The sequence below is a fragment of the uncultured Kordia sp. genome, from assembly GCF_947489565.1.
Lineage (GTDB): Bacteria > Bacteroidota > Bacteroidia > Flavobacteriales > Flavobacteriaceae > Kordia.
In genome coordinates, this window is the sequence record NZ_CANLEA010000006.1 from 230,686 (window position 1) to 288,356 (window position 57,671).

Consider the following 57,671-nt stretch of genomic DNA (forward strand, 5'->3'; position numbering starts at 1 on the left):
AGATTGCCACGTCGCTATGCTTCTCGCAATGACGTATCTAACATGTCTAAAATTCTAGTAGCGAAGCGATCTAGTATCTAACAGCGAAAGCGGTCTAAGAGATTCCCGCCTACGCGGGAACAAGTCTAAGAGCAGCGCAAGTCTAACAATCTAACTACAGAACTCTACTAATCGTCAATCCGTCTCTAATAGGCAATACCACAGTTTCAACACGCGGATCATCTTTTAAAAGTTTATTGTATTCTAAAAGTGCTTTTGTAGAAATATCATTCTTTTGTAACTCTTGAATTACCTTGCCGCTCCACAATACATTATCGGATAAAATGATACCATTCGGATTCATCTTTTCAATAATAGCATGAAAATATGCGGGATAATTCGGTTTATCAGCATCAATAAAAACCAAATCGAAAGTAGTGTCCATTTCTGGAATAATCTCTAAAGCATTTCCTGTATACTGGTGAATTTGACTTCCATAATTAGAAGCATCAAAATATTTGCGTTGAAAATCGTGCAACTCTTCGTTGATATCAATTGTATGTAATTCGCCTTTCGTTTGCATGCCTTCTGCCAAACACAATGCCGAATATCCTGTATATGTCCCAATCTCTAAAATTGTTTTCGGTCGAATCAACTTAGCCAACATACTCAACACTCTTCCTTGATAATGTCCGCTCAACATACGCGGTTGCAATATCTTTTGATACGTTTCACGTGTCAGTGCTTTCAATAATTCAGGTTCGTTCTCAGAATGGGCAACAACATACTCATCTAAAGCTTCTGGAATAAAATGCATATCTCTTTAATTTGTACAAAAATAAACAAACCCATAAAAAGTAATTTACAAAATGATTGATATCTTTTTATTACCAAAATGGAATACGTATTTTTGAGGAAAATAGCATTCAATATGTTTCAAAATACATTGGCGTTCGCGCAAGAACAAGACGCAAAAGATCCTCTAAAAAACTACCGAACAAAATTTCACATTCCCAAAGATGCTGATGGGAATGAGTGGTTATATTTTTGTGGAAATTCACTGGGATTACAACCAAAAATTACCCAAGAATATATTCAACAAGAGTTAAGTGATTGGGCAAATTTAGGTGTAGAAGGTCATTTTGATGCTAAAAATCCTTGGATGCCGTATCATGAATTCCTCACGGAAAACATGGCAAAAATTGTAGGTGCAAAACCTATAGAAGTGGTAATCATGAACACATTGACAACGAATTTACACTTGTTGATGGTTTCTTTTTATCAACCGACAAAAACGAAATTTAAAATTGTCATTGAAAGTGATGCGTTTCCGTCAGATCGTTATGCGGTAGAATCGCAACTTAAATTTCATGGATTCGATCCAAAAGAAGGATTGCTAGAATGGAAGCCACGTGAAGGCGAAGAATTGCTTCGTATGGAAGATTTAGAAACCATCTTGGAGGAACAAGGCGACGAAATTGCATTGTTGATGATTGGTGGCGTTAACTATTACACAGGACAATATCTTGATATCAAAAAAATAGCGGAACTCGGTCATGCAAAAGGCGCAATGGTTGGAATTGATTTGGCGCATGGTGCTGGAAATATTCAACCGAATTTACACGATTCGAATGTAGATTTTGCAGCTTGGTGTACGTACAAATATTTAAACTCAGGTCCAGGAAGTTTGGCTGGATTGTTTGTGCACGAAAAACACGCGCACAACAAAGAATTGAATCGATTTGCAGGTTGGTGGGGACACGATAAGGAAACTCGTTTCAACATGCGTTACGATTTTAATCCGATTCCAGGAGCTGAAAGTTGGCAATTGAGTAATCCGCCAATATTATCGATGGCAGCCATCAAAGCGTCGCTCGATATGTTTAATGAAGTCGGAATGGACGCTTTACGCGAAAAATCAGAAACCTTGACGGCGTATTTTGAATACTTAATTAATGAAGTAGATACAGATCGCATCAAAATTATTACACCTTCAAATCCTAATGAAAGAGGTTGTCAATTATCGATTCAAGTCAAAAATGCAGATAAATCACTGCATCAAAAACTCATAGACAAACACATCATTTCCGATTGGCGTGAACCTGACGTAATTCGTTGTGCGCCAGTTCCATTATACAATACTTTTGAAGATGTTTACAAAATGGTAGACGAACTTAAAAAATGCTTATAACATGAATGCGAAAGAAAATATACTCATTGTTGGCGCAGGTTTGTGCGGATCTTTATTAGCGCTGCGTTTAGGACAACGTGGTTATAAAGTAACCGTGATGGAAAGTCGTCCCGATTTGCGAAAAGTTGATATTTCTGCTGGAAGATCGATCAACTTAGCATTTTCAGACAGAGGAATTAAAGCCATGAATATGGTAGGAATTGCCGATAAAGTGATGCCTTTATGTATCCCGATGCACGGACGTTTGGTTCATGATATTCACAGCAATACGTTTATGTCTAACTATTCCGGTCGTGAAGATGAATATATCAATTCGATTTCACGAGGCGATTTAAACGCATTATTATTAACGGAAGCAGAAGCACATGAAGCCGTTGAGATTATCTTCAATAAAAAATGTACAGCCATTGATATTGAAGACAATATTGCGACGTTCTATTGTTATGAAACCAAAAAAGAATTTACTCAAAAAGCAGATGTAATTATTGGAACAGATGGCGCAGGTTCAATTTTGCGTAAAAGTTACTACTTAGAACGTAAATTTTTATTCAGTTACTCGCAGAATTATCTCAATCATGGATATAAAGAATTGAGCATTCCACCAACAGCCACAGGCGGATTCCGTACTGAGAAAAATGCATTGCATATTTGGCCACGCGGTGAGTATATGATTATTGCTTTGCCAAACTTGGACGGAAGTTTTACAGTCACATTATTTTTGTCGTATGATGAAGGCGAATACAATTTTAACAATCTAACCACAGAAGCACGTGTGCAAGAATTCTTTGAAGAACAGTTTCCAGACTTAGTACCGTTGATTCCTGAGTTGACAAAAGAATACTTTGAAAACCCAACTTCGCCATTAGGAACAGTAAAATGTTCACCTTGGTCGTATAAAAATAATACCTTGTTAATGGGCGATGCAGCACATGCAATAGTACCGTTTTATGGACAAGGAATGAATGCTTCTTTTGAAGATGTTGTAGTGTTTAACGAAGTGTTAGACAAGCATGAAGGCGATTGGCAAGCAGTGTTTAAAGCCTATGAAAAAACGCGTAAAAAAGATACAGATGCAATTGCCGATTTAGCGATTGACAATTATTACGAAATGCGCGATCATGTGGCAAATCCGATTTTTAAAGAAAAGCGTAAGTTAGAAATGGATTTGGAAAAAACGTTTCCGGCGCAGTATTTCTCTAAATATTCAATGGTAACGTTCAATGAAGACATGCCATACAGCAAAGCGATGGAAATTGGTCGTGCGCAAGACAAAGCATTATTAAATATGATTGCGGATGACGAAATTGACACGACAGCTGATTTACAAGAAATTCTTAAAAAAGTACAGGAAGAAACCAACGAAATTTTAGACGAAGATAATGTCGCAAAGACAATGAAGCATTAATTTGCTTGTGGACTAATTTTTCTATCAAATTTGCTTGTTTGGATTTGAAAATATTCTTGATCCATTCCAATTCCTAGCTGTGCCGAAAGGTTGAATATTTCGCCTGTTCCTAATTTCAAACTATCGATAATGATGGAGTTAAAGCTAACGAATGCAATTTTTAGTTGATATGTTCCAGCAGGAATTGTGAAATTGTATGCACCTTCCAAATCTGTTGTTTCTCCAAAAACCTGTTGCGTTTTTATATCTGTCAAAACTACATTTGCAAAGGGTAGTAGATTTTCGGGTTCAAATTTGTCTAATCCGATTAAATCGTCTCCATATATCTTTCCAGAGACACTAACGACAGTGGTATCTGCTATGATGAATTTTTCGCTAATCTTAACAGTACTTGGAATTTTTTGACGATCTCCCATAGCTATTTCCAAGCCACAAACACTATTTTTAGTGGAACAAGCAAAGACTAGAAAAAGTATTGTTATGTAAAGAAATACGGTTTTACGTTTCATGATTCTATTTTATCTAACTAAAGATAACCAGATTAGCATGAAGATACACTAAGATAATATTAAGTAAGTATTAAGATTTAGTGTGAATCAAGTTCATCAATAACAGCTTTGATCCCTTTTTGGAAGCCATTATAAAAATCATTTTTCTTAAACTCAGGTACAATAATCGTATTGATAATATCGAGTGATTCTTCGTCTGTGAGTTTGTGCATAACACCAACACCATTATGAATCCAAACGCGGCGATCTTTCATGTACAAGGCAATTAAAACACCATTGTTTTTTTCTTTTTGCCCAACGTCCCAATGGTTCGCTAAATCTAAAGAATACTCTACTAAGCCTGTATAATCTTGAATAGAAGTCAAGGTAACAATGACAATCTCGTTATTTGTTTCCGTTTTATATTGCTGAATTACGTCTAAAAGTGCAGTTTCTTGTTCGTCAGATAATATATTGTCAAAATCGTTGATAAATCCAACAGGAATAGGAAAATCGGCTTTGGCGGCATGATGACCAATAAATGATTTGGTATGCATTTTATGCGTGGCTTCACAACTAATGCAAAGCGTTATAAGCATACAAAGCAGTAGACTTTTGAATTTCATAGTAGGCTATTAAGATCGATTGGGTTCTTGCAAGATAATAAAATCTAGCATATATTTTTAAAAATTAACAGCTTAAAGTGACGTTTTTTAGGCTTTTATCAAAAAAAAGGAGTCTTACTCTTCTTTCGTTAACTCTTTAATGATTGCTTCAATACCTCTGTAAATTCCTTTATAATAGTCGTTTCTTTTAAATTCAGGAATAATTTTCGATTCTATAATGTATGCAGTTTCGGCGTCTGTTAGTTTTACTTCTATACCACTTCCATTCTGAATCCAAATTTTACGTGCTTTTAAGTGAACTGTTATTAAAACACCATTGTCCTTATATTTTAACCCAACGCCCCAATAATTTGCTAAGTCCAGAGAATATTTTTCAATATCATCATAATCCTTCAAATCATTAATGGTAACAACAGCAATTTGGTTTGAGGTTTTGGCTTCATGCTCTTTTACAAGTCTCAATAAGTTTGTTTCTTCTACTTCAGAAAAAATACTGTCAAAATCATTTATAAAACCAACAGGTTTGGGAAAAGTAGTATTTGTGTAGTGTTCATTAGGAAAAGGAAATGATTCACTTTTGGTCTGTTTGCAGGAAATGAAAAGCGCTACAAAACAAAGAATAAAAATATGTTTATAATGGATACGATACATTCCTAGTATAGAGTTTGATTGTTTAATTTAACGATTCGATATATAATTTAGTAGCAATTCAGCATGCAATGTTACAACATTGCTTCCAAAGCAGCTTTCAATAAGTTGGTGTAAATTCTTTTGGTATTTTTTCCTCTGTAGCCAGAAACACGTCCAATAACATTTCCTTTATCATCCAAAAGTATGACTGTGGGAAACGCTTTTGCATTGTATTTCTTGCGCAACATCATATAATCATCAATATAATCTTTTCGGACAAGTGCTTCTTTTGAAGGGAAATCGAGTTCTACAAGGACATAATTTTGAGCAATTTTGACAAAGGCATTTTTTGAAAAATAATTCTTCTCTAACTCAATACAAGCGCCGCACCAATCGGAACCTGTAAAAAATAACAGCATGGGTTTTTCGAGTTCTATGCTAACTTTTTTAGCTTTCTGATAATCTAAATACCATCTTAAATTATGGCTGTCTGTTTTAACATGTTTGCCTACTTTTTGTGCTTGAAGATTGGCCGTAATAAATAGACAGCATAGGATGGTGGTAATAGCTTTCATGGTGTTGGTTTTAATGTTGAATGAAAGATATTGAATTTTAAAGAAAAGTGCTAAAACTTGATAAGATAATCTTCGTTCTAAAACGACAAAATCATTTTCTTGAAGTTAAATCTTTAGGTAGCGTCAGTTTCAATTGTATTTAATTTTACAATAATACTTGCGAAGCATGTCGAATCTAGCACCTTTTATATACTAGTAATAACTAATAGTCCGTTTGATTTCATATGAAAAATATTCATCACCATCTTCTCGTGAAGCGCGTTGTGTCCAATTTCCTTTTTTATCATACTGGTACCAATATTTGGTAATTCTTTTTGAACCTTCTGTTTTAGAGTGATTTTTTGGATAAAATGAGATGTATTCTTTTGGATCGTTGTATTTGTTATACGTTTCTGTGGTTCTACGTACAAACTTATCATTGCTATCATATTCTTCATACGTTAAGCGATTGTTATTTGCATCATAGGTTTCAACCATTCTTTTTTCTTGATTTCCATTGTAATCATATGAAACCCTTTCCAGTATATTTCCTCTTGAATCTTTAGTCTGTTCAAATTGTTTTACATACGTATCATCACGTTTGTCTTTTTCTATTTTGGTCAAACCATTGTTGCTATATTCATAGATGCGAACGTCCAATTCTACACCTGCTTTATTAAATTCACCTTTGTACGTACACTGTCCCTTTGAATTGTATTTGTATATTGTTTTTTGATACGGATTACTACCAAAACCTTCTGAAGTCAAATTTTTATAAATCTCTTCCGAAAGCAAGCCTTGCGAATTGTATTTGTAAGAAGTTGATTTTTCTAGTGTTTTATTTTCATATTCTTCTTTAATCATCAATTTACCTGTCAAGTTGTAACGATATACTTTAATTTCAACATCTTCACCATCATCTTCTTTAATACGGAGGATTCTATTATTCTCATATTCATAGGTATTTGTAGTTTCTAAAGAACCATCGTCATAGACTTTTAAAGACACAAGATTTCCGTTTTTATCATATTTTTCTTTGTATGTTTTTTGACAATCTTCAAAAGTAAATGGTGGTTTTTCTTGATCTACATAACAATCAGATTCTTCTTTTATACTTTTAATTTTTGTCTTTTGTATGCGCTTTGAATCAATTTCTATATAACCGATTACATCAAAATCTAAATCTTGGGCTTGTACTTTTGTAACGAATATAAGAGCCAATAAGCTTAGTTTAAGGAGAAATTTCATTTATAAAATGGTGTTTGAGAAATACTATTTTAAAGTTTGCTATAAATGTTTGGTAGGTTTATAAGCATTAAAAATAATATTTTTCTTGAATTATTTCTAATTTACATATGGTTTTGGATGTAGAGTTCATTCAATTTTTCTTTTTTGAATCGAAGAGTTAAATTACAACATTTCCCTACTTCCATCATACAACAAACGATACATAACATCATTTTCTATGCGCAAACCTTCCGATTGTGAGTTAGGCCAACTTTTGCTATAATCTTTTGGATGTTTTACATCAATTCCGATTACTTTTCCATCAAAGAGTGAAGTTACTCGTGATTGTACTGTGTGTCCAACCACAACCGATTTTGCATCAAAAGTTTTTAGTTGCGAATCTATTTGTGTTTGCGACAAATCATCTCTAAAATATCCGCGATACCATGAAATTCCTTTGCGTGTAGAAATGATGGTTTCAGTAGCCGTTTTTTGTGGTTTTGGAAAATAAGCTTTGTAATAATGATCTTTTGAAATTTGATTGATTTCTTCCAAAGACAAACCTAATTCCGCAACTTCTGGATGAATGCCACCATGCACAAAAATATGTCCGTTTATTTTTTCGATCGCATTTTTACTCGCCAACCATTTTCCTAAAAATGATGTTTGACTGTACAAATCGTTTTGTTGCTTGTCTAAAATTGCAGAAACTGCCAAGTACTTTTGAGAAGCGGCACCAAACTTAGCTTGCATGTTTTTTAATTCGTGATTTCCGATAATGAAATGAACCAAACCACCATGTTTTTTTGCTTCTTGCTCTAGTTTGTATGTAAACCATAAAACTTGTGTGGTAGAAAATCCACGATCTACAAAGTCGCCAACTAAAACCAAATGCCCTTTTCCAAAAATCCAATTCAAATTGGTGTCTATAACTTTTTGTTGGATTAGAAAATCGCGGAACGTTTTAAAGCCACTTTCAATATCTGAAATCGCAACAATTGGTTGATTGTCATTGTACACAGTCTGCGGTGTTTCAATGGTTGTGTTGATCGTAAAATCAAACGAAGTATTTTCTAAAGGAAAGTAACAAGTGCCAGGAATTTCACTTTGGATAGCATACTGTTTCTTTGTGGTGTAAAAGCCTTCTTTTTTGTTTCCTCTGAGGTAATTCACGCTAAGTGTAGAATCATTTTCATAAAAGACATACGGACCTTCTTTATCAAGATTCATTCGCGAAGGATGATCGCCATAATGAAGTGACGCACCGTGATACAATCCGAAGCCAATGGCAGTAATGACTAAAAATAAAAGGGTTAAAAAAATATGTTTTACATAGCGTACAATTCGTTTTTTCATGATGATGTGTGTTTAAATGTTTCCGCAAACCTATGGGCGAAACGCGAGCGAGAAAAGTTTTTGGGTTGAACAACTTCCCAAAAGTGATACACTGATTTTTTTTGTGGATGAAAGCCGTTTGTCACACATTTTTATCAAAAGGACATCAATTAAAAGTCGTTTGTCAACTTCTTTTGTGAATGATCGGTTTTCAGCTACATTTGTGCTATGTCATTCAAAAAACACTATAAAAAAATACTCTTATATGTCGGAATTATAATTTTGTTATGTCCGCTACTAATTGCCGTTTATGAAGTAATGACTTCTGATAAAAATGCGGTGGTTTTTCTAGAAAATTATCATCCAGCGGTAAGTGTCGGAATTTTTACGATATATATTATTCTATTTGTTGTCATTGTCGGTTTGGGTCTGTATTGGTTTTTTAAACAACTTCGCGAGACATTAATCTTGAAAAAGGAACAACAAAAAATGGAAGTGTCACATTTGCAAAGTCAGGTAAATCCGCACTTTTTCTTTAATATGTTGAATAATTTATACGGTTTGGTCGATAAAGACACTAAAAAAGCCCAAACGCTTATTTTGAAACTGTCAGATTTGATGCGTTACAGTATTTATGACGGACAAAAAAAGAGTGTCACAATTGCAGAAGAAGTGGCGTATTTACAAAACTATATTGAATTGCATAAAATGCGTTATCACAAGGAAATCAATGTAGAATTCCATACCAATATTCAAGATGAAAATAGTAAAATTATGCCGTTGCTTTTTATCATTTTGCTAGAAAACGCTTTTAAACATGGAGTAGAAAATTTATACGACGCAGCTTTTGTAAAGATTGATTTAACTGCGAATGCGAATGAAATTGTCTTTACGATTGAAAACAATTTTGACGCAGTATCGCTTTCTGAAACAAAAGGAATTGGATTGAAAAATCTGCAGCGACGTCTCGAATTGGTATATCCTAAAAAACATTCATTATCTTTTGAAAGCAAAGATGAATTATACAAATCACAACTAAGCATTCAACTTTCATGATTACGTATTTAATTATTGACGACGAACCTATTGCGCACGATATTATAAAAGGATATTGTGACGTATTGCCAAATATGGAATTGAAAAAGCACTGTTACAATGCGCTAGAAGCTATACAATATTTGAATGAACATAGTGTTGATTTGATTTTTTTAGATTTGAACATGCCGAAACTCAAAGGATTCGACTTTTTAAAAACCTTGTCAAATCCGCCAAAAGTAATTGTAACCACGGCCTATCAAGAATATGCATTGGAAGGTTACGAATTAAATATCTCAGATTATTTACTAAAGCCTTTTTCCTTTGAACGTTTTTTAAAAGCAATCAACAAAACGGTAAATGTTGCTTCAAAATCGGTTGCTACAGTGGTTGAGAAAACCCCTGATACTTCTCAAAGTATTTTTTTAAAATCGCAAAACAAATATGTGCAAGTGTTTATGAACACAATTCATTATGTGGAAGCTTCTGGAAATTATACCAAAATTGTTACCGATTCAGAAACGATTAGCATTCGCGAGAAAATTTCGGATGTTATAGTGTTATTGCCCAATGAAGGTTTTTTACAAGTTCATAAATCGTTTGCAGTTGCTACGAAACACATTAACAGTATTGAAGGCAATCGGATCATTATTGGCGATCATATCATTCCTATTGGAAAAATGTACAAGGCAAATGTAAATGCGTTGTTGCGATAAATTTAATCTTGGTATTTTTCATAAACAGTAGCTCCTGTAGAATCATCTGCAGCATACGAAATCCATTGAAAACTACAGTTGGAGCATTCTAGGAGTGAAGGATTGTAATAACCATCATACAAAACCTTTATTTCTTTTAAATGTTTTGTAATAGGTTTTCTTCCAAATTTGTGTCTAAGTTCACAATCACAATGCGCATTTGACTTTTTTAAAGCTTCTTCAAACGCTAAGTTTCTTATCATATCATACAATCTACTTGTAATAAATCTACTATTGATAACAGTGTAGAGACTACTTTGTATAGGAAGTTCTCGAAACTGTTTAGAATACATTTGAATCATGGCAGTCGTTTTTTGGAAATTGATGCCGTTCAATTCATGTTCTTCTCTAATTATACGATCAAATTCATCGAACAACGATTTCCAATCGCTCGCTTGTTCTCGAACATTCAGCGTATTAAAAGTTTTCCAGTTAAACTGTAGAATGGAATCGAAGTAATTTTCTAACTTTTCATGGAAGGTCATTTTCTTTCTATTTAGGGAATGAAAACTTTTGAAATTCTAGCCATTGCAACGGCTCAGTAAGTTTTTTTGAGCTAAACTCTAAATGTAACACACGTCGTTTCTTTCCATTCGTAGTTCTGTCGGAAGCATGCAATGTTAAAGGTTTCATGAGCATAACACCGCCTTTTTCCACTTCGCAAATATGTTCGGTTTCGATGTCCCAATCGATGGTTTCCGGTCTGTAAATTTCTTTCAGATGTGAATTTGGAATAATTTTTAAAGCACCATTTTCTTTTTCGGTTTTGTCTAAATGAACACGTATAGTGACAATGTTTTCTAAAATATCAATGGGCGGTTGTACTCCATATTGCCCTTTTTTAAAGGTCCAATTTATATAGCTTGAAACTTCTTGTTTACGATCTACAGAAATGCTCAAATCTTGATGATAGGCAACAAACCAATTAGATGCGCTAGGTTTATCAAAATAAATAGCTTTTGTCAAAAAAAAGGGTTCTTCAAAAATAGAAGTCAATAATTCGTGAAGCTTCACAGTGAAAATCAATGGTTGTAGTTCAGGAATTTTAGCAATCACTTGCCGAATTGCAAACAGATTCTTTGAACTTTCAGCAAGCTCTTGTGTTTCAGATGCTTCTTCAATACAGCGTGCAATTTTTTCAATTTCTGCATCTGAATACATGCGATCTAAAACGGCAAAACCATGTTTTTGAAAGTCAGCTATGTTTCGCTTTTCTTTATTCATTGATCAGTTCCAGTTGTTTCTCAATTTGTGCATTCACAAACTCTAATTGACTATCGTATTTACTCGTATTTTCACTAAGAGCTTTCTTTAGCAATTCAAAAGATTCTATGCGCAATTCACAATAACGAAGTAACTTTTTATTCTGTTCCATCAACACAGAAGGAAGGTTTTTTATGGTGTTTGCTTGTTGTATGATCTCAATATTTTCTTTCCATATAGGAATTACTTTTTTATTCAATTCGAGAATCAATCCAAAATCACTTTCGGAATCTATATGATTAAAAAATTTCAAAGATTCATGTTCGTTTTTAGAGAACTGTCGTATTTTATCAGCATATAAATTTTCAGCCTCAACATCCGTTGAAAAATAGACATATCCAAAAATACCAACCAACATAATTAATAAAGACACAACGCCAATTCCCACAGCGCGCCAGACAGAATAAAAGCTATATTTATTTTCTTCATGCTGTTTAAAAATGCTGCCAAAAGTATGTTCTACCCAAAAAGTAATTAGAGCTGTATAAATTGCAGGAATCACCACATTTGGAATTTTATTGATAAAACTTTCAGGAATAGAAAAAATAAGAACAAAAAGAGCAATCGTTGCAACAATTGAAATGATCAGGATGTTGTTTCCTTTCGACTCTTCTTGTAATTCGTTATAATTTTCTCTGATAAGATATCCTGCGGCGATAGGTCCGCCAATAAATGTAGCAATTCCAATAGCTCTTTTGGTGTAAAGCGTACTGTTTTCGGTATTAATTTCTTTCTGCATGCAAAGTTTTAAGGAAATTTAAAAGACTAAAGATATAAAATCATACGAAGAGCTACTTTTTTCTTTGATAAAGATAATACGCCACTGCAGTTGTACATGCATGGACAGCAAAATAATTAGCTGATAAATCCGGATGGGAATCATCATAAATTAGTGTATACACATATGCTGCTAACGAAAGTAGAACAGGAAAAAAATAGGCAAGTAGCTGTAGTTTTTTCCATTTGATTACGAGAAACTGCGTTAGATTTAAAATCGCAATACACAAGGCGTAAAAAAAACTTCCAATGATTACTAGAATTACAGCTTTGGGAAAAGCAGGATTATCACCAAGACGCAATTTTACATGAATAATAATTGAAATGAACATTACTACTGCATATAGTAAAACACTAAAACCGTAAATTTTTAGGACACGTTTAAATGAGTTGTTAGCTGACATTTAAGATGATTATTTAATTATATTTTTAATTCTTGTATTGATGATTTCTGATAAATTCCAATTGTAAAGTTTAGGGTCGGTTGTGCTATAAAATGCAACAATAACAGCATCAATATCTTTGTAATATTTAGCAAAACTTTGATATCCAGGAACCCAACCAGCATGCTCATATTTATACAAAGAAGCATATATTTCCTTTTCTCCTTGCTCAAATACTGATCCGTCATTTAAGGCTCTTAGGAATGTGCCAACATCTTCTGCGGTAGCAAGCATACCATGTTCCTCTTCTTTTAAATCGAAAGAATATCCTACGTGATATCCACTCATCACATCGGCTATAGGTACATCACTTAGCGAGCCGAAAGTATTGTGAAGTTCTAGTGGTGTAAGAATTTTTTCTTGAATGAATTGAAAGTTAGGATATCCTAGCGCATCATCCATTATTTTATTGATTAAAAGGTAATTCGTATTACAATATTCATAATCTTCACCAGGTTTGAAATTGGCTGGTTTGTCCAAAATCAAAGCTAGACTTTCTTCATAAGTTTTCGTTGGATTTCCCCAAAAATTTGGAGCATTTGTGAAATTGGGAATACCGCTTTTATGCTGTATCATTAATCGCAAGGTTATTTTGTCAGCGTTTTCAATTCTGCCAACAAGTTCTGGCAAATAATCTGCTATTGTTTTATCTAAGGAAAGCTTTCCATCACTGACTAATTTGGTCACAGCTACGGCGTCATACAATTTGCTAATACTAGCAATTTTAAATAAAGCGTCTGGTTTGGCTGGTATCTTAGCTTCTCGATTGTGCCAACCAGCAGCAAAAAACTCAGCAGGTTTATTTGCTTGATCTACATACACAATCATTCCATCAAATCCGTGACCAATGGCTTCATCTAATTGTTTCTGAACGGTATCTGGAAGCGGAAGAATCCATGCTTTTACCAATAACCACGGTACAAAAAACAATGAGGTTATGGTTCCAACAAGTAAAAGTATTCTAAGTATTAAAGTCTTTTTTTTGTTCATCATATTAGGTATTACACTTGCAAAACTCCAATTATCTCTTAAGAATTGAAATTTTTAATCTCCGAGTTGTTGAATATTCTAGATGGAATGTACTAATAGTTCGAAAATGTATAAAAACGCATTTAGTTTTCCTATAATGTTTATTTCAAAATAGGAAGCAATTCATTAAAATCTGAAATACAATATTTTGCATAGTTGGATTTTTCTTGCCCAAATTTAGATACTTGTATTGTATGTAATCCGAGTTCAAAACCTGCTTTCAATTCGGAATCCGGATTGTCGCCAATAATATATACCAAAGCTGGATCTATTTTTCTTTTTAGAAGGATGTTTTGAAAAATACCTTTCTTAAAAATTCGTGTTGCGCTAAGAATGTCGTCAATATAAACTTCGCTGAACATATTTTTAATTCCTAAAGCATCAATTTTAGCATTTTGAAGCTTTGAAAACCCTGTAGTTACTAGTATTTTCTCTTGTGGTAAATGTTCAATTACAGTAAAATCATCAAAGGTGTTGATGTTCAATTCATATTCATGTGTATGTACTAAATGGGCAAATTCCGCATTCAGAGTTGCACCAAAATTGTATTTCTGAGCTACAACGTCAAAAGGATATTTCCATAATTCAGAAACAATTTTCGCTGTCAATGCTGTTCCAAATCGATGGATGAGTAAAGGTTCAAACGTATCAAAAATAGGCTGGACAGCTTTCTTTTCAATAGATTTTGTCTCAAACAAAGTATCGTCTAAATCAAAAATTAATAGTTGCTCCATGATTTATTAGGAATAAAATTAGTGTGAATTCAAATTAAAAATAATCTAAAAATCTAACAAGTTTAACAATCCAAGATGTCTCACAAAAAATGTATCTTTGAAACGCACACAACCAACCAACATGATATACATTGCCATCTTACGTGGAATCAACGTTTCAGGAAGTAAAAAACTGCCCATGGCAGAACTTCGCACCTTGCTTTCCAATTTGAACTTTTCGGATGTAACGACTTATATTCAAAGTGGAAATGTGGTTTTTACATCGAAAGATAAGGATCAAGAAAAATTAGGAAGTCAAATCTCGGAAGCAATCAAAAAGCAATATGATTACGAGGTGCCAGTTTTGGTAAAAACCATCAAACAATGGAAAAAAGCGATGGCAAATAATCCATTTACGGAAGAAGATATTTCCAAACAGGCAATTACGTTCTTGGCAACAATTCCAATAGAAACTACCATTGAAATTGACAGTAAAAATGATCAATTCAAAATCATAGATTCAGAAGTATATCTCTATTTTCCGAATGGTTTTGGGCGAAGCAAACTCACAAACAATCTCTTTGAGCGTAAACTCAAAACACAAGCTACGACAAGAAACTGGAGAACCATTAACAAGTTATTGGAAATGGCAGCAGCACTGGAATGAGAAATTGTAAATTATGAATGTTGAATTTTAAATAACAAATCAGCAAAAAACAAATAGCGAAGCGATCAAATTAACAAAAAAGACAGATCAACAAAAAAACAAACAACAAACAACAAAAAATGCAAGAAAAAAAAGTAACTCCTAGAGGCGCATATCCACACACAAAACGTGTTGGTGACTTTATATTTGTGTCAGGAACTAGCTCACGAAGACCAGACAATTCTATTGCAGGCGTTGATATCATTGATGAAATGGGAACGAAGCATTTAAATATTGGTACACAAACACGAGAAGTATTAAAAAATATTGATAAAAATTTACAAAGTGTTGGCGCAAGTCTAGCAGACGTTGTAGATGTCACTTCGTTTTTAGTAAATATGAACGATTTTGCAGGATACAACAAAGCATACGGAGAATTCTTTGATAAAGAAACAGGACCAACGCGTACAACGGTTGCAGTACATCAATTGCCACATCCAGACTTGGTAGTAGAAATCAAAGTTGTCGCGTATAAAAAACAATAAATTATAGCATGAAAAAGATTCTAAACTATATCAATGGAAGCTATGTCGAGCCGAAAAGTAACGAATGGATTGACAACTACAATCCTTCAAATGGAGAAGTGTACGGACAGATTCCAAATTCGTCTGCAGAAGATGTAGAAGCCGCATACCAAGCTGCCAAAGCCGCGTTTCCAAGTTGGTCACAAACAACGCTAGAAGAGCGAAGCCGAATTCTCCATAAAATTGCAGCATTGATTGAAGAAAGCTTAGCGGATTTAGCACATGCAGAATCTTTAGACAATGGAAAACCGTTAAGTCTAGCCACACAAATTGACATTCCAAGAGCGACGAGCAATTTCAAATTCTTTGCGCAAGCCATTACACAATTCTCGAGTGAAGCACACGAAAGTATCGGACTTAACGCGATAAATTTTACGCTCCGTCAACCCATTGGAGTTGTAGGATGCATATCACCATGGAATCTGCCTTTATATCTTTTCACATGGAAAATTGCACCAGCATTGGCCACAGGAAATACCGTAGTTGCAAAACCGAGTGAAGTCACACCGATGACAGCGTATTTACTAGGTGAAATTTGTACAAAAGCAGGTTTGCCAAAAGGTGTATTAAATATAGTTCACGGTTTGGGACATACTACAGGACAAGCCATTACAGAACATCCAAATATAAAAGCAATTTCCTTTACAGGAGGAACGGCAACAGGAGCACATATTGCTAGAACTGCAGCGCCAATGTTTAAAAAGCTTTCGCTAGAATTGGGCGGGAAAAATCCAAACATCATCTTTGCAGATTGCGATTATGATGAAATGTTGAAAATTACGGTGCGATCTTCCTTTGCAAATCAAGGACAAATCTGTTTATGTGGATCGCGAATTTTTGTGGAAAGAAGCATCTATGACAAATTCAAAATAGACTTTGTTGCACGTGTGAAACAACTCAAAGTCGGAAATCCGTTTGATGAAACTACCAAAGTAGGCGCTTTGGTATCCAAACCACATTTAGAAAAAGTAAAATCATACATAGACATCGCAAAAGAAGAAGGCGGCACTGTTTTATGTGGCGGAAATGAAGTTACAGTAGAAGGATCTGAAAACGGATACTACTTACAACCAACAATCATTGAAGTTCCAACGGATCAATGTCGTGTAAATCAAGAAGAAATATTTGGTCCCGTAGTAACGATGATGCCGTTTGATACAGAAAAAGAAGTCTTAACCATGGCAAATGGAGTTCGGTATGGATTATCAGCTACACTATGGACAAACAATTTGAATCGTACCATGCGCATGTCAAAACAGCTTGAAGCAGGAATCGTTTGGGTAAATACATGGTTGTTGCGTGATTTACGTACACCTTTCGGCGGAATGAAAAACTCTGGTGTAGGACGCGAAGGCGGATTGGAAGCTTTGCGTTTCTTCACAGAACCGAAAAACATATGTATTAAATATTCGTAGTATGAAATGTTACATGTTAAATGTTGAATTGTCAGTTCGAGTATTATTGAAATCAAAATATAATTTAATAGGAAATACCTAGATTGTCAGTTCGAGCGCAGTCGAGAACACTTCGAAACAAAAAACATCTCGACTGCGCTCGATGTGACAAGTTGAGTACTTAGTTAAAAAGTAATTATGAAAACATACTATGTATACATTCTAAAATGTAAAGATGAATTATTGTATGTTGGTATGACAAATAATTTAGAACGCAGAATGAATGAGCATATGTTAGGATTAAATAAAAAATGCTTTACCTATAAAAGAAGACCTTTAGAATTAATATTTCATCAAGATTTTAATGATGTCGAACAAGCGATATATTTTGAAAAGAAAATAAAAAAATGGAGTAGAGAGAAGAAACTAGCATTAGCTGAAGATAATTTTGATATGCTACAGATTTTATCAGAATGTAGAAATGCAACACATTCAAAATATAATAAAGATGACTAGATTGTCCGTTCGAGCATTATTGAAATCAAAATACATTTTGATTGAAAATACCAAGTGGAACTATCGAGAACACTTTGAAAAAAACATATTTTTTAAAACCAGTAACCAGTAACCAGTAACCAGTAACCAGCAACCAAAAAAACAAACAGCGAAGCGATCAAAAAACAAATCAACAAAAAAATAACAACCAACACATGAATCTAAACTTACAACATAAAAACGCACTTGTTTGTGGAAGCACGCAAGGAATTGGAAAAGCGGCAGCACAAGAATTGGCAAACCTTGGAGCGAATGTAGTTTTGACAGCAAGAAATGAAGAAAAACTTAAAAATACACTTGCTGAATTAGATACTTCCAAAGGACAGCAACATAACTATATCGTAGCTGATTTTCAAAATCCTGATGGTTTAAAAGAAAAAATTGAGACATACATTTCAGAAAATAATTCCTTTCATATATTAATCAATAATACTGGCGGACCAGCTGGCGGACCTGTGTTTAATGCAAAAATCGATGAATTTGAACGTGCATTTACACAACACTTAAAATGCAATCATATCCTAGCGCAAGCAGTAGTTGGCGGAATGAAAGCTGCAGGTTATGGACGAATTATCAATGTGATTTCTACTTCTGTAAAGCAACCTTTAGATGGTTTGGGAGTTTCTAACACGATTCGTGGCGCAGTTGCCAATTGGTCAAAAACGTTAGCAAACGAATTAGGGCAATTTGGAATTACTGTAAACAATGTATTGCCAGGAGCAACAGCAACCGAACGTTTATCAGAAATCATAAAAAACAAAGCAGCCAAAACAGGAAAATCGATTGATGAGGTAAGTGACGCGATGAAAAATGCAGTACCCGCAAAACGTTTTGCACAACCTCAAGAAATTGCCAATGCTATTGCTTTCTTAGCTAGTGAAGCTGCTTCGTATATCAATGGAATTAATGTGCCTGTAGATGGTGGACGTACGAAATCTTTGTAATTTTATTTTATTATCAGTTCGAGCATTATTGAAATCAAAATATATTTTGATTGAAAATACTTAGTGAAACTATCGAGAACACTTCGAAACAAAAAACATCTCGACTGCGCTCGATGTAACATATAAAAATAAATCTATAAACTACAGATGTTAATTAAAATTCTTACAATTTAAAAAGTGAAACTACCTGACTTTAACATTTTTCATCGAATCTTTTAAAAAAGTGTTAAAAAATCCTTAAATTGGAAATCAGAAAACCACTTTTGCGATGTATAATGCATTGCATACTAATAAACTAACCATAATATGAACAGAAGAAACTTTATTGCATCTAGTATCATGGGCGCAGGTGCGCTATCAATGTTCCCTAGTTCTGCACTAGCAAGTAACCAAAGTGTTTCCCTTACGAGCATCGGAAAAGGATTTAACCGTTTGCTGAGTAATGTGAGTCACATTTCTATCTCTAATTTATCTGCAAATGTTGCCAATACGCATGGACGTTTGGTAAAAGCATTGGATAAAGAAGGATATATTTACAATGCTTCTCAAGTTGTAAAACTAAACAGCAGTTGTTTTGCAATACCATTACACAAAAAACCAATGCTTGGATTTCAAAGTAAAGAATTGGCATTAATTGTAAAGCAAAATGGAGGAAGCAAGTTCTATATTTTAAATGAAAAACTAGCTACAGAATTCGCTGGACTTATTGAAAGTTACAGTGATAATGCAGCATCGCACGAATTGGACTTAGATGCAGCTTCGTTTGTATTTCCAGTTAAAGTTGTAGCACAAAAACAAGGAAGAGAAACTACTTTTGCCTATCAAAATAAGTTTAACAACACAATCACATTGAAAAGCGCTAAGAAAATAGCTGCTGTTGTTGTTAGTTAAGCAAATAACCAACCGACCATAGTTTAAAAGAGTCTTTATACTTTTTGAGAAATCGAAGAGTTTAAAGGCTTTTTTTTAACGTAAATATTTTAAAACGTTAAATACAACACAAATTCTCAAAGAAATAGTATTTTTATAGAATTAATTTTGCGTGAAGGATTACTCATTGATTTTATTTTAATAAATATGAAATCGTGAATAATATTTGAGGCGGCATCCTTTCGAGAAATCGAAAGATATAGCCGAAAGCCTAACCAAAAGTACATTGAGCGAAGCCGAGATGCACTTTTTGACACGCCCAAAAACAACACAACCTTGAAACGAAAACTGCGTATAAACGGCCATTCACATTTGTTACCATATCCAGAACAAATCCCTGCTTTTATGAAAGAAAAAAAGGTGTTTTGGGTAGATGATGAACGTAAATATATGTTACAAGAAGGCTGGAAACGCCCAGTGACAGATTCTAGTTTTTTCTTGAATGAAAAGCTAGAATGGATGGAGAAAAATAAAATTGACCATGCAGTGATTTTGAATTTATCGCAATTGTATGGGAATGGTTTGCGTTTGGAAGTGATGAAACATGCGTTGCGTTTTCAAAATGATTTTAATGCGGAAGTACAACGAAATCACCCTTCAAAATTTACATGTGGTTTTGTAGTGCATCCAGGTTTTATTCACGGTGCTTTGTGGGAAATAGAACGTTGTGTGCAAGAATTAGGCTTGCGTGTACTATGCTTACCAACACATTTTATGGATTCGATAGGGCAGTGGCGATCGGTTTTTGATGAAGAAAACAATCCAATTTTTGAATTGGCAAATAAATACAAACTTGCCATTGAAATTCATCCGTATGATGGCGATAAAATGATCAAATTGCAGAACGTAAACTGGCGTTTTCACTTGATTTGGATGTTAGCACAATGTGGTGATGCATATCATTTTTATACGTTGAACGGAATGCAAGAACGCTTTCCAAATATAAGAACTTGTTTTGCACATGGTGGACAGTTGGCACAAATGAATTTGGGAAGAAGAATTCAAGGTTTTGATGGACGACCAGATTTGTTTGAAGGAAAAGTACATCCACGAAAGGCTGTTGGACATCCAAATATTTACTTTGATACGTTGGTACACGATACCGATTCGTTTAAATTGATGGTAGAACGTCAAGGAAACAATCAGATTATCATGGGATTAGACGATCCATATCCGTTGGGAGAAATGGAAAGTGATGCACAATCATCCTATCCTGGGAAACTACTGGATTTAGCTATAGAACGTGATATTATCAACCGAGAACAGTACGATGATATTTGGGAAGATAATGTACTTCGTTGGTTATTTGGTGATGATGAAGCTGCTAAAAAAGACTTGGTTCGTAAGATTTTAGGAACCTAATTTTTTAAATTCTTGTATCATTCAAGCTTTGAATGATTGAAAATTATATAATATTTCAGGTCACTATATGACAGATGTAGCACAGTTTCATAATCTAGCACATATCTTTATTTCCTTTATTGGAGCTATACTACTATTGGCAATTTATTCAAACATTCGGAAGCGTTTTCGCCAAATCTTAGAAGAAGACGAATCGCAAAAACGTGTCGATAGTGGATTGCTATATTTAAGTTTAGCGATGTTTGTTTGGGTAGGTTCAGGAATTTGGGCATACGTTGCAAAACATTTTAATTTTTCTGATGAAATAAGCTATCAAATTGGCGTCAACCTATTGTCAATTGTCAACAATTTATTTTTGTTGATGGCACTTTTTTACTTTTACTACGCGCCAAAATTTATTTATAACAATATAAAAAATGTGAAAATTATCATCGGAATTATCATTGCTGTGGCCACAACTACATTGCTGATGGCGGCTGTTTTTGGGGAAGATAATGTGCGTTTTGGCATCAAATGGAATGCCGTACCAGATTTGATATTGTCTGGATTCTTATGCTTTTTACTGCTGATTTCATTCTACAAAACATTTTTACATCGCGGATTAAAGTTAGTTGCCATGATTTCGGTAGTCATTATGGTGTTGATCTTTGTTTCGCAATTGCCAGAAGTATTTTTAGAAATGAACAATACATTTCCAACTTTGCTCATTAAAATCATCGCAAAAACCTCGTTGATTTCGCTGTTTTTAGTATTGGCAACAAGTTGGGTGATTCAGTTAGCCAACACGCCACGACCAAACGAAATGCGCATTAAGTTTTTAGATTGGTCATTGATTCAATTGAGCATTCCATCAAAAAATATAAATAATGCAGAAGTTGATTTCCGATCCAAAACGACGCAGTATAAAAACCTTTTAAAATTTGCCATTCGTCGCGCCAATGGTAGTGGAGATTTACAAAGTATTTTGGTGAGTTCGGGCGGCGAAATAAAAAACCAAACCTATCTGACACGTATCATAGAAAATATCAACGAAATACTACAGTTAGCTAACGAAGAACAACTTGAACGTAGAGACTTGTTTACGTTTTTGGGTGAAGGGAAATACCGATTGCGTATGATTCCGGAAAACATTACGATTGATGAAGGTTTGCTACACGAGTTTGTGCAAAGTGCCGAAAACAGTGATTACAGCTCCATTTGTAATTAATTGTGTTTCACTCACAATTCCGCACAACTTGTTATTTTTTACTATTCTTTACTACACAACTTTCTTTTAAAATCTAAGTAAAACACATTTGTGTATTACTAATTTTAAAAGCATACAAAGATGGAATCATCTACCGTTTCCGATACACAATTCGGACATCCTAAAGGACTCTTTTACTTATTCTTTGCAGAACTCTGGGAACGTTTTTCGTTCTACGGAATGAAAGCATTATTAATCTTATACATGACCAAACAATTATTGTTTAGTGATGATATGTCTATCGGAATTTTTGCCGCATATATGTCCTTAGTATATATAACTCCTGTATTGGGAGGAATCATTGCCGATCATTATATAGGATACAGAAGAGCTATTTTTTTAGGTGGAATTCTCATGGCGTTGGGACATTTTTTCTTAACTATAGAAATGCCCATATTCTTCTATGGTTCGCTAGCATTAATTATTGTTGGAAACGGATTCTTTAAACCCAATATTTCCACTTTTGTAGGCGCTTTGTATGAAGAAGGTGACAAGCGACGCGATTCGGGATTTACAATATTTTATATGGGAATCAACATTGGTGGCGCTGTTGCTCCTTTATTGTGTGCTTGGTTTGCAGAAGTCTACGGTTGGCATTACGGTTTCATGCTGGCAGGTATTGGTATGTTATTAGGACTGTTTTATTTCTATCGCGGAACAAATAAAAATGTATTTCAAGACAAAGGGAACATTCCAGATGCAAAAGTATATCACGAGAAGTTTTTAGGTTTGAACAAAGGACAATTGGTAACCATTGGTGCATTTTTGGCAGTTCCTGTATTTGCTTTAATTGTACGTTTCAATCAATATGAACATTACATCGTTTGGATTGCTACGATTGCCATCACAGGCATGCTTATTTACATATATCGTTCGGTAGGAAGCATCGCGCGAAAGCGATTATTAGTCACGGCCTATTTCACCATTCTAATGTCTTTATTTTGGGCAATTTTTGAACAGGCAGGAAGTTCACTCACTTTATTTGCCGATCGTAACATTAACCTTGTCGGATTGAACGCAGCGCAAACGAATAGCATCAATTCTGGATTCATCATCTTATTAGCGATTCCGTTTTCTTGGTTATGGACCGTATTAATTCGTAAAAAGAAAAATCCAAACTCTGCTATCAAAGCTGGTTTAGGTTTATTGTTATTAGGACTTGGATTTGTGGTGTTTGCGATGTCTGCCAACTCCGCGGATGCATTTGCCAAAACCTCAATGTGGTATTTATTTGTTGGATATTTTATTCTAACGGTAGGAGAGTTGTGCATTTCGCCAATTGGGTTGTCAAAAATGACCGAACTCTCTCCAAAAAAATACTTAGCATTCATCATGGGCGTTTTCTTTTCGGCATCTTTTTACGGACATTTCTTTGCTGGAAAAATAGCCAAATTGACCACTGTTTCAGAAGGAGAAAATATGTTTGCCAGTGGAATTTTTGGCGAAATCACAGAAGTAATTACTGGATTAACGTCAACGTTTTCTGGACCCAATCAAGCAGCATTCGAACAATTATATCAATATGTATCTGTATATGCCGTTTTTGGCGTATTAACAGCCGTAATTGGTTTGATTGTGATCATGATATCACCTTTCATCAAAAAGTTGATGAGCGGCGTTCATTAATCAAAAAGTAAAAGCCTCACGGATTCGTGAGGCTTTTCATGTTTAGTAAGATTTCAAATATTTTTTATAATTGTATTATTTCTTTATTATTTTTTTTGTGATTGTATCATTAACTCCGTTTATTTCTAATATATAAACGCCTGATGGTAATTCATGTATATTTAATTGAAAGTCAGAGTTATCAATTGTTTTTTGTTTAATAAGTACACCTCTTATGTCGTAAACGGCGATATGATTAACAAAGAAATGACTTTTAATTAAGAGTGAACCCGTTGTTGGATTTGGGTATACTAATAAATCGTTTTTATTTTTTGGATTGATCAATTCCGTATTCAGTACAGACATCCTGCTAAAGTTTGGCGATGTATTGTCAAAACACCAATCATAGTGAACACCATTCGTTATTTCTTCGTTTTCTTCAGCTACAAAAGAATTAAAACCATTTCCAAATGAATTTGCTAAATAAATTCCTGTAAAATTATGATTGCCTTTTACTAAAAGATCTGTTTTTCCGTCACCATTAAACTCTCCTGTAAATATTTTTGTATGTGGAGATGTAAATAATAAGTCGTTATCAAGACCACTAAAACCTATTGTTTCTTGATTTTCCTTAAAAACTCTGATAAATTTTACAACGGTAGTATTATTAACTATTTTCTGTTCAGCTAAGTACAATTGACGATAATTTTGAAAACCATTTACAAATAAATCTGTGGTTCCATTACCATCAAAATCTCCTGTGTAAACTTTTGCATCTACATGTGTAAAAAAGTCTTCATTATCTAAACCGTAGGTAGCATTCGCATCTTCGTCATCCATAAAAAACTTATTGAATCCTGTAAAGTTGCCAGAAGCATTAACTTCAGATAAATAGAGTCCTTTGAATCTCTCATATCCTTTTACAAATAAATCATCATTACCGTCTCCGTTGTAGTCTCCAACGTATATTTTGGCATCATTGGAAGTAAAGAAAAGATCATAGTCTATTTCCTCATTCGCCTCACGACCGCAAGAGTCAAATTCCTTTTCAAAAAGTTGTCCATCAAAACTTGTAAATAATGCTCTATACCTAGAACAAAATGTAGTATTTGTATGATCTTTTATGAAAATATCTAATTTTTTATCGCCATCATAATCTCCAACATATATATGAGCACTATCAGTAATATTATTGATAAAATTTGCATCATCAATTGGATTTGGTATTACAGTAAAACCTGTAGTATTATTAATAACATCAATATTATTATTTGGTATCAACAAAGTAGATTTTATAGTACTGTGCGTAGGGTTGATAATTAATATTTCATCTGCTGAATGTTCGTCTCCCGAGAAATTTCCAGCGAAAATTTTGGGATTCCCTGAATTTAAGATTGGAATATCTTGATTGTTTCTAAAGTAGATACGTGTGAAGTCGTTTCCGTTAGAAAGGTATAAGACTCTAAAATAGTCTTGTAGATATCTGAGTCCTGTAACAAACAAATCATCTTTGCCATCATCGTTATAATCTCCAACATATATTTTTGCGTCGTTTGAGGAAAATAATGTTGCAGAATCCAAGCCTCCAAGTTGATTTTCTACACCTGCAAAAACATTTGAAAAAGAGGTTCCACTATTTTTTGCTAAATACAAACCTTTAAAGAAATCGGTGTTTTTAACCAGATAATCTGTTCTAAGATCTGCATTAAAATTACCCAACACGAGTTGAGGGTTTTTACTTTCGTTTAATATCTTTTCGTTTATAAAATAGTTAACACCATTTGTCGCACCTGTAGCTCTAGGATCAATTCCATAAGTTGTATCTAAATAAAAGTCATTAAGATTTACATCTTCATATTGAAGATTTGATGTTGCAGGATCTTGATCTCTATCAATATCAAAAACAACAATATTATTTGAAATATTATTTTTTACATGTGTATTATTAAAGGTAATTCCTCCACCATTATTATACAAATGATCTATAACAGTTACCTCTCCTGTTTCTTGGTTAATTTTTATTTCTTCACGTTCTGTGAATTTAAAAAATACTGTTGCCCAACCTGTTTCCATCGCAGCTTTTTCAAAAAGGGTATTTGAAAACTCAATAAGAATATCACCAGTACTATCAACATCTATTACCTGAACTCCCATTCTAGTATTGTAAACGGTATTGTTGTTAAACTTTATATGCCCCGTAAAATCACTATTAATAATTCCTGTTAGCAGTATACCTTCACGACCACCAGTTGTAGTTCCTTCGATATAGTTATTATTAATATCGAAGGATAAGCTCTGAGGAAAATAATATATAACATTATTTGCCGCTTTATAACGCTTTCTTAAGTTTCTTAGACCAAAAGAAATTCCCGAATTTTTGTTAGCTATGAATTTGTTGTCATGTACATTAATATTTTTTAATTCATGCCAAGGAGTATTGGGTTCAAAATCTATTCCTGACCAAGGACCATGGTCTGCTAGATGTACATTATTTCCAATTCCTGTATTTTTTAACGTACAGTTTTTAATGACCAAACCATCTACATCCACAACACTTATAGCGTTTCTTGCTACATTGTCAATGATAACATTATCTATTAATATATTGTGATTGGTATCTTTTCTACCTTCAAGAATTGGAGAACCTAAGTCATTTCCTATGTATATACCATCGCCGCCACTTTCTTCTAAAACTAAATTTTTAAGTGTAACGTTATCACTACTGACAATGGTAAATGTATGCGCCCATTCTCCTGAAACAAAACTGGATTTTGGTCTTTGAATTGTTGCTCCATTTCCATTTACAGTAAAACCATCTGCACCTATTATTTGAAATAGACCACTGCTAAAAGCTTCACTTACCGAAGTCGTCGTAATATCATTTATACGAATAATTTTAACTCTAGGATCCATTTCAATTGTAATATTAGAAGCAACTTGTCCATCAATAACAATTTGAGAAATTTTCCATGAGTTATTTATTCCTTGAAAGGGAATAAATAAAACGTCACCACTTGAAGCTGAGTTAATAGCAGATTGAATGTTTCCTGTAGCATCATCACTGTCATATGCAATATTAGTTTGAGCAACAGATACAGTAGCAAATAACAGAAGGCTTAATAAAGTTTGAATGTTTTTCATAGTATATATTTTCATATTTTGGCCAACATTTTAGAAGATTTATACTGTATAATAAATGACTTATATGTTGGCGTACATAATTTTAGTTATGGCGTAAAACTATGATGTATGCTCAGTTCAAACAACTACTATAAGCGTCAATTCGATAATTGGAGGTTGTTTTTTAAAGTATGATTGTATCTGTTTTTTGTCTGAAAACATTAATAAAAAAGCCTCACAAATCTGTGAGGCTTCTTAATGTTTAGCACTATTACTCTGATCCGAAGTTTTACTTCTTCACAATAAGTTTCGTATATGTGTTTCCAGAAGCGTCTTGTAGGTTTACAAAATAACTTCCTGTTTTTAATTCGCTAATATCAATTGATTTTTGATTCGCTTGCATGGTAAATGCTTTTACTTGCTGTCCGACTAAGTTATATACCTTCACTTGCGAAATTGCTACTGTAGATTCAATCTGTAATTTTCCTGTGGTTGGATTTGGATACATTGCAAACGTAGCTGCTTCAATATCGTTTGTACTTAATGTATTTGTGACTGTCATCATTGCAGTAGCAGTATACAAATCACAATTTCCAACAGTATGTGTAATTGTATAAGTTCCCATCATAGAAGCCGATAAATCAATTTCACCTGTGGTAGCATTGATGACTAAACCAGTTGGTTCAGCAGTAAATACTCCAGTTACACCTGTAGTACGCGTTGGCGTTGGATCTGAATCGTCCATTGCATAAGTATTGTTCGCATACATAAAGTCTGCAAAATCATTATAGTGTAAATCAATATAGTTTTTAATTACGGTGGCATAATCGTCTGCAAAAGGCACTAAGGTTTGTGGTCGTGTATCATATACATTTCCATTGTAGGTTCCTAAATCACGGACACGTCTGTTTACTTCCGTCATGATGCCATCAATAGTTCCACCACCGCCAAGTCCGTCACTTGCAGTAGGTCCTGAACCGTGACGTCTGTTATTATAGAAATCTCCGTCAAAATAAGCATTTCCAAAAGGACGTGTATCATCACAACTATCAGAAGCACCACTATCAAAATCACTCGGAACAGTACGATATCCAGAAGTTACACCACAACCAGAATATCCTTGTGCGTTGTAAAAAGCACCGCCTGTATCTTTAAAAATTCCACCTAAACTATTTGGTCCACGAACCAATTCTTCTTGCGTCAACCCACCTAAATTGTTGCTTACTAAACTTGTAATTGTAGAGTTAGAAACCGAGTTTAAGTGATTTGCAGTTGTATTATTTAAATCGGAAGCCGAAATATTATACCCAGCTTCAATTCTTGGAACACTATGACTTTGTCCGTGTAAATCAATATATAAACCTTTTCCCCATTTGCTCATGACATCTGCACTTGCTTGATCGATAAAACTATGGAAGGTATTCCAATAAAATAATGCATCTGAATCGCCACATGTAGCTTCGTTTTGCTCTCTATTCGGATCCAGTTTGCTTCTATGTAAGTTATTGATAATGATATACGGATAACAACCTGTTTGATCGTATACTGATTGTTGAATTTCACGAATTAAAATATCGGTATTGTCATCTCTTTCATTCGTTCCACAACCTCTGTCTGGTAATGCGCTATCATTATCTGGATAAAAAGTACCGCCAATTGTTTGTCCAGATTGTTTTACACCACCATGTGGCGCAGAGATAATAATTGGCATATTTCCAGGAATGTACTCTATGTATTCGTTTCCGCTTGTATCAAACTGAGATACTCCAGGAAAAGGAGGTGGAGGCGCAGGAGCTTCTTCTACAGCAAAATAAAAAGTTTGCGAAATTTCTACGGGATTTCCTGATCCGACATTGTTCGTAAAGTCTCCATTAAAAGTAAAAGCAGTTTGTCCATCAGCAGTAATCGTTAAGCTTCCTCCGTTATTCCAATCATCACCATAAAAGTCATACACAGTGACATAATATCCACTATTCGCAGGTACATTATCGTCTATAGGATAACTAACAGCAGTCGTTGTTTCATTGTAAGGAGCATTTCCGCTACCATCAAAACCGTTATCAACAGTTTGCAATAACATACCACTAGGGCTGTAGAGTTCAACTCTATTTTCCGAAGACCAAGCTGGCCAATCTACAGTAATAATTACATCAACATTTTGAGCATAACTTGAAATGCTCATCAATAGGCATAAAAGGAAAGTACTTTTAAATAGTGAAAAAGTAGTTTTTTTCATATAAGAATTTATTTTAGTAAGATTATTTCGGGTACGATTTAGAATTTTTTCCTTACAATTGTGAATAAAGACTAAATCTATAAACAATAATACGATAAAAGGCATAAAAAACCGATAAAATGAACGATAATTATTTTGAAACCAACAAAGAGACTTGGAATAAAAAAGTAGCAATTCATGCAAAGAGCGACATGTATGATATGGAAGCTTTTAAAAATGGAAAATCTTCACTCATGAAATATGAGTTGAACAGTCTGCCAAATATTACTGGAAAATCGTTATTGCACTTGCAATGTCACTTTGGACAAGACACTTTAAGTTTTGCTCGTATGGGCGCAAAATGTACTGGAATTGATCTGTCTGATGAAGCAATTAAATTAGCAAAATCGCTGAATCAAGAGTTGAATTTAGATGCTACTTTTCATTGTTGTAATGTGTTTGATGTAAATGATCATGTAACAGATACTTTTGATATTGTATTTACAAGTTACGGCGTTATTGGATGGTTGCCAGATTTGACAAAATGGGCAACTATTATTGCATCGCGTTTAAAAGATGGTGGAACTTTTTACATGGCCGAATTCCATCCGATTGTATGGATGTTTGACTATTTACAAACACCGCCAGTTTTAAGATATGCTTACAATCAGGAAGAAGTAATTTATGAAGAATACGAAGGCACTTACGCGGAAGATGACAAAACCAAAATGGTCAGTAAAGAATATGCATGGAACCATGGTTTGGGAGACGTCATTAATGCGTTAATTAATGCGGGTTTGACCATTGAATTCCTTACAGAACACGATGCATCACCTTATGATGTACTACCAGATTTAATACAAAGTGAAGAAGGTTTGTATGAAACAAAAGACAAGCTTTATCCACTGATATACGAATTAAAAGCCACAAAAAAACCTCGCTAAGTAGCGAGGTTTTTTTATAAGTGTTTATTTAAACTAAAACTTTGCAAAAAGTTTTTCCATTTTTTCTTTTTCTTCGTCTGCTAAAGCAGGATCTACCAAGATACGACCACTGTGTTCGTCCGTGATAATTTTCTTTCTAGAAGCAATTTCAACCTGAACTTGTGGTGGAATTGTAAAATACGAACCTCCAGAAGCACCTCTTTCAATTTTTACAACAGCCAAACCGTTGCGAACATTTCTACGAATTCTTTTGTAAGCTGCAAGCAATCTGTCTTCAATTAACTTTTCAAACTCTTCAGATTTCTGTAAAAGGAATTCTTCTTCTCTTTTCGTTTCTTCAAGAATATCATTCAATTCAGCTTTTTTGTGCTTTAAATGTGATTCTCTTTCTTCCAAACGTTCTTTTGTTTGACCGATAACAACTTTCTTCTGCTCAATAGAAACTTTAAATTCTTTGATGTGCTTTTCAGCCAATTGCATTTCTAGTTCTTGGAATTCAACTTCTTTAGATAAAGCGTTGTATTCTCTATTGTTACGAACATTTTTTTGCTGCTCCGTATATTTCTTGATTAAGCTTTTTGCTTCTTCAATAATATTCTTTTTACTTTTAATGTCTTCATCAATCTGATCAAGATCACCATGAAACTTTTCAAGTCTCGTATTTAATCCAGTTACTTCGTCTTCTAAATCTTCTACTTCTAAAGGAAGCTCTCCACGTACATTCTTAATCTCGTCTACGCGAGAGTCAATTAATTGTAAATCAAAAAGCGCGCGTAATTTTTCTTCGACCGTAACTTCTTTCTTCTTTGCCATATTTATGAATACTTGATTGGATTTGTATTTTCTGCTGATAAAATGATCGCAAAATTAGGAATTTTTTTCGTAAGATACTCAAATAAAAGATTTTTTGTATACTGTTCACTTTCATAATGCCCAATATCTGCCAAAATTATTTGACCTTCTGCTTGGTAAAAGTCGTGGTATTTCAAGTCTGCCGTGACATACGCATCTGCGCCAGCACGTTTTGCAGCACCAATAGCAAAACTACCACTTCCGCCCAAAACAGCTACTTTTTGAATCATTTTTCCCGATAAAGCTGAATGTCGCACCACAGGAACGTTCATTTTTGTCTTCAATAAGGTCATAAAATGCATTTCATTGATCGGTTTTTTAAATTCACCAATCATGCCCATTCCTATATGTTGATTTGTATTTTCGAGCGTTGTAATTTCATATGCAACTTCTTCATATGGATGTGTTGCATGCAGCGTTTTTATAATTTTTCCCTCTAAATGTTTTGCAAAGGTGATCCCGATTTGAACTTCTTCTTCAAAATGTGTAACTCCTTTTTCACCAATAGTAGGATTGGAAGCTTCATTTCCTTGAAAACTTCCCAAACCTTCAGTGTTAAAACTACAATTTTCATAATTTCCAATGCTTCCTGCACCAACAGCAAACAATGCATTGCGAAGTGTGTCTGCGTCTTTTTTAGGAACAAACGTTACCAGTTTTTTGATCGTTCCTTTCTGTGGAATCAATATCGATTTGTTTTCTAAACCTAATTCATCACAAATACGGTCGCTTACACCATTCCATGAATTGTCCAACGCTGTATGCATTGCATAAATAGCAATATCGTGTTTAATTGCTTTTAGCACCACACGTTCGACATAGGTTTTTCCTGTAATCTTTTTTAAGCCAGAAAATATAATAGGATGAAAACTCACAATCATATTGCATTCTTTTTCAATGGCTTCATCTACGACATTTTCAAGTGTGTCTAACGAAATTAACACGCCAGAAACTTCTTGTTGGCTATTTCCAACCAGCAATCCTACATTGTCAAAATCTTCCGCATAGGCAAGCGGACATAATTCTTCAATGTGTGACATAATATCTTGGACTTTCATCTTTTTTGCTTTTTAATCAAATATAGAGATTCGTCAAAGAAAAACGGCTATTAAAATGAAAAAGCAGGGCTATTTAGAACGCTTACGAATTTATTACGACGCTTACAAAGTAATTTCCCGTTTCAACGGAAAGATACTGTATCTTACTTAGGTATAACCAAAATTATAAGATACATCATGAATAAAAATTTGAATACGATCCTGCTTTTTTTAATCCCTTTTTGTCTGTTTTCGCAATCTTGGAATGAAATTATTCCGATTGAAGACGATCGTTTGTTTAAAGTGGTCTTGGAGATTAATGAACATAATGTACTCTCTAGAAGCAACGAGCATTTTAGAATGCAGGCAATTAAAGTTGAAAGTGACGAACGTGCCACAGATGATGAAGATATTCAGGCGTTTAAAAGCTTTTATTATATCGTTATTGCTGATTATGAAGAATCGCCACAAGGAAAATTATACAAAACTACCAATTTGATTTCGCCGCAAATTTCCGTTTATCCAGATAGTTATCGATTTTTTAAAATCTTAATTACACATGGCGAACAGCAAGAAAATCAAATAGTATTGTTTGCTTCTAATGAGAAGATTTATGTAAAGAAGTAATGGTTTTATTTGTTTAGACTTTTCAGATATTATGTTGCATGTAGTATTAAAATATAGATAATTCAGATCTGGTTGTAAATTCTTCCAAAAATTTCATTCCTTTATATGAGTTCCCTTTCTTATTCAATTTTGGACTCCAGACAGCAATTGCATACTGATCTGGATGAATTGCAATAATACCACCTCCAACTCCGCTTTTTCCTGGAAGTCCAACCTTAAAAGCAAATTCTCCCGACTCATCATAAAAACCACATGTCTGCATTAATGCATTTATTCTTTTAGATTGACTTTCACTCAATATTGACTCGTTTTTTTGTGTTGCAAGCCCATTATTAGCTAAAAATAAGAACAATTCAGAAAGTTCTTTACAGCTCATTTCCAAGGAGCATAAGTCATAATAGAAATCAAGGACATCGTTGGGTTCATTGTTAATTTGCCCAAATGATTTAATAAAATTGCATAAAGCTACATTTCTATACCCAACATCTTTTTCTGATTGTGCTATTTTATTCGAGTATTCCACTGTTGTATTGTTAGATATACTTCGAACAAAGTTGATAAAATCTTCTTTAGGATTCTTTAAATTACTTAAAAGTATATCCGACACTACAATTGCTCCCGCATTTAAAAATGGATTTCTAGGAATACCCTTGTCAGCTTCAAGTTGAACAAGAGAATTGAATGCTGTACCTGAAGGTTCCACGCCAACTCTGTCCCATATTTCATCGCCAAGAATGCGATAGGCAAGAATTAATGCAAGTACTTTTGAGATACTCTGAATAGAAAATTTATCATTATAATTACCAACGCCAAAATTAACCTGCTTAATTGTGGATATGTGCACTCCAAAATTCTTTGGATTCACTTTTGATAATTCAGGAATGTACGATGCCAACTCACCTTTATCATCTATATTATTAATTTTCTGGTAGACATCTCGGATTAAGTATTCAAAATTCATCTGTGGATTTTAATTGTAGACAACGTGTTTGTGAATGGTTAATTTAGTTGATCAGATCTAAATTAGTAAAAGAAAACGAATCATGAAGAAATCTCTAGAATTTTCCGAGAAAACATAGAAGAAGCAACGATATTCAAAAGGACGTTTTTACTTGTCCTTTATTTCAAGCCATTCCGCATATGTTACCACTCGTTTTTCGTCATCCGATTTAGTTTCGCCGGGTAAGATTCCAATAAATTCAAGGTAATGTCCGTCTGGATCACTAAAGTATATCGATATGGCTGGCATCCAACAAAACACCATTGGTTGTTCTTTTTCGTCGTTTAAAAAGTTCCAAAAATTTAAATTCCGAGATTTTAGAAACGCAACTGATTCATTTAAAACCCATTCAGGCTCACATTGAAATGCAAAGTGACGAAGATCAATTTCTTCTTTTGGTTTTTCCCATAAACCGAGCATGAACTGTTTATCTTCTCCAATCCAAAAAAAAGCAGTCCTGCGTTCAGCTCCATAACGACATTGTTTCAATCCGAGAGTTTTTGCATAAAATTCAATCGAACGTTCCAGATTTTCAACATATAAATGCGTTTCGTACAGTCCTTTTATCATATAGGTTTTCAGTTTTCATAATGTAAGAACAAGCAATTATTTTTAAGTATAGCCAGCTTGTAGAATTGTTTTTTAAAGCTACGATAATTCTTGCCCAAAGTCAAAATCAAGTAATGGGTTTTTGTCTTTCGATGCTTGTTTACATTATTTGAGTTTGATACAAGTTCTATATATTATTACAAAAGCGTCAAATCGAGCATTATTGAACTTAATATTTAGCATTACATTTTCATTCCTAACCTAAAAATTGATATTTTCGCTTTTATGCGACGACTTCGATTGTTATTATTACCATTTTCTTTGCTGTACAGCGCTATTGTGTTTGTACGCAATTGGATGTTTGATAAAGGTTGGTTGAAATCAACTTCGTATGACTTTCCCGTGATTTGTGTTGGAAACCTAAGTGTTGGCGGCACCGGAAAATCTCCTATGATTGAATATTTGATTCGATTGTTGAAAGATGATTATAAAGTTGCCACCTTAAGTAGAGGCTATAAGCGAAAGACCAAAGGTTTTTTATTGGCGAATGAACACACTACAGCTTCCGATATTGGCGACGAACCTTTGCAGTTTTACACCAAATTCAAAGATGAAATTCAAGTTGCGGTAGAAGCAGAACGCACTGTTGGAATTGAAGCATTGCGTACCTTAGAAAATACACCCGAAGTTATTTTACTAGATGATGCCTTTCAGCATCGGAAAGTCACCGCCGGATTTTATATTTTATTGACGCCTTTTTATGATTTGTATGCAAATGATTTTATGTTGCCCGCAGGAAATTTGCGTGAACCAATTTCAGGAGCCAAACGTGCAGATGTAATTATTGTAACGAAATGTCCAACAGAAGTTTCTGCGGGACAGCAAGCAAAAATTAAAATGAAACTGCGTCCAAAAGCATATCAAAAAGTATTTTTCACGACGATTGCTTACTCAGAAAGTGTTCAAAACGCAACCGATACATTGTTATTGTCTTCTTTGAAGGAAGAATTTATCCTCATCACAGGAATTGCCAATCCGAAGCCATTGTTGCAGCATTTAAACGATCAAGAGTTGCAGTATTCGCACTTAAAATATGCAGATCATTACGATTTCAGCGAAAGCGATATTCAAACCATCAAACAAAAAGCAGGAAACAAACGTATTTTAACTACCGAGAAGGATTTTATGCGTTTGCAAGGAAGTTTGGAGAACTTGTATTATTTGCCAATTAAAGTACAGTTTTTGACAGAAGAGGCAGGTTTTCAAGCAAAAGTGATGGAATTTGCTGAGTATTGAGAAAGGGATCAAAATCTACTCAAAAGCAAATGTGTTTCAGTGTACTTTTCGATATAAATTTGTTCTATAAATTCACTCGAAGTGACGCTTTAAAAACCCAGGGCCCAACACCAAAGACCCAACACCCAAAACCTAATGCAACGCTTCATGACACGATCTGCACACAGAAACTAACCATTTTATAGGTTCTCTGCCAATATTCCTTGCGTATTTTTTATGATGGACTTGTGTAGCGCGTTTTCCGCAATAGCGACATTTCCAATTGTCACGTTTTAGTACTACATACCGTTTTCGCTTCCAAGCATCTGATTTCAAATAGACATTTCGGTAATAATCACGTCTGCGTTTTCGCTTTCTGTCAAACATCCATTTGTCAAGAATCCATCCGCTACAAGCAAGTAGAATGAATATAATTATTGCTGGAGTTTTCATGGTTTGTTTGGTAGTTAATTGCAAAGACGCAATACACAACAATTTACAAATTTTTAGGAAAAACACCTATTTGCCGTCCCAATTCCTTTAGATTCAATAATACAGGACGCCCAAAATCACAGTTCAACTATGTTTGTGCAGTTGATAATCGTAAATACTACTACTATGAAAAGAATTACTTTTTTATGCATGCTTCTGTTTTTTTTAAGCTTTAAAGCACAAGCAGAAACTAGATATGTAACACCAACAGGAGCTGGAAGTTTTGATGGTACCAGTTGGGCAAATGCATTTCCCGGAACTTCATTACAAACTGCTATTGATGCTTCAAGTGTTGGAGATGAGGTTTGGGTTGCTGCAGGAACTTATTATACAACGACGACCACAAACCGAAATATTTCATTTAGCATGCGAAATGGCGTGACTGTTTACGGAAGTTTTGCAGGCACAGAAACACTACTTTCAGAAAGAGTTTTGACAAATGGTTTGACAACAATCTTAAGTGGCGAAATTGGAGCGGCAGGAATAGCCGATAATAGCTATAAAGTTGTTTACAATCAACAGTTGGATAATACTGCGGTTATTGATGGTTTTGTTATAGAAGGAGGAAATGATGATAGAAGTCCTACAAATAATGGGAATGGATTAGGTGGCGGAATGTACAATCATGGATTTAATGTTGGTGGAAATTGTCATCCAACAGTTCGAAATTGCTTATTTAGAGGGAATACAGCCTCGTGGGGCGCAGGCGCTTTTAATAATGCATACGGAGGCGGAAATACGCTACCAACGTATATTAATTGTGTGTTTACACAAAATCACGCTTTAATTGAAGCAGGAGGAATGGATACGTATGCCGTTGCAGGCGGAACGGGAAGTCCAACTGTAATTAATACTATTTTTTATGAAAATACAGCTGCGACTAATGTTGGTGCTATGTACGCTTGGGGCGGCGATGGTGGAAATTGCCATCCTGTGTTAATCAATTGTGCATTTATAAACAATATGGCGTTAAATGGTTATGGTGGTGCTTTTATAGCAGATAATTTAGATCCAGGTAATGGAGGAACTTCTTCAGGAGCATGTACAGTTACCTTACAAAATTGTATTGTTTGGAATAATTCTGCAACAGGAACTTCACCACAATTTTATGTGAGAGGAACTGGCGCACAAGTCGTTGCAACGTATTCAGATATAGATCTTACAGGACAAAGTGGACCGCATGTAATTTCTGGAGCTGGAACAGGAAATGTTGATATAAATCCAATGTTTCTAGATATGGCTTCTGGCGCTGGAGCTGATGGTATTTGGATGACAGCAGATGATGGTTTGCAATTGCAAAATGCATCTCCGTGTATTGATGTTGGAGATAATATAGGAGTCCATTCGACAGATATACTTGCGAATACTAGAATATACAACACTACGGTAGATATGGGCGCGTATGAATTTGATGGAGCGACATTGAGTGTTGAAAATAATGTTCCTGAATTGGATTTTGTTTTATATCCGAATCCGACGAACGATAAGGTTTATTTGACCTTTACAGCTTCTGGAGAAGATACTGTTAGTCTGACTTTGTATGATATTACAGGAAGATTAACACAAACGATACTTCAAGGAGAAAAAGCGAGCGGAATTGTAAACCGAGAAATTGATCTGTCTAAACAAAAATCTGGAATTTACTTTCTGGAAATTCAAACTTCCAAAGGAAAGTCTGTACAAAAGATTATTAGAAATTAAATTTAGGATATAGAATTGTATTGTAATCGCTTCCTAAAAATTACAACAGTGAAAACAATCAAAACAACGATCAATACATACCAAATTGTATGTGAAGTTGCAGGAATTGAAATGCTACTTTCATCACCGTATAAAATAAAACCTGTCCAATAATATGGTTGCTCTAATTTGGTTCCTTTGTGCTTTTTTAAATAGTTAAGTTTGGCTTTTTGAAGTGCTTTCGATTTTGTGTTTCCATCTTTTAAATAGGTGTAGAAACTTTCCATGATTTCACTGGTGGATTGATCGGGCACTTCCCATAAACTCACAACAGTAGCGGGAACACCAGAGAAGGTGAAAGCACGCTGAAAGGATTCTAAGTTTCTACCAGCACTTTCTTTTCCGAGTCCTGTGTTGCAGGCGCTCAGTACAGCCAAGTCTGCTTGTAATTGTAAAGCGTAGAATTCTTCTAGATATAAGTCGTCATCGGTTTGACTGTTTTTATTGAATAGCAATCTGCTGAGTCCAGGTTCTTCATTATTAATTTCGGCATGCATTGCCAAGTGTAAAATGCCAGCTTTTGGTGCGGTATCTAGGAAATATTTTTTTGAAATATGATCGCCAATATAGGTTTCAGAAGGAAAAAGTTTGCTAATAACTTTCGCTTCTTTTTTGGCTCCTTTTAAAAATGAAGCATTATTTCTTGTTGCAAAAGCTACTTCGGTTTCAGGATAATTGGGCGCGTAAATTGCTAAGATTCCTTTTGTATCTGCTTGTGTACTGTTTTCTAAGTGTATAAAACGTAAGTTGGACGTATACCGAATTTCGTGGTTTTTTGTAAGGAATTGATTTTGTTGTTGTAAAATCTCAAATGGAATTCGATACAATTCGCCATCTGGATTGATGATAATTTTTGTGAATTTTGAATCGATCGTAGGTAATAATTTTTTTCCTAAGAGTGCTGCTGTTTTGGCATCGTATTTTTGATTTCGAATACTATTGATCAAGGTTTCTCCTAATTGAATTTCGGAATCAGTCCAGGTTCTCAGTTCCCAAGTAATATCTACGGAAGTGATAGAAAAAATGGCAATATTTGTATCGAGAATGAAATATTTTAAAACCAATTCATCATCTTTTAGGTTTTTCTGTAACGTTTCTATTTCAAATTTTTTACTGCTTAATAATTCTAAGTTTGGAAACTTTTTATTGGAAAAAGCTACATGAGTGTCAATCAATTCTTGAAGTGAATCTTGCTTTCGAATATTGTCTTCTTTTTTGGCAGAAGTTAGCAATGTACGAAGATTGAAATGTCTGAATTTTAACGAATCTAGTTTTGGGAGTTTATTGGTGAATCGATTTTGATAGAAACGTTGCCAAGTCATTTGATTCATAATTGTTTCTACACGTCCAAGTAAGTTACTCGCTGAACTGTTTTGGGTGTCTGATACATCTTGTGAAACGAGTAACGTTCCGTGAAATATGCGGCGTAATAACTCGTTTTGATTTGGGTTGAATTTTGTTTTAGCATAACTGTTTTCAAATTGAATCAGCGCTATGCGATAGAGGTTTGAAATGGTCTTTTTTACCTCAGGATCATCGTTGTAAAATTTTTCTAATTTTTCCGTAACTCTACGAATCAATCGTGCTTCACCATAGGTTTTGCTAGGTTTAAAATTGCTGTAATCTTTGGCTAATGCAGTTGTGTCCGAGTGAATTTGTTCAATAACGCGATGAAATATATATAAAGCGCTATCTTTTTGTTTGAGTTTCGCTTTGATGAGTGCTTTTTGGGCTAGAAAGAAAGATCTTCTGTAATCATTCGTGGCCATAGAATCCAATAATTCAACAATCAAACCTTCTGCTTTTTGCAAATCGTTCGCCAAAGTCAAAGCTTTACATTTGTTGTATTTAAACGTGATTAAATCGCCTTTATATTTTTTATTTTCAACAAAATCAATGGATTTATCTAAATAATACGAACCTGCTTCCATATCTTTTGGAGTGAGTAAGGAATCGTGTTTGTGACTTATATACCAATCGCCCACATGATTCATTGCAGTTGTATAGTATACTTCTTGATGTTTGTTAAACGTTGGTAATGCTTTTAGTTTATTAAGTTTGTTGATGATCTTTACAAATTCCAAACTGTCTTTTTTCGTTTTAGCTAGTTTGTAAAATACATAGGCTTCTCTGTATGCCAATACAATTTCATAACCATCTTTTCGGGCTTTGTCTAGATATTCTTTATTGTTTTGATATGTTTTGTTTGCCAAACGAATATTACGTTTTGCTTCTGCCAAGTTTCCATGATATGCAGCTTGACTTGACAGAAATACGTACGCATCCACCAAATAATCTAAACTCAGATCATAATCTTCTGATAAATATTCAAGTGCAGTTTTCATACTCACTTGTGCTCGTTTTGCAAAGTCCATTCCCGATTCTCCATAGGCTCTTTTGTATAATAAAACGCCTTTGTTATGTTTGGCTCTTTTGCTTGTAGCGTTTCCACAATATGGAATTCCTTTGTTCGCACTTTTGATGCTTTCTAAATAGTTGCCTGTATAATAGTGTCCTTGAAATTGATTGTAATACAAGTCTGCAACATCTAAACTATCTTTTTCGTTTTTGGGTGTTATATTTTTTAAGTGTTTGTCAAGAAATATCAACAGTTCAGAATACTGTTTGGTGTTATGTAATGCATTCGATTTTCCCCATAAAAAAGCAATGCTAGGCATGCTAATAGTGTCTTGTTGTTGATTTGGCAGGAACCGAATAGTGGTTGCATTGACACTAGTGTACACGCATAGCATACTTATAATAAAGCTGATATGTTTTACGAGATTTGCAAATTGTTTTTTTAAACGCACTTTATACAATCGAATTTAGAATATCTTTAAAAATACAATATTTTCTGTTGTGTTTTTTTAGAAAAGACCTGTGCTTTTGGCAATTTCAATGGCAATGTTTTTATAATCTCTCTTTTTGGCTAATTCTTCTTTTTTGAATGGCGATCCAGGAACATTAATGGTAATAATATAACCATCCATTTTTACGGAAAGTTCTCTTTTTTTTCCAATCCAGATGGCAGTTTGACCTAAACCAGACACATACGAAGACGATTTTGACATTTTCTTTTTGAGTTCCCAAGTTTGCTTCCAATCTTCTCCTTCGGCAACAACATCTTCTGCGGCAAAAATAGTTCCGCTTAGGTAATCAAATTTTTCATCGCTTGTATAGACTAAAAAGCGGCAATTTTTAGACGCAAATGTTTTTCCATCATCAAATAGAATTTTTTTAGCGTCGGGATAAAATTCTTTTAGTGTCGATTCACTTATGTACGAACACATATTTTTGGGAAGTGCTGAAAACGCCACTTTGTTTCCTGCAAAGCTTTTGTTTATAAAATTGGTATCTCCCAATTCTTGTCCGATGATAGTGTCTTTATCTCCAAAACAAGCTATTAATAAAAATGATATAGCTGTAGTAATTGCAATACGTTGTAAGTTTTTCATTGTCGTTTTAGTTAATGATTAATTTTTTGAGAGTGGTTGTGTTGTCTGTTTTGATTTGAACCATATACATTCCGCTAGAAAGTTTTTCTAAGTTTAGCGTTTGAGAAGTATTGCGTAGATTTTCATTCTGAAGAATGAGTTTTCCAGACATGTCATAAATCGCAATATGATCTAAATTTGTTGGCGCGTTAATGTTTATTTGATTGTTTGTAGGATTTGGAAACATACGAATTTGGTTTGCCTCCGCATCAATATCATCTACGCTAAGTGTCGTTGTATCTGCTATATTTAATATGAATTCTCCGTTGGTATTTTCTAAAACTATAACATCGTCGGTTCTGTTCATCGTATTTGCTTCAAGCCAAACTTGCACATAATAAGTTGCGTTTGGAGTTAGGTTTTCGGCTAGTAATTCGCCTTCGGCACATAGTAAAGGATTTGCATCTGTACACGATTCATATAAAGCTACTTTTGAAATGCTATTTCCTGCGTTTATTGTCATGGTAACACTTCCTGATGCTGGTGCAATAAACTCATACCAAACATCAAATATTACAATGCCATTTTGTAGGCAACTCGGTGTGTTTGTGCTTGCTGTAGCTCCTTGTGTGGTACCAACAGTATCTTGTGCCAATGTGATAGAAATTGCATTGCTACAATCGTCATTTTGGGGAGAACAGTCGATACTGTATGTAGTTTGTACGTCTTTTTGAGTCCATGTAGTGTTGCTGTAATTTACATCATCAACTTCAATACAAGTTAAATTAGGGTTTGCAGTTACCGTAAAATTTAATGTGCTTATAATTGAGTTTGCACCATTTCTTATATCTAAACTTGTCAATGCATTGTTGTTTACCGTAACTGTTGTAAGTAATGGGTTTTGAGATAAATTTAATGTCGTTACCATGTTATTTGGAATCACTAATTCTTCAAGTAAGTTTAGTGCACTGACGTCAAGAGACGTAAGATCATTGTTTTCAATATATACTTGCTCTAAGTTTGTGTTTGCTGAAAGATCTATGTCTGAGATCGAATTATTATTCAAGCTTAAAGAAATTAAATTTGTATTGTTTGAAACATCAATACTTGTGAGTTGATTTATGGCGATTAACAAACCAGTCAAAGCAGTGTTTTGACTTAGATTGACTGTTGTTAAATTGTTATTGTAAACAAATAATGTTTCTAACGAAGTAAAAGCTTCTATACCTGTAAGATCAGAAATGTTACTGCTATTTACATCTAAATAGGTAATGTTTATCACATCCGACCGTAATACAAACCCATTTACAATTCCGTCAGAATCAATATTTTGATTTACTAATGCTTGTTCGAAATTCATATCAGGAACTGCTACATTAACACTTTCTACAAGTTGAATATCGTCAAAAACTCCATCATTACTGGTTCCGTTATTACGTAGAGATATTAATCTAACACGAATAGTTCGTGTTCCTATGGGAGCAACTCTTGTATCTTCAAATCGATACCATTCAGTTGTACTTGTTATAAATCCGGTATCAAATGTGGCTAAGATATTTCCATTTTCATCACGGTATTCTGCAATGGCCTTACCACTGTCTGCTGGAGTTTGAAAAAATGATTGTATGTATCCACTAAATGTGTAATAGTAAAGTCCTGTATCAATTAATACATTATTGGCAGAAACATCTATATCTTGACTCAGTTCTCCCAAAGCAGTATTTCCTGCATAAAAGAATTTAGTTCCTTCTACAGGAGTTATTTGAGAGCTAGCATTTGAAGCTAACCAGTTTCCAGAAACTTGTGTCCAACCATTACTTGTAAATGGTTCTATTTCTGCACTTCCATTCACAACTAAATTTTGCGCATTGAGTGTTAGTGAACATAAATATATGAGTGCTATTTGTAAGTTTAATTTCATTCGTATTATTTATAGTTAAAACATTTTCTTGTATTCCTTCGGGTTAATAGTTTGGTTAATATTGTCATTAATAGCAATGGTTGTACTCGTCATATTTCCTTCTTTTGATTGTAGCGAATATTCCATAATGTATCCATCTACGACACCTTTTCCTTGTTGTATAAACCAGTTTGATAGTTTGACGCTTGGCGCAACCCAAAAATTGATTTTTGCATTGCTGTCTGACATTGCGTATTCATAACATGTTGCTCCAAGAATTGTTTTAGTATTCCCAGTTTTTTGAAGTTTTGTATAATCATAATTCGCCATTTGGTCTGTTGGGTTTTCCATTTTTTGTCCCATCATTCCGTTTGACATGCGCATTTTCATACCGCCAGTTTCTACAAAAATGTGTGCATTTCCTTTATCCATTACAATGATAGATTGTCCGTCCATTTCTTCATCTGAGTATTCGCTCATGTCTACTTTCATTCCTACATACGATGCATTTGGGTTTAGGAGATAGGATATTTTGTAACTTCTACCTTGTTTTGGAACAGAAATTTCAGTGACCGCTTCAAATAAAAATTGATACGTTCCTGGCGCAGCAGTTGGCGTATTCTTTGAACTCATACCGTCCCAAGAAGTCGCTGGTTTTTTATCGTTATTATTTTGAGTTATAGTTTCTCCATTGGTGAATTTTGGTGTTTTTCCGTCAATTCCACCAATCACAGTAGCTTCATGAAATGTTTCTGAATAGTCATCGGAATTTGCTTTGCGGATGACTTCTCTTAGTGACACTTTTCCAGAAAAACTAATTTGAATGGCTTCGTCTGAAAGTACATCCACCGTAATTTCACCTTTTGAAACATCATAATTTTGATAATCGTCCGTAACCGCACGTGTAAAATTGTCTTCTGTTTTTTTATTGTAAGGTAATTGTGGGTCGTAAGCAATGGTGAATGTAGCTTCTTCAGGAATTTTAAACGTACGTTTTTGGGAATTGTCATTATTTCTTAAATCGGTATCGGTTTTAATCGTAATGGTAAATCCATCGTAAATATCAGCTTGATGCGACCACCAATTTCCATTAATGGTATATCCTGAATTGGTTTTATTTACTTTTATTTGACTAGCTTCTGTGATAGTAACATTTCCATATTTCTTAGAATGATTAATGGTCATGTCGCCAAAATCCTTATTGGTTTTTGCGGTTGGTTTTCCCTTGTTCGGATTTTCTCTTCCTTCAATAGTATCATCAATTGTTTTTTCAACCTTTCGATCAATCTTATTAATGACTTTATTTTCAATGTTTTTCGCTTTTTCTTTTGCTTTTTCTTTTAGTCTTTTAAATAATTGTGCATCAGCGCTTTGAAAAGATATCAGGCAAGCGATGAAAAAGAGTATGTGTAATTTTGATTTCATGATAAATACGTTTGTTTATCCTTTTGTATATTTAGCAAGCTTAATATTAACAGCTAACCAAATTTTTTTTTCATTTCATTGTTAATATTTTAATTTTTTAAACCACTAATGAGTAGAAATAGCACAGATGCTGAATTACAAGATTTGTTACGATCTGATGATAAAAAGGCGCTTGAGACTATTTATTTAGCATACAAGAATGAGTTCTTGAATTACGCAAAAAAGTATGGTTTGGATGCTTATAATGCTACAGACATATACCAAGATGCAATTATTGCCATGCGTCATAATTTTGTAAACTCACAATTGATGTTGACCTCAAGCTCTATAAAAACGTATCTGTTTGGTATTGGAAAATTTAAAATTTTAAAAAAATTAAAAGAAGCACAGACGCTTTTAAACGTTGAAACAAAAGAAGAAGTATATACAGAAATTACGATAGAAGAATCGACGCCATCAGAACGTTCTATTACGTTGAGTAAGTATTTAGACACGATTTCAGAGAGTTGCAGGAAAGTTTTAGAACTGTTTTATTATAGAAATTTAACGGTAGAAGAAATTGTGCAAATCACAGAGTATAAAGATGGAAATACCGTGCGAAGTCACAAGTCGAGATGTTTGAAACGTTTAAAGTCTTTGTTTAAAAAAGTATAATGAATACAGAAGAATTCATACAAGATTATATTGCCAATCGCTTGTCAGACGAAGACAAAGCACGAGCAGAAGAATTGTTGCAAACAGATACCGAATTTCGAGAATTATACGAATCGCATTTGGAGTTGACAGCTGCGTTTAAAATTTCGAATGACAAAGCTTTAAAAAAACGGTTGCAGGAATTAGATGCGAACACTACAACAGTAAGCACTAAGAAGCTTAATACAGGCATCATACGTCGTATTGCAATTGCTGCCATTTTTATAATAGGTGCATTTTTTGCGATCAATCAGTTTACGGCAGAAGGCGATGTGTTTGACACCTATTTTGAAGTCTGTCCCAATACCTATCTTCCAGTTACAAGAGGAACGGCAACGCAAGATGTTCAATCGGAAGCTTTTAAGGTTTATGAAAGTGGCGATTATCAAAAAGCAGCAAAAGCATTCAAAGACTTGTTAGCGACTAAAAACAATTTGAATATTCGATTTTATTATGCGATGTCTTTGTTGAATCAAGAGAAATATGATTTGGCTTTGAATGAATTAAATTCATTAGCTCAACATAATTTTGATTATCAAGTAGAAACGTTCTGGTATGCAGCGTTGATTCATATCAAAAAAGAAGATAATGAAGCAGCAAGAGGTCAATTGGAAAAACTTCAACAATTAAACCCGAATTATAAATCTGACGAGATAAAAGTTATTTTAGAAAAACTTAAGTAATAAAAAAACGGGATCTCTTTCACAGAAACCCCGTATGTATTATTCTTTATAATTAAATTAATAATCTCTAATAATGTGAGCAGATCCATTCACATTTCGCACAGTTCCAAATCGATCTACATAATCTCCCACAAAGTTAATATCAATATAGCTTCCTACTGGACCCACATTAACAACTGTAAATTGGATATTATTAGTTAAGCCAGTAGTTGCTGCTGGATTAATACCATTAATATCTCCAAACACTTCCATAGCTAATGCTGTAGTAGATAAAGAATGGTCGAAAGGATATATACCAGGCGTTATGGTGTTTCCATAAATATACGTTTGCCCAGTAGGTGACGATGCTTGCACATTAATAAAGCTAGGAGGTTGTACGCCGCCGCCAGGATTTATAATTTCATATTGTATAGGTCCAGCATTTACACTATATCGTATGTATTCTGTAGGCGATCCTCCACAGGCAACTAGGTTTGCGACTGCTGTTGGATTTGCTACGACCGTTACTGTAGTTGCAGCTTGTCCATTAGTATTATCAACACCATCTACATCAATAGTGATAGGAATAGAACATGCGACTCCAGTATAATTATGTATTCCTGCTGTCACGATAAAAGTTCCTAATACTTGCCCTGAGGTGTTTTTATAAACCACATAACCATTGGTAACAGGAGATGAGCTACAGTCTAATAAAGAACCCACAACGTTGATAGGCGCAGTTGCTAGAGTTACTGGAAGCGTCAGTGAAGTTGTTGCGCTGTATGGACCATAAGTTCCCGTGCTTAATACAGTTCCACACTGATCAGTAATTGTGATCGTTAATGTTTGACCGCTCGGAATTTTTCCACTTACCATACCGCTACTATTAGTGATAGCAAAGCGTGAAAAAGATCCATAGGTAATTGTTACTTTCATACCTGATAATGGATTGCTTGTACCAGAATCTATTACGGTAGCATCAAAGTTTACTACAGGGAAAGGCGCATCACAATTCCAAAAAGAGAAGTGATCTACTTCTGCTATATAATAATCACCTGCTCTTTGAGCAATAGTTTCTTCTAACCAAACTCCATACTGGTTGTCATAAGACCACATATTCATTTCATTTGGCGCTGTTGCTACTTGACTAGGATGAATTGGCATTTCAATTCGTGCAGGGTTTGTAATTTGTAACTTTTCACCAGCGCTACCTCTTAGCTCTACACTTACCATTCCGTAAGAACCTAAGGCTACTTCTTGATAGTCGGCATCAATTCCGTACAATTCTCCAGGCATAGTGTTCGCAGTATCTTCTGATAAAGGGTCTAAATAATTTGCTGTTACATATACATCTCCTGAATATGGACTTCCGTTTTCATCAACGAAACCATCATTAAAATAAATCATTAATTCTCTGTCAGAATCGGTTGGAATAGCAATTTCTCCACCAGAAGAATCAATTCTTTGCGAATTATTTATCCTGAAAAGCTTAATTGTAAATGAATTTTCACCTGTAGGAACCATTACCCTAGATCCGTCAGTGTATCCATTAGCAGATGCTTGTGCATAGGCAAAATTTTGATGAACAGCTGCACCAAGGAAAACTACGATTCCGTTTTCATCGGTTGTTTGTTGTTGTCCTCCTAAACTCACGGTAGCGCCCATGATTGGTGCATCGTTTTCGTTTATAATTCGGCCGATAAAATTCCCTTCGGTTCTTCGTCCTTTATATTCATTAAGGACTGCAGCTATGCGTTCTGAATCTAATCTTTCGGCTTTTTGAATAATTTCTGTGGCAGTGGCGGTTGTGTCTTGTGGTGCCTGATCTTCTTTTTGGCAGGCTAGCACAGTTACTAGCATAATAGTAAATAATGCCAAATACTTTTTTAAACTTTTTTTCATGATAGGTAAATAAAATTGTTCCTACTCTTTTTAAGCTTTTCGGAATACGCTTACGCGCTACAATCGTAAGAAAAAAAGGGAATTATACACTTTTGTAATAAAAGTTATATACAAAACAATTTATGATATGAAAATATCTTGCTAGTAAATAAGTAATCTAAAACTTACTTTAAAAGTACATGATTCTATAAGAAAAAGAATAAGTAAACCACTTACAATGTTTATTGTTTAAACCGATTTGTGAAGATAAATATGTATGAAAGAAAACTCTTGGTTACTAAATTGGAAACTTTATGTAAATAGTTTATTCATAGAAAAATGTATAAAAAAAAGGCGAGTCACTAACTCGCCTTGTTCTTTAACTAACCAATCCAAAATTTATGTGAAATGAAAACAAAGCGTGATTGCTTTTTTTGATTTCAATTAATTAATAACAAACCGTGTGCCAAAAAATAAATTCTGAAACTTTTTAAATGCTAAATATTTGTTAATGAGTTGTTTTTGAACGCTATAAGAATGCTTCTTAGGTAAGGATATTAGAAATTTTCTGGTAAAATACTTCCGGATCAAATGGTTTTGAAATTACTTCGTTAAAGCCATCTTTTAAGAAATCACCTTTGTTATCATCTAATGAAATCGCCGTTAAAGCTATAATTGGTGTAGAAACATCAAACTTTCTAATTTCTTTTGTGGCTTCAATACCACTAATACCTGGCATGTGAATATCCATCAAAATAAAGTCATAACGATTGCTACGCGCATAATCAATAGCTTGATATCCATCGTCAGCAATATCACAAGTCATGTTCTGCTTCGCAATAATTTTCTTCGTAATAACTTGGTTGATTTTGTTATCTTCTACCAATAATACTTTGAATTTTTTACTCTTCAAATCGGTCTTTTCTTGAGTAGCAACATCAATGTTGGTAGCTTCTGGAGCAAGTTTATCTAACACAAGTGCAAAGCGAAATGTAGAGCCTTCTCCTAATTTACTTTGGAGTTGAATATCACTTTCCAATAATTCTAACAGACTTTTTACAATGGTCAATCCTAATCCTGTACCACCATATTTACGGTTAATTTGTACGGAACCTTGCGAGAAGCTATCAAAAATATTTTCCTGCATCTCTCTTGAAATCCCAATTCCATTATCTTTTATCTCAAATTGAATGTTTTGTTGCGAGTCATCTTCTTCTAAGATTCTAGCAGAGATTTCCACAATACCATCTTTTGTAAACTTTAGCGCGTTACTAATAAGGTTGATAAATACCTGCGACATTTTTAAATAATCACCTACTAGTTTTTCTGGAATCCCTTTGTCAATGTTTAAGACGATTTTATTATTATTCTCTTTAGAAGTTTGCGTGAGTGAATTCACAACATCATTCAATACCTTCTTAAGATTCAATGGTGCTTTTTCAACAGCTAGTTTTTTGGCTTCAATTTTATTTACTTGAAGAATATCATTGATGAATGTCAATAAATAATCTCCCGAAAACTTCAACGATTTTAAATGTTCTTTCTGGCTATCGCTTGGGTTTTCTTCCATCAACAAGTGTGTCAAACCTGTTACGGCGTATAAAGGTGTTCGCAGTTCGTGTGTTACTGTAGATAAAAATTGCGCTTTGGCTTTCATTGCTTTTTCAGCGTTGTCTTTAGCCAATTGCAATTCAGAATTTTTCTTTAATAATAAGTTGTTGGTTTTTACCTTAATTTGATTGTTTCGATACAGCGAAATCGTCAGTAATGAAATAATAATTAGCAATGCAGAACTTAAAATAGAAGTAAGCTTGTTACGTTTTCCTTTTTGAATAGAAACATCTTTTTCACGTTCTAATTCTACAATATGCCGTTGCTTAAATTCATTATCAAAAGAAGCATCAGCTTCGGCAGCACTTTGCAAACTTGCTTGATCAAAAATTGAATCTTTAATCTTAAGATATACGCTTTGATATTTATAAGCATTCTCTATATCATCCAAACCTGCATATGTATCACTAATAATTTTTGAACTTTGGAGTTTAATCAGCGGAAAATTATACGAATTTGCAATTTTAAAAGCAGTTTCCGCATTCAACTTCGCATCTTGATACTGTTTGATGTTTTTATATGCTTTCGCTAAATTCAAGTGTACTTTGGCGCGTAAATAATTAGGTTGGTACGGATCATTGATTGGTAATGAATTTTCAAAACGTTCAATAGCACGTCCATTAATTCCTTGACTTAAATAAAATAAACCTCTGTAATATTTTAACTTATTAATATCATCTGTCGATTGATATTTATCAAAGATCGCTTCTGCTTTTGCAAAATAATTATCGGCATTGCTATAGGAAGTACTGCGCGTAGCGGTAAGTGCTTGTAAAACATAATTATATCCGAGTCCGAGTGAGTCGTTGACTTCTTCTTGAATTTGTTTGGCTCTATTTAAATAGCTTTCTATTTCGGAAGGTTCAAAATTGTTATAGTTTTCTTCTACACCAATTTCTGCACGTAACATATAAGCGCGTGCTTTACTACTTTTGTCATTAATACTATCAGATAAATCTAAAATATTAGTCAGCCTTTCATAGGCACTGTTCATTTTAGCTTTCTTCTTGTATTCATATACATCAATAAAAGCGCGCTCTATACTGTCCTTAATTTTTTCTTTAGATTGGGCTTGGGACGATACAGAGAATAAAGCAAACAATAAATAAAAAATGTGTCTTACTTTACACACCATGAAGTGATGAATTTATTCAAAAATACTTATTTATTTGAAATATATAGCATTAAATCAATTAATCTGTGCGAATAACCGATTTCATTATCGTACCATCCGACAACTTTAACCATTTTTCCAATCACCGAAGTCATCAAAGAATCAAAGGTGCAAGAATATGGGTTATCTATGACGTCTACTGAGACGATAGGATCTTCTGTATAGGATAAAATGCCTTTTAAATTGGTTTCTGAAGCTTTTTTAAATGCGGCATTTATCTCACGTATGGAAGTTTCTTTTTTTACATTAAATGTAATATCTGTTAAAGAACCATCTGGTACCGGAACACGAATTCCACAACCACCAATTACATCTGAGAGTTCAGAAAATATTTTGGTCAATGCTTTAGCAGCTCCTGTGGTAGTAGGAACAATACTTTGACTGGCACCACGAGCACGACGTAAATCGCGATGTGGTTGGTCGTGTAAGCTTTGATCGGTTGTGTAAGAATGAATGGTGGTAATGTAGGCTTGTTCAATTCCGCACAACTCATTGATAACTTTCATCATAGGCGCAGCATTGTTTGTAGTACACGAAGCATTTGAAACAATGGTTTCCGAACCATCTAATATGTCTTCATTAACACCTAATACAACCATTTTAATGGCGTCATCTTGTGGAGGAACTGACAGTATCACTTTTTTTGCTCCATTTGTGATATGGTGTTTTAAAAGTGTTTCTGTTTTAAATTTTCCAGTCGCTTCTATCACGAAATCAATACTATATGGTTTCCAATTGAGCGCTTCAATATTTGAAATATTTGTGACAGGAAAAACGTTTCCATCCACTAAAATTTCAGTATCAGTATGACTGACTTCGTTTGGTAACACACCATGAATACTATCATATTTTAATAAATGACTCAAGGTACGTGTATCTGCTAAATCGTTGATGACAACAACTTCGATACTTGGATGATTCATGAGTAAGCGAAACAAATTTCGACCAATTCTTCCAAAACCATTAATGGCAATTCTTATCATGCGGATGCTTTCTTTTAAGAATCTCAAAATTACGGTTTTTTGTTTGGATTTAAGCGGGATCAAAATAGTTTTTCCCTTTACCACTATAAGCAAAAACGCAATCCTTATCAAGATAAAGATTGCGCTTGCGTGGCTATGCTAAAAGTAGGTTTACGATTTGTATTCAAACGTATACGAGCCTACGTGCATACGTTCTTGATTTTGAATTAAATACTGTTTTACGACAATGGAATAATCGCCAGGTTCGGCTGCTAAATTCGGAACATATGTTAGTTGTAATGAGCCTTCAAAATTAGCAGGTAATAAACACTGATGCGGATATAAAGTTTGTTCATTGTTAGTTCCAGTAATCTCTCTGTTTTTTACTTCTATGGTTGGAGAGATACCAATACTATTAGAAAAAAGAGACACTACAGATCCTTTAGGAACATTACAAATAGCTTCAAATTGATACAATTGTCTCTGATTGTCTGGGTTTACAATATCTAATAATTTTTCAATAGGATCTTCTTTTACATCTACAATATCAATATTACGCTGCGCTACGGTATTATGATCTCTACAAAATTGCCACCAATCTCCAATGGTAGGAAACGATTCTGGTAAACTTGGCAATCCTTCTCCAGAAAGTACCACAATTAAGCAATAATGTCCCACGTCAGGTAATTGCTCAGGCATCCAATTATAAGGTTCAGCCGCAGCTAAGATGTTTTTTTCTATAAAATTTATTTTTTGAGTTCCAATTTCATTCCATCTCGTCGGAAACTGTAAACAACTTGGACGTGCCCAATATAAAGTGGCGTCAACTGCAAAAGGTTTTTCCGCAGGATTCTTAACACGTACATATACATAATTGATTTCTCCAGCTTCTATTTGTTGTCCTCGGTCTTCGTCATAGGTAGCTGCACCAAAGTTTTGTTGTACAAAAACGGGACTTACGGATTCTTGTCTTGGAATAATATCTGGACTTACATTTAAAGCGCCATTATTTGGCTCTTGTCCTTGATCATTTAATGAATCTCTTACGAAAGGGTTTGTTGAATTTTGCATGATAGTTATGTTTTTATAATTCCTACTCTGTTTAGTATTAGGTTTTTCGGATCACACCATTTTTGAATGATAAATAGTAGCTACGTTGTAATCGTATTGTTTTTTATTGTTGATTACGATGTAAAATTCTGAAAATACTGTAAGGATTTTACCTGTAAATTTTACGGTATTCATCAAACAGGTAAAATCATTCAAGGGTATTTTGGGGAACTATGTAATTTTTACCATTTCTAGAAGTTGCGTAAAATTACGCATGGCATACAGTAGTGTATTTTAGATATTTACAATGTTATAAAAAGGGAATGATTGCAGTGGCTCTCTTTATTGAATCAAAAACCTAGTTAGTTAGAGAAACATTATTATTTACGAAGCAATATCAATCAAATACTGTATTATTATTTCCCTTTTTTTGACATATTTTGAACAATAGTATTAACCACTATAATTGCTCTAAATTGGAACAATTATTAAATCTTAACTATTATGAAAACACCACAAGAATTAACTATTGGAATTCCTCTTGACGAAATTCTATTATGGCAATATCAATTAGGAGATCAAAAAGATGCAAAAAAATCATTTGATTCCTCTGGGAATAGTTTTATACTAAACAGTATTGGAACTATCAGTCAATTTTACAATACGATACATGTTTATATCGCTGTAGATACGTATGGTGGAGCAATACAGATGTACGCTGTACCGGGAATGTGTGATTATGAGGATTACATTATAAAAGGTTATGATCGTTATAAAATTTCTCGTAGTTCAAGAAAACTGCCTTTGGAAGGATTTGCAGAGTATGTAAATACAAAACTAGTACCTATGAAATTAAGTACAGTCAATGTGAAAGAAGTATTTAACGGAACGTATACAGGAGATAAAAAAATACTTGTAGAGAGTATTAAAGATTGGAACGATACAACAAAGAGAGATACATGGCTTAGTCAGCTTTATACCAATAAAAAAAAGGTAGTACAAGCATTCGACATAGATGCTAGTGATTTTGAAAATGGATGTAGTCATACATGCTACTTAGCATTAAAGACAAATCCAGCAGGTTCCAAAGAAACATACTCAATAGATTTGGTTGTCGAAAATACTAAAACAGGTGCCTTGTTAAACCTGGTAAGCACTGACGATGGAACAATGTTACTGAGAGATATGGCACGACCAGTTCCTCCTTTTGGACAAAGTATTTATACTTATTACGAAGGACAGTTTGGAATATATGAGATCATTAATGCACATTAAGATAGTTTCAAATTACATCAAAATAATATCAGAGTTCATTTTATTTTAATATATTTTGAGAGATATTAGTAATCCCTAAAATTATTTAGAAATAAAAATTAACATATTTAAATCCCTTAAACATTATGACTCAATTTGTAGACCCAGAATTAAGTATTGAAAGTTGGAGTGCACTTGCCCAACAAGCACCAGTTGATGGTATTATTTCATTATTTGAGAAATCAGGAAATAGTTTTCCATTAACATTAAACGCAAAAATGAAAGCTGCGGAACGATTGCATATTTATTTTGGATTAGATGGTTCAGGAAACATTCAATTTTATGCAATACCAGCAGATTTAGATCAAGAATCAAATAAAACTATTTATTCTTGTGGAGCTTCAGTTGCGCTAGATGCAACACAACAAACCGTTACAAGCAATTCAAATTCTCCATTAGTAGGTTGGGTAAATAATTGGTGTAATGAAACATTACGAAATAATTGGTTAACAGGACTTGATCAAGCAGTCCAAGTTTTTGTAATTCACACAACCGATTTTGTAGTGAACGATTTACATAAATGCTATTTATCTTTAAAACCTGGTGCAGCAAAAGGTCAATATACAGTTGATTTAGTAATACAAAATACGGTTACAGGGATGTTTTTAAATGTTGAAGAACCATCAGCAGATGATGATGCTTTAGGAGCTCAATTTGCTGATATGGCACGACCAGTTCCTCCATTTGGACAAGAAGGTCATACCTCAACCGATGCATCTAATTTTGGTGTTTTTCAAGCATTAGGAATTCAATAATGGATTTTAAAACATTTTCAGAAATAATAACAAAAGCTTCACCACTCGTACTTTTTTTAGGTACGGGTGTTGGAGTCTATTTTTATAAACGTTTGGATGTAATAGGTAAGCTGTTGTTTTTTTATCTAGCAGGAAGTTTGTTGATTGATTTATCTTCAAGGTTATTAGCTGAAATTATAGGAAACAATTTAGTCCTATTCTTTGTACTAACAGCATTAGAACTTTTTATTTTTCTGAAATTGTATTATGACCTTACAAAAAAGAAAAAATTAGTAATAGGTTTGGCTGCTTTTGGTACTATATATACTATAATAGAATCTATTTATGTAAATACAACTAATGTGAAATTATTTCAACCGTATGCAAAAGCATTAGGTCCTTTACTTATTGTATCAATGGCGTTGATTTTTTTCTTTGAATTGATTCGAGATGAAGAGAATTTATATAAAAACGAGGGCGATTATTTTCTATTAAATAGCATGATTTTATGCTTTTTTGCATTGGAGTTTTTAATATTTCTCCCGATGAATTTTTTAATTAATATGGACATACAATTGGCAGGATATGTTTGGGTAAGCAATGTGTTTTTCCTGATCTTATTCTATCTATACTTAACTTACTTTATATGGAAACGTGGCAGAAACCTGAAACAATAATTCTTTGGATTATTATCGTAGCATTGTTTGTTATTGTCTTACTGACCGTGATTATTTTCTTGATACGTGCTATTTTCAAGAAAATATTAAAGGCACAGGAAAAAGAGGCAGCGATTCAATTAGACTATCAAAAGAACTTGCTTGAAACCACTATAAAAACACAAGAAATAGAACGTCATCGTATTGCGGCAGATATTCATGATGGATTGATTGGAAGATTGACGGCGTTGAAAATGCAACAAGAAATCACTAGTAAAGACCAAAAAACGATTGAAGCTTTGCATGAAAGTATCACCATTGCGCGTAGAATCTCGCATGATTTAAGTCCGCCGTTAGTAGAGTTTACAAAACTTCCGGAGTTGATCAAAGAATTGCTAGATCCTTGGGAACAGCATTTGTTGATAACACCTATATTTGATATCAGAGCAGAAATAAATGATACGGAAGAATTTAAAGTGCAAATCACACGACTCATTCAGGAAATCATTACCAATACCATCAAACATGCGGATGCTACACAATTGCAATTGAGCTTAAAACAGACAAAAAATTATATGGCTTTGTATATTAGCGATAATGGAAAAGGATATGATGTAGCCAAAAATAGCAAAGGCTTAGGAACTAAAAATATAGAAACCAGAGTGCAATTCTTAAAAGGAAAGCACAAAGTAAAATCGAAAATTGGCAAAGGAACTTCGAACTTGTTTCTCTTTAAAAACTAAAAACATGGAAGACATAATCACAATAGCTTTAGTAGATGACGATGCATTAATTGTATCATTGTTAAAGGATTTCTTAGGAAATCAAGAAAATATGGAAGTCTGTTATACTGCTGATAGTGGCGAAATGCTCAAAGAAAAATTAGCAACAGACAATGCATTGCCAGATGTTATGGTGCTCGATTTAAACATGCCAGGCATCAATGGAGTAGAAGTAACCGAGTTTTTAAAGCAAAATTATCCAAGCATTCGTGCAATTTTGATGACGTCACATTATAAGCGATCGTTTATGGGCTTTATGTTAAAAACAGGCGTTTCTGCGTTTTTACCCAAAGGAATCTCGCCAGTACAATTGGTAGAAATCATTCGTGAAGTATATGACAAAGGATTTTACTTTATGGACGATCAATTAGGAGTTTTACGTGAGCAGATTTCACACAAAAGTCCAAAACCAACATTGATTGAAAAAAACAAACTTACCGAACGAGAAATCGACGTTCTAAAACTCATCTGTTTCCAAAAAACCGCCAAAGAAATTGCAGAAAAACTATTCATTGCACCACGAACGGTAGAAGGTCATAAAAACAACTTATTCATCAAAACGGAAGCTAGAAATATTGCAGGTTTGGTGATTTACGCCATTCAGAATAATTATATTGAACCGAATGAGATACCTTTGATTTAGACTGGTTTAGACTTGCTTTGCTCTTAGATTATTAGACCGCTTTCGCTATTAGATTTTAGACATGTTAGATACGTCATTGCGAGAAACATAGCGACGTGGCAATTTATTTCTCAGTACATTCTGAATCTTCAGACTATTACATGTACAAACGTCACTTCGAGTGAAATCTTGTAAAGATTTTGTATCGAGAAGTACTTGGAAATCGAGTCTTTTAAAGTGCTTCTAGCTAGTTCTGCTAAACTTATTGAAGTGCAATTTTCATTTTACTACATAATGAAAAAACCACTCTAAATGACGCTTCAGCATCAAAACAGAACAATTCTTGAACTCGTGACCAAAAGAGATTCCTGTCTTACTTCGACAAAGTCAATGACAAAAAAAATAGAAAATGGATGAGATGCTGAATTGAGTTCAGCATGACGCGGAACGTCAAAAAAGGCTAGAAGCGAAGCGCAACTAGCCTAAAATGTATAATTCTGCACAAAACTTTTTAATGAATACACCAAACTCATAGTGCTTTAAAAAGTTGATAATTTTTGTCTTGGTAAATCTAGGTTACAACTTTATAAATTTAAAAACGTTTTTTACATCTTTTAATTTTAAAAAATAAACACCAGATTGTAATTTCTCTATATTAATAGGCTGATTATTTGTAATCTTACCTTGAACAATCTTACTTCCTTGAATATCATAAATTACATAATCTTTAATTTCTTTAAGTCCAGTAATAGCTAATATGCTATGAGAAGGATTAGGATAAAGACTCAGTTTTTCAATGATAGTATTGGTGTCAACCCCTAAAGTTGCATCCACTGTCAAGAAAGCTAGGTTACTTTGAACACTGCATAATGATGAACTAAACACCTCTACAAGGTATTGACTACCATCGTCTGCCAATTGTACATTATTTAGCGTAAGTGTTGCGTTGGTTTCGCCTGCTAATGGTGTAAAAGGGCTGATAATAGATAAACTACCACCAAAAATTATATCACCTGAAGCTACATAAATAGTGCCGTTGGATTCGTATACTCCTCGGCAAAAATCACTCCCTAATCCATCAGCTGTCGTTCTAGTGGTAAAGGTATTTCCTCCATCTATAGAAATCGATAAACCAGCTCCAGGTGTAGCCACATAAATAGCACCGTTAGATTCGTATACATCAAAACAAATATTACTCCCTAAT

At 34.1% G+C, this 57,671-nt stretch carries 53 protein-coding genes (1 of these 53 running past the window's edge); 24 read left to right on the plus strand and 29 right to left on the minus strand.

The genetic code is table 11. From position 1 onward, the window contains the following. Positions 1-154 precede the first annotated feature (154 nt). Positions 155-796, minus strand: coding sequence for an O-methyltransferase (locus tag Q0845_RS10205; RefSeq protein WP_298512472.1), 642 nt, complete (start codon positions 794-796; stop codon positions 155-157). A gap of 78 nt (positions 797-874) precedes the next feature. Between Q0845_RS10205 and kynU the strand changes: the two genes are divergently transcribed. Continuing rightward, entirely contained in the window at positions 875-2,170 is a 1,296-nt protein-coding gene (gene kynU, locus Q0845_RS10210) for a kynureninase (RefSeq protein WP_298512474.1), read from the plus strand. Position 2,171: 1 nt separating this feature from the next. After that, positions 2,172-3,575 carry an NAD(P)/FAD-dependent oxidoreductase gene (locus Q0845_RS10215; RefSeq protein ID WP_298512476.1) on the plus strand — a complete coding sequence of 468 codons (1,404 nt, stop codon included), beginning with the start codon at positions 2,172-2,174 and terminating at the stop codon, positions 3,573-3,575. On the opposite strand, the gene Q0845_RS10220 is transcribed toward Q0845_RS10215, so the two are convergent. From Q0845_RS10220 to Q0845_RS10245, 6 genes are all read right to left on the minus strand, one after another. Next, complete coding sequence (locus Q0845_RS10220; protein WP_298512478.1) at positions 3,572-4,084, minus strand: carboxypeptidase-like regulatory domain-containing protein; 513 nt, start codon at positions 4,082-4,084, stop codon at positions 3,572-3,574. The genes Q0845_RS10215 and Q0845_RS10220 overlap by 4 nt on opposite strands. Positions 4,085-4,161: 77 nt before the next feature. Then, on the minus strand, positions 4,162-4,662 hold the full coding sequence (locus Q0845_RS10225) for a YgcG family protein (RefSeq protein WP_298512480.1): 501 nt from the start codon (positions 4,660-4,662) through the stop codon (positions 4,162-4,164). A gap of 141 nt (positions 4,663-4,803) precedes the next feature. Continuing rightward, entirely contained in the window at positions 4,804-5,340 is a 537-nt protein-coding gene (locus Q0845_RS10230; RefSeq protein ID WP_298512482.1) for a YgcG family protein, read from the minus strand. Between the two features lie 71 nt (positions 5,341-5,411). Next, entirely contained in the window at positions 5,412-5,894 is a 483-nt protein-coding gene (locus tag Q0845_RS10235; protein WP_298512484.1) for a thioredoxin family protein, read from the minus strand. Between the two features lie 192 nt (positions 5,895-6,086). Next, positions 6,087-7,121 carry a hypothetical protein gene (locus tag Q0845_RS10240; RefSeq protein WP_298512486.1) on the minus strand — a complete coding sequence of 345 codons (1,035 nt, stop codon included), beginning with the start codon at positions 7,119-7,121 and terminating at the stop codon, positions 6,087-6,089. 162 nt (positions 7,122-7,283) lie between these two features. Continuing rightward, entirely contained in the window at positions 7,284-8,456 is a 1,173-nt protein-coding gene (locus Q0845_RS10245; RefSeq protein WP_298512487.1) for a metallophosphoesterase, read from the minus strand. Positions 8,457-8,663: 207 nt separating this feature from the next. Between Q0845_RS10245 and Q0845_RS10250 the strand changes: the two genes are divergently transcribed. Together Q0845_RS10250 and Q0845_RS10255 are read left to right on the plus strand one after the other, a co-directional pair. Beyond that, the gene (locus tag Q0845_RS10250; protein ID WP_298512489.1) at positions 8,664-9,491 is read left to right on the plus strand and encodes a sensor histidine kinase; all 828 of its coding nucleotides are present in this window, start codon (positions 8,664-8,666) and stop codon (positions 9,489-9,491) included. Continuing rightward, complete coding sequence (locus tag Q0845_RS10255; protein ID WP_298512491.1) at positions 9,488-10,186, plus strand: LytTR family DNA-binding domain-containing protein; 699 nt, start codon at positions 9,488-9,490, stop codon at positions 10,184-10,186. Before Q0845_RS10250 ends, Q0845_RS10255 begins: the two co-directional genes overlap by 4 nt. Before the next feature lie 2 nt (positions 10,187-10,188). Here the strand turns inward: Q0845_RS10255 and Q0845_RS10260 are convergent, their stop codons facing one another. The 6 genes from Q0845_RS10260 to Q0845_RS10285 all read right to left on the minus strand — a co-directional run bounded on the left by Q0845_RS10260 (position 10,189) and on the right by Q0845_RS10285 (position 14,471). Beyond that, positions 10,189-10,710 (minus strand): hypothetical protein, encoded by a 522-nt coding sequence (locus Q0845_RS10260; protein ID WP_298512494.1) that lies wholly within the window; start codon positions 10,708-10,710, stop codon positions 10,189-10,191. 7 nt (positions 10,711-10,717) lie between these two features. Continuing rightward, positions 10,718-11,449, minus strand: a complete 732-nt coding sequence (locus Q0845_RS10265) for a phytanoyl-CoA dioxygenase family protein (protein ID WP_298512496.1) — start codon at positions 11,447-11,449, stop codon at positions 10,718-10,720. Next, complete coding sequence (locus Q0845_RS10270; protein ID WP_298512498.1) at positions 11,442-12,227, minus strand: hypothetical protein; 786 nt, start codon at positions 12,225-12,227, stop codon at positions 11,442-11,444. Before Q0845_RS10270 ends, Q0845_RS10265 begins: the two co-directional genes overlap by 8 nt. A gap of 52 nt (positions 12,228-12,279) precedes the next feature. Further along, complete coding sequence (locus Q0845_RS10275) at positions 12,280-12,669, minus strand: hypothetical protein (protein WP_298512500.1); 390 nt, start codon at positions 12,667-12,669, stop codon at positions 12,280-12,282. Positions 12,670-12,678: 9 nt separating this feature from the next. Continuing rightward, positions 12,679-13,698 carry a serine hydrolase gene (locus Q0845_RS10280; protein WP_298512619.1) on the minus strand — a complete coding sequence of 340 codons (1,020 nt, stop codon included), beginning with the start codon at positions 13,696-13,698 and terminating at the stop codon, positions 12,679-12,681. 140 nt (positions 13,699-13,838) lie between these two features. Then, entirely contained in the window at positions 13,839-14,471 is a 633-nt protein-coding gene (locus Q0845_RS10285; RefSeq protein WP_298512502.1) for an HAD family hydrolase, read from the minus strand. Positions 14,472-14,568: 97 nt separating this feature from the next. Between Q0845_RS10285 and Q0845_RS10290 the strand changes: the two genes are divergently transcribed. From Q0845_RS10290 to Q0845_RS10330, 9 genes are all read left to right on the plus strand, one after another. Continuing rightward, positions 14,569-15,117, plus strand: coding sequence for a DUF1697 domain-containing protein (locus Q0845_RS10290; protein WP_298512503.1), 549 nt, complete (start codon positions 14,569-14,571; stop codon positions 15,115-15,117). Between the two features lie 119 nt (positions 15,118-15,236). Continuing rightward, positions 15,237-15,641, plus strand: a complete 405-nt coding sequence (locus Q0845_RS10295) for a RidA family protein (RefSeq protein WP_298512505.1) — start codon at positions 15,237-15,239, stop codon at positions 15,639-15,641. Positions 15,642-15,649: 8 nt separating this feature from the next. Further along, positions 15,650-17,095, plus strand: a complete 1,446-nt coding sequence (locus tag Q0845_RS10300; protein ID WP_298512507.1) for an aldehyde dehydrogenase — start codon at positions 15,650-15,652, stop codon at positions 17,093-17,095. Positions 17,096-17,272: 177 nt separating this feature from the next. Then, positions 17,273-17,590: a GIY-YIG nuclease family protein gene (locus Q0845_RS10305; RefSeq protein ID WP_298512509.1), complete on the plus strand. Its 318-nt coding sequence runs from the start codon at positions 17,273-17,275 to the stop codon at positions 17,588-17,590. 194 nt (positions 17,591-17,784) lie between these two features. Beyond that, positions 17,785-18,573, plus strand: coding sequence for an SDR family oxidoreductase (locus tag Q0845_RS10310; protein ID WP_298512511.1), 789 nt, complete (start codon positions 17,785-17,787; stop codon positions 18,571-18,573). A 306-nt stretch (positions 18,574-18,879) separates the two neighbouring features. After that, complete coding sequence (locus Q0845_RS10315) at positions 18,880-19,464, plus strand: hypothetical protein (RefSeq protein ID WP_298512513.1); 585 nt, start codon at positions 18,880-18,882, stop codon at positions 19,462-19,464. Positions 19,465-19,779: 315 nt separating this feature from the next. Next, positions 19,780-20,865: an amidohydrolase family protein gene (locus Q0845_RS10320; protein ID WP_298512515.1), complete on the plus strand. Its 1,086-nt coding sequence runs from the start codon at positions 19,780-19,782 to the stop codon at positions 20,863-20,865. 67 nt (positions 20,866-20,932) lie between these two features. Then, positions 20,933-22,072 (plus strand): hypothetical protein, encoded by a 1,140-nt coding sequence (locus tag Q0845_RS10325; RefSeq protein ID WP_298512517.1) that lies wholly within the window; start codon positions 20,933-20,935, stop codon positions 22,070-22,072. A gap of 120 nt (positions 22,073-22,192) precedes the next feature. Further along, a complete protein-coding gene (locus Q0845_RS10330; RefSeq protein ID WP_298512520.1) occupies positions 22,193-23,737 on the plus strand; it encodes a peptide MFS transporter in 1,545 nt (514 codons plus the stop codon). A 75-nt stretch (positions 23,738-23,812) separates the two neighbouring features. On the opposite strand, the gene Q0845_RS10335 is transcribed toward Q0845_RS10330, so the two are convergent. Both Q0845_RS10335 and Q0845_RS10340 read right to left on the minus strand, forming a co-directional pair. Then, positions 23,813-26,857 carry a T9SS type A sorting domain-containing protein gene (locus Q0845_RS10335; RefSeq protein ID WP_298512522.1) on the minus strand — a complete coding sequence of 1,015 codons (3,045 nt, stop codon included), beginning with the start codon at positions 26,855-26,857 and terminating at the stop codon, positions 23,813-23,815. Positions 26,858-27,125: 268 nt separating this feature from the next. Beyond that, positions 27,126-29,072 (minus strand): T9SS type A sorting domain-containing protein, encoded by a 1,947-nt coding sequence (locus Q0845_RS10340; RefSeq protein WP_298512525.1) that lies wholly within the window; start codon positions 29,070-29,072, stop codon positions 27,126-27,128. A gap of 119 nt (positions 29,073-29,191) precedes the next feature. Between Q0845_RS10340 and Q0845_RS10345 the strand changes: the two genes are divergently transcribed. Then, positions 29,192-29,995, plus strand: a complete 804-nt coding sequence (locus tag Q0845_RS10345; RefSeq protein ID WP_298512527.1) for a bifunctional 2-polyprenyl-6-hydroxyphenol methylase/3-demethylubiquinol 3-O-methyltransferase UbiG — start codon at positions 29,192-29,194, stop codon at positions 29,993-29,995. A 33-nt stretch (positions 29,996-30,028) separates the two neighbouring features. Here the strand turns inward: Q0845_RS10345 and Q0845_RS10350 are convergent, their stop codons facing one another. After that, positions 30,029-30,808 carry a C4-type zinc ribbon domain-containing protein gene (locus tag Q0845_RS10350; RefSeq protein WP_298512529.1) on the minus strand — a complete coding sequence of 260 codons (780 nt, stop codon included), beginning with the start codon at positions 30,806-30,808 and terminating at the stop codon, positions 30,029-30,031. 2 nt (positions 30,809-30,810) lie between these two features. Next, complete coding sequence (locus Q0845_RS10355) at positions 30,811-31,905, minus strand: Nif3-like dinuclear metal center hexameric protein (RefSeq protein ID WP_298512531.1); 1,095 nt, start codon at positions 31,903-31,905, stop codon at positions 30,811-30,813. A 177-nt stretch (positions 31,906-32,082) separates the two neighbouring features. On the opposite strand from Q0845_RS10355, the gene Q0845_RS10360 reads away from it, so the two are divergent. Then, entirely contained in the window at positions 32,083-32,511 is a 429-nt protein-coding gene (locus Q0845_RS10360; RefSeq protein WP_298512533.1) for a hypothetical protein, read from the plus strand. Between the two features lie 46 nt (positions 32,512-32,557). Here the strand turns inward: Q0845_RS10360 and Q0845_RS10365 are convergent, their stop codons facing one another. Together Q0845_RS10365 and Q0845_RS10370 are read right to left on the minus strand one after the other, a co-directional pair. Then, positions 32,558-33,472, minus strand: coding sequence for a glutaminase (locus Q0845_RS10365; RefSeq protein ID WP_298512535.1), 915 nt, complete (start codon positions 33,470-33,472; stop codon positions 32,558-32,560). A gap of 147 nt (positions 33,473-33,619) precedes the next feature. Next, on the minus strand, positions 33,620-34,081 hold the full coding sequence (locus tag Q0845_RS10370) for a VOC family protein (protein WP_298512537.1): 462 nt from the start codon (positions 34,079-34,081) through the stop codon (positions 33,620-33,622). A gap of 264 nt (positions 34,082-34,345) precedes the next feature. On the opposite strand from Q0845_RS10370, the gene lpxK reads away from it, so the two are divergent. Next, entirely contained in the window at positions 34,346-35,356 is a 1,011-nt protein-coding gene (gene lpxK, locus Q0845_RS10375; RefSeq protein ID WP_298512539.1) for a tetraacyldisaccharide 4'-kinase, read from the plus strand. Between the two features lie 132 nt (positions 35,357-35,488). Here lpxK and Q0845_RS10380 read toward each other — a convergent pair whose 3' ends face one another. After that, a complete protein-coding gene (locus Q0845_RS10380) occupies positions 35,489-35,788 on the minus strand; it encodes an HNH endonuclease (protein WP_298512541.1) in 300 nt (99 codons plus the stop codon). A 165-nt stretch (positions 35,789-35,953) separates the two neighbouring features. Here Q0845_RS10380 and Q0845_RS10385 point away from each other — a divergent pair, with 165 nt between their 5' ends. Beyond that, complete coding sequence (locus Q0845_RS10385) at positions 35,954-37,528, plus strand: T9SS type A sorting domain-containing protein (protein WP_298512543.1); 1,575 nt, start codon at positions 35,954-35,956, stop codon at positions 37,526-37,528. Positions 37,529-37,530: 2 nt separating this feature from the next. Here Q0845_RS10385 and Q0845_RS10390 read toward each other — a convergent pair whose 3' ends face one another. From Q0845_RS10390 to Q0845_RS10405, 4 genes are all read right to left on the minus strand, one after another. Continuing rightward, entirely contained in the window at positions 37,531-40,245 is a 2,715-nt protein-coding gene (locus Q0845_RS10390) for a CHAT domain-containing protein (protein ID WP_298512546.1), read from the minus strand. A gap of 189 nt (positions 40,246-40,434) precedes the next feature. Continuing rightward, positions 40,435-41,022 (minus strand): hypothetical protein, encoded by a 588-nt coding sequence (locus Q0845_RS10395; RefSeq protein WP_298512548.1) that lies wholly within the window; start codon positions 41,020-41,022, stop codon positions 40,435-40,437. 7 nt (positions 41,023-41,029) lie between these two features. After that, positions 41,030-42,922: a T9SS type A sorting domain-containing protein gene (locus Q0845_RS10400; protein ID WP_298512550.1), complete on the minus strand. Its 1,893-nt coding sequence runs from the start codon at positions 42,920-42,922 to the stop codon at positions 41,030-41,032. Between the two features lie 15 nt (positions 42,923-42,937). After that, a complete protein-coding gene (locus tag Q0845_RS10405; RefSeq protein ID WP_298512552.1) occupies positions 42,938-44,326 on the minus strand; it encodes a DUF4412 domain-containing protein in 1,389 nt (462 codons plus the stop codon). A 108-nt stretch (positions 44,327-44,434) separates the two neighbouring features. Between Q0845_RS10405 and Q0845_RS10410 the strand changes: the two genes are divergently transcribed. Together Q0845_RS10410 and Q0845_RS10415 are read left to right on the plus strand one after the other, a co-directional pair. After that, positions 44,435-44,980: a sigma-70 family RNA polymerase sigma factor gene (locus tag Q0845_RS10410; protein WP_298512554.1), complete on the plus strand. Its 546-nt coding sequence runs from the start codon at positions 44,435-44,437 to the stop codon at positions 44,978-44,980. After that, the gene (locus Q0845_RS10415) at positions 44,980-45,702 is read left to right on the plus strand and encodes a hypothetical protein (RefSeq protein WP_298512556.1); all 723 of its coding nucleotides are present in this window, start codon (positions 44,980-44,982) and stop codon (positions 45,700-45,702) included. Before Q0845_RS10410 ends, Q0845_RS10415 begins: the two co-directional genes overlap by 1 nt. 57 nt (positions 45,703-45,759) lie before the next feature. Here Q0845_RS10415 and Q0845_RS10420 read toward each other — a convergent pair whose 3' ends face one another. From Q0845_RS10420 to Q0845_RS10435, 4 genes are all read right to left on the minus strand, one after another. Further along, the gene (locus Q0845_RS10420; protein ID WP_298512558.1) at positions 45,760-47,583 is read right to left on the minus strand and encodes a hypothetical protein; all 1,824 of its coding nucleotides are present in this window, start codon (positions 47,581-47,583) and stop codon (positions 45,760-45,762) included. Positions 47,584-48,106: 523 nt separating this feature from the next. Further along, positions 48,107-50,167 carry a response regulator gene (locus tag Q0845_RS10425; protein ID WP_298512560.1) on the minus strand — a complete coding sequence of 687 codons (2,061 nt, stop codon included), beginning with the start codon at positions 50,165-50,167 and terminating at the stop codon, positions 48,107-48,109. A gap of 167 nt (positions 50,168-50,334) precedes the next feature. Then, complete coding sequence (gene gap, locus Q0845_RS10430) at positions 50,335-51,330, minus strand: type I glyceraldehyde-3-phosphate dehydrogenase (protein ID WP_298512621.1); 996 nt, start codon at positions 51,328-51,330, stop codon at positions 50,335-50,337. Between the two features lie 150 nt (positions 51,331-51,480). After that, positions 51,481-52,380 (minus strand): hypothetical protein, encoded by a 900-nt coding sequence (locus tag Q0845_RS10435; protein WP_298512562.1) that lies wholly within the window; start codon positions 52,378-52,380, stop codon positions 51,481-51,483. A gap of 483 nt (positions 52,381-52,863) precedes the next feature. On the opposite strand from Q0845_RS10435, the gene Q0845_RS10440 reads away from it, so the two are divergent. The 5 genes from Q0845_RS10440 (at position 52,864) to Q0845_RS10460 (ending at position 56,488) form a co-directional block, all read left to right on the plus strand. Then, positions 52,864-53,634 carry a hypothetical protein gene (locus Q0845_RS10440; RefSeq protein ID WP_298512564.1) on the plus strand — a complete coding sequence of 257 codons (771 nt, stop codon included), beginning with the start codon at positions 52,864-52,866 and terminating at the stop codon, positions 53,632-53,634. Between the two features lie 125 nt (positions 53,635-53,759). Continuing rightward, positions 53,760-54,428, plus strand: coding sequence for a hypothetical protein (locus tag Q0845_RS10445; RefSeq protein ID WP_298512566.1), 669 nt, complete (start codon positions 53,760-53,762; stop codon positions 54,426-54,428). After that, positions 54,428-55,084, plus strand: a complete 657-nt coding sequence (locus Q0845_RS10450) for a hypothetical protein (RefSeq protein WP_298512568.1) — start codon at positions 54,428-54,430, stop codon at positions 55,082-55,084. The genes Q0845_RS10445 and Q0845_RS10450 overlap by 1 nt, the downstream gene beginning before the upstream one ends. Further along, positions 55,054-55,806: an ATP-binding protein gene (locus tag Q0845_RS10455; RefSeq protein ID WP_298512571.1), complete on the plus strand. Its 753-nt coding sequence runs from the start codon at positions 55,054-55,056 to the stop codon at positions 55,804-55,806. Before Q0845_RS10450 ends, Q0845_RS10455 begins: the two co-directional genes overlap by 31 nt. A 4-nt stretch (positions 55,807-55,810) precedes the next feature. Continuing rightward, positions 55,811-56,488 carry a response regulator transcription factor gene (locus Q0845_RS10460; protein ID WP_298512573.1) on the plus strand — a complete coding sequence of 226 codons (678 nt, stop codon included), beginning with the start codon at positions 55,811-55,813 and terminating at the stop codon, positions 56,486-56,488. Positions 56,489-57,043: 555 nt separating this feature from the next. On the opposite strand, the gene Q0845_RS10465 is transcribed toward Q0845_RS10460, so the two are convergent. Further along, positions 57,044-57,671 carry the end of a T9SS type A sorting domain-containing protein gene (locus Q0845_RS10465; RefSeq protein WP_298512575.1) on the minus strand. It continues 2,411 nt past the right edge of the window, so only the last 628 of its 3,039 coding nucleotides appear in the window; its start codon lies beyond the right edge, outside the window; the stop codon is at positions 57,044-57,046.

Bases quoted from the DNA above. Each gene is read 5' to 3' on its own strand.
- Q0845_RS10205 (WP_298512472.1), bottom strand. From the start codon at position 796: ATGCATTTTATTCCAGAAGCTTTAGATGAGTATGTTGTTGCCCATTCT.
- kynU (WP_298512474.1), top strand. From the start codon at position 875: ATGGAATACGTATTTTTGAGGAAAATAGCATTCAATATGTTTCAAAAT.
- Q0845_RS10215 (WP_298512476.1), top strand. From the start codon at position 2,172: ATGAATGCGAAAGAAAATATACTCATTGTTGGCGCAGGTTTGTGCGGA.
- Q0845_RS10220 (WP_298512478.1), bottom strand. From the start codon at position 4,084: ATGAAACGTAAAACCGTATTTCTTTACATAACAATACTTTTTCTAGTC.
- Q0845_RS10225 (WP_298512480.1), bottom strand. From the start codon at position 4,662: ATGCTTATAACGCTTTGCATTAGTTGTGAAGCCACGCATAAAATGCAT.
- Q0845_RS10230 (WP_298512482.1), bottom strand. From the start codon at position 5,340: ATGTATCGTATCCATTATAAACATATTTTTATTCTTTGTTTTGTAGCG.
- Q0845_RS10235 (WP_298512484.1), bottom strand. From the start codon at position 5,894: ATGAAAGCTATTACCACCATCCTATGCTGTCTATTTATTACGGCCAAT.
- Q0845_RS10240 (WP_298512486.1), bottom strand. From the start codon at position 7,121: ATGAAATTTCTCCTTAAACTAAGCTTATTGGCTCTTATATTCGTTACA.
- Q0845_RS10245 (WP_298512487.1), bottom strand. From the start codon at position 8,456: ATGAAAAAACGAATTGTACGCTATGTAAAACATATTTTTTTAACCCTT.
- Q0845_RS10250 (WP_298512489.1), top strand. From the start codon at position 8,664: ATGTCATTCAAAAAACACTATAAAAAAATACTCTTATATGTCGGAATT.
- Q0845_RS10255 (WP_298512491.1), top strand. From the start codon at position 9,488: ATGATTACGTATTTAATTATTGACGACGAACCTATTGCGCACGATATT.
- Q0845_RS10260 (WP_298512494.1), bottom strand. From the start codon at position 10,710: ATGACCTTCCATGAAAAGTTAGAAAATTACTTCGATTCCATTCTACAG.
- Q0845_RS10265 (WP_298512496.1), bottom strand. From the start codon at position 11,449: ATGAATAAAGAAAAGCGAAACATAGCTGACTTTCAAAAACATGGTTTT.
- Q0845_RS10270 (WP_298512498.1), bottom strand. From the start codon at position 12,227: ATGCAGAAAGAAATTAATACCGAAAACAGTACGCTTTACACCAAAAGA.
- Q0845_RS10275 (WP_298512500.1), bottom strand. From the start codon at position 12,669: ATGTCAGCTAACAACTCATTTAAACGTGTCCTAAAAATTTACGGTTTT.
- Q0845_RS10280 (WP_298512619.1), bottom strand. From the start codon at position 13,698: ATGAACAAAAAAAAGACTTTAATACTTAGAATACTTTTACTTGTTGGA.
- Q0845_RS10285 (WP_298512502.1), bottom strand. From the start codon at position 14,471: ATGGAGCAACTATTAATTTTTGATTTAGACGATACTTTGTTTGAGACA.
- Q0845_RS10295 (WP_298512505.1), top strand. From the start codon at position 15,237: ATGCAAGAAAAAAAAGTAACTCCTAGAGGCGCATATCCACACACAAAA.
- Q0845_RS10300 (WP_298512507.1), top strand. From the start codon at position 15,650: ATGAAAAAGATTCTAAACTATATCAATGGAAGCTATGTCGAGCCGAAA.
- Q0845_RS10305 (WP_298512509.1), top strand. From the start codon at position 17,273: ATGAAAACATACTATGTATACATTCTAAAATGTAAAGATGAATTATTG.
- Q0845_RS10310 (WP_298512511.1), top strand. From the start codon at position 17,785: ATGAATCTAAACTTACAACATAAAAACGCACTTGTTTGTGGAAGCACG.
- Q0845_RS10315 (WP_298512513.1), top strand. From the start codon at position 18,880: ATGAACAGAAGAAACTTTATTGCATCTAGTATCATGGGCGCAGGTGCG.
- Q0845_RS10325 (WP_298512517.1), top strand. From the start codon at position 20,933: ATGACAGATGTAGCACAGTTTCATAATCTAGCACATATCTTTATTTCC.
- Q0845_RS10330 (WP_298512520.1), top strand. From the start codon at position 22,193: ATGGAATCATCTACCGTTTCCGATACACAATTCGGACATCCTAAAGGA.
- Q0845_RS10335 (WP_298512522.1), bottom strand. From the start codon at position 26,857: ATGAAAAACATTCAAACTTTATTAAGCCTTCTGTTATTTGCTACTGTA.
- Q0845_RS10340 (WP_298512525.1), bottom strand. From the start codon at position 29,072: ATGAAAAAAACTACTTTTTCACTATTTAAAAGTACTTTCCTTTTATGC.
- Q0845_RS10345 (WP_298512527.1), top strand. From the start codon at position 29,192: ATGAACGATAATTATTTTGAAACCAACAAAGAGACTTGGAATAAAAAA.
- Q0845_RS10350 (WP_298512529.1), bottom strand. From the start codon at position 30,808: ATGGCAAAGAAGAAAGAAGTTACGGTCGAAGAAAAATTACGCGCGCTT.
- Q0845_RS10355 (WP_298512531.1), bottom strand. From the start codon at position 31,905: ATGAAAGTCCAAGATATTATGTCACACATTGAAGAATTATGTCCGCTT.
- Q0845_RS10360 (WP_298512533.1), top strand. From the start codon at position 32,083: ATGAATAAAAATTTGAATACGATCCTGCTTTTTTTAATCCCTTTTTGT.
- Q0845_RS10365 (WP_298512535.1), bottom strand. From the start codon at position 33,472: ATGAATTTTGAATACTTAATCCGAGATGTCTACCAGAAAATTAATAAT.
- Q0845_RS10370 (WP_298512537.1), bottom strand. From the start codon at position 34,081: ATGATAAAAGGACTGTACGAAACGCATTTATATGTTGAAAATCTGGAA.
- lpxK (WP_298512539.1), top strand. From the start codon at position 34,346: ATGCGACGACTTCGATTGTTATTATTACCATTTTCTTTGCTGTACAGC.
- Q0845_RS10380 (WP_298512541.1), bottom strand. From the start codon at position 35,788: ATGAAAACTCCAGCAATAATTATATTCATTCTACTTGCTTGTAGCGGA.
- Q0845_RS10385 (WP_298512543.1), top strand. From the start codon at position 35,954: ATGAAAAGAATTACTTTTTTATGCATGCTTCTGTTTTTTTTAAGCTTT.
- Q0845_RS10390 (WP_298512546.1), bottom strand. From the start codon at position 40,245: ATGCCTAGCATTGCTTTTTTATGGGGAAAATCGAATGCATTACATAAC.
- Q0845_RS10395 (WP_298512548.1), bottom strand. From the start codon at position 41,022: ATGAAAAACTTACAACGTATTGCAATTACTACAGCTATATCATTTTTA.
- Q0845_RS10400 (WP_298512550.1), bottom strand. From the start codon at position 42,922: ATGAAATTAAACTTACAAATAGCACTCATATATTTATGTTCACTAACA.
- Q0845_RS10405 (WP_298512552.1), bottom strand. From the start codon at position 44,326: ATGAAATCAAAATTACACATACTCTTTTTCATCGCTTGCCTGATATCT.
- Q0845_RS10410 (WP_298512554.1), top strand. From the start codon at position 44,435: ATGAGTAGAAATAGCACAGATGCTGAATTACAAGATTTGTTACGATCT.
- Q0845_RS10415 (WP_298512556.1), top strand. From the start codon at position 44,980: ATGAATACAGAAGAATTCATACAAGATTATATTGCCAATCGCTTGTCA.
- Q0845_RS10420 (WP_298512558.1), bottom strand. From the start codon at position 47,583: ATGAAAAAAAGTTTAAAAAAGTATTTGGCATTATTTACTATTATGCTA.
- Q0845_RS10425 (WP_298512560.1), bottom strand. From the start codon at position 50,167: ATGAACAGTGCCTATGAAAGGCTGACTAATATTTTAGATTTATCTGAT.
- gap (WP_298512621.1), bottom strand. From the start codon at position 51,330: ATGATAAGAATTGCCATTAATGGTTTTGGAAGAATTGGTCGAAATTTG.
- Q0845_RS10435 (WP_298512562.1), bottom strand. From the start codon at position 52,380: ATGCAAAATTCAACAAACCCTTTCGTAAGAGATTCATTAAATGATCAA.
- Q0845_RS10440 (WP_298512564.1), top strand. From the start codon at position 52,864: ATGAAAACACCACAAGAATTAACTATTGGAATTCCTCTTGACGAAATT.
- Q0845_RS10445 (WP_298512566.1), top strand. From the start codon at position 53,760: ATGACTCAATTTGTAGACCCAGAATTAAGTATTGAAAGTTGGAGTGCA.
- Q0845_RS10450 (WP_298512568.1), top strand. From the start codon at position 54,428: ATGGATTTTAAAACATTTTCAGAAATAATAACAAAAGCTTCACCACTC.
- Q0845_RS10455 (WP_298512571.1), top strand. From the start codon at position 55,054: ATGGAAACGTGGCAGAAACCTGAAACAATAATTCTTTGGATTATTATC.
- Q0845_RS10460 (WP_298512573.1), top strand. From the start codon at position 55,811: ATGGAAGACATAATCACAATAGCTTTAGTAGATGACGATGCATTAATT.